We start from the raw sequence: 57,671 nt of genomic DNA, 5'->3' as shown, positions 1-57,671 counted from the left end.
GGCGGTACCCGTCGTCGAACGACGCCCGCACCACGTCGATCCGGGCGCCGAGCCCTTCCGGAACGGTCCGCGCCGGCGGGAAGCAGGGGGTCACCAGCAGCACCCGGTCGCCGGGCCCGCAGGTGGCCTGGGCGAGCAGGAACATCCCCTCGATCGCGCCGACCGTGACGAGGACCTGGTCGCCGGTGACACCGGTCTCCGCCGCGATCCGTTCGCGCAGGCCGGCGTCGCCGCGGGTGGTGCCGTACCCGAGCGGGACCGCCGCCAGCTCGGCCGGCTCGGCGAGGTCACCGAGGGACAGCGGCGGGCAGGTGCTCTCCGCCAGGTCGAAGCGCACATGGTGGTCGATGAGCGCGGTCATGGCACTCGGCGCGAAATCGGTCATGGAGTCATCCTGCGAGCGCGGGACGGTGCGCGGCAGGGCCAATGCCGCTAGATTGGTCTGCTGATGGAGCCAATCACTCTGGTTGAGCGCCTCGGCCGCTGGTCGTCCGGGCGCGGGGCGCTCTATGTGCTGCTCGCGGCACGGATCCGCACCTTGATCGACGACGGCGAGCTGCCGCCGGGCGCGCCTCTGCCGCCGGACCGGGCGCTCGCGTCCGCCCTGGCCGTCGGCCGCAGCACCGTGGTGACGGCCTACGACCTGCTCTGCGGCGAGGGCCGGATCGTGCGGCGGCAGGGCAGCGGCACCCGGGTCGCCGGCCCGCCCGCGGCCACCGCCCGGCCGACGACCGGCGCGCCGGCCTTCCTGCACCTGCTCGAACCCCGCGACGGCGTGATCATGCTGGCCTGCGCGGCGCCGGACGCGCCGCCGCCGGAGCTGGTGGAGGCGTACGCGCGCACGGTGCCGCGGCTGGCCGGGATCACCGGGGACATCGGCTATCACCCGACAGGCCTGCTGACGCTGCGTGCGGCCATCGCGCAGCGGTACACCGCTCGCGGGCTGCCCACCACGGCCGGCCAGGTGCTGATCACCACCGGCGGGCAGCAGGCGCTCACCTTGCTGGCCAGGGCCTTGATCAAGCCTGGTGACCGGGTGCTGGTGCAGACGCCGACGTACTTCGGGGCCCTCGAGGCGTTCCGCGAGGAGGGCGCCGTCCTGCGCACCGCACCGGTCACGGCGGGTGACTTCGCCGCGGCTTTCGTCGAGGAAAGACCACTTCTGGCGTACGCCATCAGCACTTTCCACAATCCGACCGGCACCGTGCTCCCTCCCCCGGCCCGGCAGCGCATCGTGGCCGCGGCCGTCGCGGCCGGCGTGCCGCTGATCGACGACGAGGCCCTCGCCGAGCTGGGCTTTCCCGGCGAACCGCTGCCGCCGCCGCTCGCCGTCCACGACGACCGGGTGATCACCGTCGGCTCGCTCAGCAAGGTGGCGTGGGGCGGGCTGCGGGTCGGCTGGGTCCGCGCGCCGGCGGCGCTGATCGGCCGGCTGGCGCGGATGCGGACCGTGCTCGACCTCGGTGGCAACGTGCCCGCGCAACTGGCCGCCGCCGAACTGCTGCCCGAGCTGGGGACGCTGGTGCGGCGGACCGCTGTGGCACGCCGGGCGGCGCATGACCACTTACGGTCGGAGTTGGCGCGGCATCTGCCGTCGTGGGAGGCGCCGGCGGTCTCCGGCGGGCAGACGTTGTGGGTGCGGTTGCCGCACGGCGACGGGCAGTCGTACGCGCAGCAGGCGCTCCGGCACGGGGTCGCGGTGCTGCCCGGCTCGGGGCTCGACCCCGCCGGTGGCCATGCCGATCACCTGCGGATGCACTTCCTGGCGACGCCGGAGATGCTCTCGGAGGCGGTGCGGCGGCTGGCGGCGGCGTGGGAGGAATACACCGCGCGGCCCAGCCGGGTGCGGTACCCACCGGCGATGGCGGTCTAGCGATGCACACCGTGGAGCTGTTGCTGGACCCCGCACTCGACGCGGGGATCCGGGCGCTGTGGCAGCGCCTGCACGCCGCCGGGCTGAAGAGCCTGGCCACGCACCGGCATCCGACGAACCGCCCGCATCTCACCCTCGCGGTGACCGAGTCGGTGGCCGCGCTCCCCGGCCTGCGGTTGCCGGTGCCGATCCGGCTGGGCCCGGTCCGGTCGCTGGGCCGCGCCCTGGTCCGCCCCGCCGACGGCCCGGAGTTGCGCACGTTGCACGCCGAGGTGTGCGCGGCGGTGCATCCGCTGTACGGCCCGGCGGACTGGGTGCCGCACGTGAGCCTGGCGCTCAACATGCCGGTGGCGCAGCACCCGGCCGCGCTGGCTCTGCTCGCCGACGTGGCGCCGGAGACCGGGGAGTGTGTGGCGGCGCGCAGCTACGACACGGAGACCCGGGAGGTCACCGAGCTGATCACCCTTCGCTGACCGGCTCCTGCTTCGGCGGGCTCAGCCGCCTCCGGCCAGCGGCGAGAACCAGAAAGCAGCCCGCCGTCCCGGCCGTCACCAGCGCCACTCCGCTGATGACGCCGGCCACCCGGACCGGCCAGGGCAGGATCTCGGGGAGGATGAACCGGCCGACGACGAATGGTTCGAGCAGGGCGCCGACCGGGACGACAAGCCGTGCCGCCACCCCCCACGGATCCGACCGGCGAGCGACCGCGCCCACCAGGCCGAGCGGTCCGCCCACGACCATCGCCGCCAGGAACCAGACCAGGTTGGACGTCCAGACGTCCGCATCGAACACTCCGAGAGCCAGCCCCACGCCGTAGTGCACGACGCAAGCGGTGAGCAGGGCCCCAACACCGGCGGCGACAGCCGGAGCGGGGCGGCGGACGAGCCACCCGGACACCACTGCCAGCCCGGCCCAGACCGTCCCTGCGTTGACCAGTTGGCTGAGGGTCAACCGCACGGCAAGCAGCGTGTTCGCCCTGCCCTCCAGTTGGCTCACGGTTGTCACGTTCGAGGCAAGCGACACGAGAGCCAGCACACCGGCGACGGCAATGACCAGCGCCCATCCCCGTCGATTCATAGCCAGAGATTACAAACTTGCCGCTCAGCGCCGGCTGAAGTGCATCGTTCCGGATCATTGCCCGTCTCTCGGTGGCGAGAGGCGTAGCTCGCCCAGGTCACTCCAGCCAGGACAGCATGGTGTTCGGCACTCAGGGATGTGGCGCAGGGCAGCGCGGACGGCGCCCGGAAGGAGCGCAGACTCGGTTCCAGCTGCCTCAGCTTGCCGGAGCGTCACTTACCCAGGCAACGGAAACGCTCAGTCACCGCACGGCGCATCGGAGACGAGCACCCGAGTACGGATCTGCCGATGAGAGGGTGTCCGACTCGGCTACTTCACCATGCGGAAATTCGGATGCTGAAGCCATGAGGTAAGCAGGTCGGCATCGACGACGTGGTAGGTGGCGACCTCACCGCTCGCCGTGCGGTACGGGATCTCGTGCCATCGCCCGTGGAGCGTCGTGATTATTGCCCGGGAGCATTTTGCCCGCTTCTGAGGGCTGGCACCGGAGTCGCCAGCCGCCGGCTTCGCGCTGTCCGGTGAAGGCGGCACGGGCAGCAGTCCGTCCAGGCTGATCAGACCCCCGTATCGACGGGCTGTCGCCACTGCGAGTTCAGCGAGAAAGCGATGGTCGTCCTTGCCGTTGACTGCCGCGGCCAGGACGATCTCGGAGCCTGGCGGGAATCCTGCAGCGTGCGTCAAGCACGCTGCCTCCTCCGCGTCGCCTTCCTCGTATTCGACCATCTCGATCAGCATCGGCCCGGTCCGCAGCAGTTCTGACAGGCCGAGGTGGCGTGGCTCCCGCAGGACCCACCAGTCGTTGTCGGTGTCCGTGCTGAGCGACCTGGCCAGCCATGCCCGGAACTCTTTGACGTCATCTGGCGTCCATGCACCCGGAAGCAGAACTACAGCGGAGGGTCCAGTCACAGGGAAGATCGTATGGCGCCCGGCCGGCCATGCCGGGCATCCGCTCATGCCGCGAGCCGCGTGCTACCAACCGTTGCGGTGCGCTTGTTGCTCGGTGCGTGCGCTGATACTGCCGTACGGAACGTCCGCTCATGCGTGAGCATCAGATCTTCAACCGCAGTCCGGCCCAGCGGTTGAGCCATCCCTTTGCCTCCACGCGGCGCTGTACCGTCGCCCGGCCCGCCGCGTTGTCAAAGGCCGGAGACGGGCGGACAACCATTCCGACAAGATCATCCAGCCCATGGCAGCAGACCAGGTGGACAGAGCCGCCCCGTAGCGTCACCGCGATGCACGTTGCCGTCTCTGGCCAGCGTGATATCGCGTCCAGGGCGGACTTGTAGGGCTCAACGCCATTGCGCAGATGCATCCGTGCTTGATTACGAATTTCCCACGGCACCTCAGGCAGGATCACTGCGGCTCGGGCTTCGGCGCGTGCGTCCTCGCGAGGGTCCGGCTTCTCGGGGTCGAAGTAGACGACATCAACGTCGCGCTCCGGCGAGACGAGAAGACTGCTGATCGCGTCCCAGACACGGTTGCGCACGAAGCCGGCACCGATCCACCAGTCCGGTAGCCCTAGGCCGGCCGCGGCTCTGAGGACTTTCATCGCACCCGGGTCCGACTCGATCACGCCCACGATGTCCAGCGCGCTCATCACCACCCCCGGACCCTAGACGGCCGGGACACACCATCGCGGCCTGGCGGCTCCATCAGGGATTGACGCCGCCTGAGCCTGATCACAGCAGTGTTGCAACGACCGGCCTGGCCTAGCACTTCTGGTCGAATGTGGCCCTCGGCGGCACGCTGAGCTTGACGCGAGCAGGGCGCGCCGACAGCCTCGATGTGTCCCGTGAGGAGGTCGCCGCGTGCTGAGCCGACTTGGCCATGTCATCCCTGCCTGGCGGGCAGACCGGCAGGGCCGCTGATGGCCGGCGGGGCGGGCGGGGGCCGTGGCCGGGTGCCGGCCGCGATCGCGGCCGTGGTGGTTCTGCTCACCGCGGCATTGGGTACGGCGACCAACATCGGCACCGGGATTCTGCCCGGCTGGGGCTGGTTGAAGGATCCGGTCGTGATGTGGTCGGTGGTGGCCGGGGCAACGGCGCTGTTGATGGTGCTGGCGGTGTTGCAGCACCGGCTGTCGGGCCAGACCGCGGGCGCCGGGGCGGGTACGGCGATCTTGTCGGTGTGGCCGCGCCGGCCGGGCCGGGCTCAGGCGGGTATGGGATCACTGCGGCCACCGGAGTTGACCGACGCCGTTATCCGCGGCCGTGACCTGCTGGTGGAGCAGTTGGCTGGTCTGCACCGGTGGCGGTCCCGGCATCGGCCGCGGGTGCATGTCCTGCACGGGATGGGCGGTGCCGGCAAGACCACCGTGGCGCAACTGCTCGCCCAGCGCCTGTTCCGGGCGGGTGTGCGCGTGTGGTGGGTGTCGGCGGCCACCGCGACCCAGCTACAGGACGGGATGCGGCTGCTGGCCGCCGATCTCGGCGCCTCCGACACCGACATCCATTACGCCTGGTCCGAGACCGGCAGTGGCCCCGATCTGGTGTGGCGGCTGTTGGAGCAGCTACCGCAGCGGTGGCTGCTGGTCGTCGACAACGCCGACGACACCCGGCTGTTGGCCGCGGCCGGCGAGCCGGTGGCAGCCGGGCGCGGCTGGATCCGGCCGGTAGCGCACCGGCACGGCACACTGATCGTCACCACCCGCGACGCCGATCCCGGCACCTGGCCCTCCCAGCAGCACGGCGGCCCGCTCGAGCACGACTGGTACCAGCTGCATCCGGTCGGCATGCTCACCCCCGCCGACGGCGCGAAAGTCCTGCTCAGTCACGCCGGCACCGCTGGTACCGCAGATGAGGCCACCGCCCTGGCCGAGCGCCTCGGCGGCTTACCGCTGGCCCTGCACCTTGCCGGGCAGAGCATTGGCCAGGCCCGGCGCACCGGCATCACCGGGCCGCGATCCACCTTCACCGGCTACCACGCCGCGTTGGAAACCGGCCAAGCCCTCCCCCAGCAGCCGGCCGGTCACACGCCCAGCGAGGCGCAGGCCCGCCGCACCATCGACCGGACGTGGGAACTATCGCTGGACCTGCTAGACAGTCGGGGCCTGCCCCAAGCCCGCACGCTGTTGCGGCTGCTGGCCACCTTCGCCGACGCACCGATCCCCAGTACCGTGCTCGACCCGGACGCCTTGGCCGCCTCCGCGCTGCTGCGCGGCCTCACCCGCGAGGGCCTCGCCGTGCTGCTGCAGGCACTGGCCGGCGCCGGCCTGCTCACCCTCGACCACACCGACCCCTCTGCCGCGGTGACCCTGATCCGGCTACATCCACTCATCCGCGACACCAGCCGCCGCCATGTGAACACCACCCGCCACTACGCCGACTACCTCGCGCTGGCCATCACCCTGCTGAACGTGAGGATCGTCGGCGCACCCGAGGATCCCGCGAACTGGCCCACCTGGCAGACACTCGCCCCGCACACCACCGACCTGTTCAGCCAAGCCACCACGCAACCCGATACCAGCGACGAAACACTTGTCGACGTCTGCGGCCTGACACAGAAAATCGCCCGCTATCTCGGCGAAGCCGGCCTCCACCAGAGCGCCCGAGACCTGTTCGCCGAGCTGCTCCCCATCCACGAGCGGGTGCGGGGTGTCGAGCACCCCGAAATCCTGGCCACCCGCCACAACCTCGCGCGCTGGATCGGGGCGGCGGGTGATCCGGCCGGCGCCTGTGACCTGTTCGCCGAGCTGCTCCCCATCCGTGAGCGGGTCCTGGGTGTCGAGCACCCCGACACCCTGGACACCCGCAACCACCATGCGTACTGGATCGGGAAGGCGGGTGATCCGGCCGGCGCCCGCGACTTGCTCGCCGAGCTGCTCCCCATCTACGAGCGGGTCCAGGGTGTCGAGCACCCGGACACCCTGGCCACCCGCCACAACGTCGCGCACTGGATCGGGGTTGCCGGTGATCCGGCCGGCGCCCGCGACCTGTTCGCCGAGCTGCTCCCCATCCGTGAGCGGGTCCTGGGTGTCGAGCACCCCGATACCGTGACCACCCGCTACGACCATGCGTACTGGATCGGGGTTGCCGGTGATCCGGCCGGCGCCCGAGACCTGCTCGCCGAGCTGCTCCCCATCCGTGAGCGGGTCCAGGGTGTCGAGCACCCCGAAATCCTGGCCACCCGCCACAACCTCGCGCGCTGGATCGGGAAGGCGGGTGATCCGGCCGGCGCCCGCGACCTGCTCGCCGAGCTGCTCCCCATTCGTGAGCGGGTCCAGGGCGCCGAACACCCGGACACCCTGGACACCCGGCACAACCTCGCGTACTGGACCGGGAAGGCAGGTGACCCGGGCGGGCGCCCGAGACCTGCTCGCCGAGCTGCTCCCCATCCGTGAGCGGGTCCAGGGCGCCGAACACCCCGAAACCCTGACCGCCCGGCACACCATGCGTACTGGAATGTAAGAGCGAAATATGACGATGCCATCACCAACGCAATCGACATGGGGCATGAATCACCTCGGTTACGTCCTGCCCGCATCCCCGGCCTTCGTCCAGTCGCCGCCGCCGATGAGGCCGAGGACTGAGTCACTCTCCGTAGACCCCGACCGGTCGAGGGTGTGCAGAACCGATGCGCGCTCCTGCCGAGAAGCGGATGTTCGAGCGGAGCGGCGCTGCCGTATCGGAACGGCTCAAGGAATCCGTACGGCCACACCTGCCCGACAGGCAGGGGCCGTCGTACGGCACTCGCGCGTAGCCGCTCGCCAGGATCACCTTCTGGGCGTCGGCAGGACAGCCAGTTCGGGGACGTACGCGTCGCCGCGCATGTCCAAAACGGTCATCACCACTGAGGCCAGCGTCTCAGGCTGGATGCATTGGTCCGGGTCGAAGGGGCGGCCGAACGCGGTACGGACTTCGCGAAGCAGATCCGTAGCGGTTCCCCCGGGGTAGATGGTCGTGACGCGTATCCCGTTGCCGGCCTCTTCCTCTCGGAGCGCATCAGCCAGCTCTCGCAGGGCCGACTTACTTGCCGTGTAGGCAGACCATCGGGGCACGGCATGCAATCCGGGCGCCGCGTTGATGAAGACGACATGGCCTGCCGCCGCACGCAGCGGTGGCAGGAGTGCTCGGGTTACCTCCGCAGCGGCAGCAACATTGACAGTCAATGTCTCCAGCCACAGCGCGTACGAGGTCGCATCGACGGTAGCGACCTCGGCGATGCCGGCGCAGTGAATGATGGCGTCCAAGCGGTTGAGCGCGAGCAGCGGAGCCGGTAGATCGGTGGGATTTCGGAGGTCGAGCACCAGAGGTCTGGTGCCGGGCACACGGTCGCACAGCGCCCTGAGCCGTACAGAATCCCGGGCGGCGGCGATGACGTCGTAGCCACGTTCGGCGGCCGCCTGTACCAGCGCGGCGCCGATGCCACCGGTCGAGCCGGTGATGACGATTGTCCTTGCCATCGATTGATCCTGGCATGATGACGTGGCCGGCCCAGCTACCGGTAGGGCAAGTGGGCACCTTTCGGTAGCCGGCATACCGCGGAAGGCCCAAGGTCTTCTTGCTCAGCACCGCTCGCGGCTCTTCCAAACGCCCGCATCTGCCGCAGACAACGAGCGCCTGGTCCCGTACCCGCCCATGCCCGGCGTGCCAGCCGGGACTCGCTGTAGTCGCTGCCGATGACGCAGCGGCTGATCGGTGGCAGCACCGGGCCGGAGCCGGAAGGTCAACGCCGAAGCTCAGCCGACCGGCTGCGCCACCCGCCGTACCGTCGGGGCCAGGGCCGCCGCGATCACGGCGTACCCGGCGCTCGACGGATGGAACCGGTCGGCGCTGAACAGGCTGCCGTCGACGGCGAACCCGGCGGCGGAGGTCATCCCGATGTCGGCCACGTGCGCGCCAGCCGCCACCGCCGCCGCGGCCTGTGCGTCGTGCAGGAACCGGCTGCCGGCCCGCACCGTCGCGCGCATCTCGGCCGGCACCCACGGCACCACACTCAGGTCGGGCGCGGGGGCCACCACCACTTCGGCGGAGGCCGCCCGCAGTGCCCGGACCGCGTCGCCGAGCTGGGCGGCCGCCCGTTGCGGTGCGATCATGCGGGTGAGGTCGTTCGCCCCGATGATGATCAGGGCGAGGCCGGGCCGCCAGGCCACCGCCCGCTGCACCTGCGGGGCGAGGTCCCGGCTGCAGGCGCCGGGCACGGCGAAGACCCGGGGTTCGTTGGGGGTTCCGTGGCCGGTCAGGTCCGCCGAGAGCCGGGCCGCGATCGTGTCGGCGGACCGGGAGGCGCCCTGCCCATAGGCGATCGAGTCGCCGAGGACTGCGAATCTCATCGTCACACGAACGTCAACAACGGCGGTATAGGCCGTATGCCCGGATAGTGACGTCGAGCACTCCCCTCATCGCGGGGCGTACTTGGCGACGTGCACCGCGAACGGGTCCAGCCCCACCCCGGCGCGGCGCTCGTCCATGCCGGCGGGATCCTCGCAGGGCCACGGCACCGGAGCGCCGTCGGCCACCGTGGCGATCTGGGTGCCGTACCGCTGTGGATGTCCCTCGTTGACCAGCAGCCGGTCGCGGAGCATCGCGAGCTGGGCGGGGTCGGCCTGGCCGGCTTCGACCGCGGCGGACATCAGCGTGACGGCGCGGCGCTGGAGGTCGATCTGGCGGTCGGCGTGCTGGGCGATCAGCCAGGCGCGGCGGGCGGCTTCCGCGCCGACGAGGGCGGCGGTCGGCCAGCCGTGGCGGTCGAGGATCTCGCCGAGCCGGTCGGCGTTGCGCACGGTCACCCGCCGGTGCGCGAGCTGGGCGGTGAGGTCGGTGCCGAGGGCGCCGGGCTGGAGGTGGCGGTCCTCCTCAGTCATGGCGATGAGTTCTTCAGCGAGGGTGTCGTCGGTCATGGAACCTCACGCTAGGCGGCTGCTTCCCAGTGCCCGGCAGCCACGGAACCGGCATCGATATATGTGAATGTTAGAGACTTGGAGTCACGCGCAACGTCAGCCACTGCGAGGCGGTGGCCGGGTCGTCCGCGTCGACGACGGCCAGCAGGCGCAACCCGTCCGGCGTCACCTCACGGATCGCCAGCCCCTCGACCTTGTACGGGCCGTCGGCGGCGGACGGCAGCTCGGCGACCGCCCGCACGCTCTCGCCGTCGAGCAGGGCCAGCGTCGCCGCGATCACCGGCCCGTCGTCCACCGCGTTCGGCGTGTCCTCGGCGGCGGCGCTCACCAGGATCTGCCCGCCGGCCAGGGTCACCGCGTCGGTGACGGCCAGCGCGACGCCGTCGACCGACCCCAGCTCATACTGCCGCGGGTCGCCGACGGGAACGTCGCCGATGTCGCCGGCGCCGGTGACCGCGCGCAGCAGCTCGGCGAGGCCGACGTCGACGGAGGCGTTCGGCACCCCGGCGACGAGGTTGCCCCGCTGGAACCAGCGCAGCCGGTCCCCGATCACGCAGGCGCCCTCCAGGTTGAGCTGCGCGCCGGAGATGCCGAGGGCCGCGGCGACCCGGGCGTACACCGGATCCAGCGCAGCGACCGCCGCGGCGCCCTGCGCGGTGACCAGCGAGGCCCGCATGCGCGCCCCGGTCGAGCCGGAGCCGAGCAGCAGCACCGCTTCCGTACCGTCCACGGTGACCGGGCACGCGGCCTCGAAGTCGGGCTTAAGGTGTTTGGTGCCGGCGGCGGAGCTGAACACCTCGAAGCCGTCGACCGGGTCGACGACGCGGACGGCGGTGATCGAGCCGGGCCGCCACCAGGCGGCGTGCGTGGCGTCGTCCTGCACCACGAGCCAGCCGTCGCCGAGCTTGGCGACGGCGGACGCGGCACGCACGGGCGAGCCGTCGTCGAAGAGCAGCGGTGACATGTCGTCCACGGTGATGCGCATCGGATGCCTTTCGCGGTGTCAGCCGGACGTGGGCCGGGCGCCGTAGCGCAGGCCGTCGAGGAGCAGGGAGACCATGCGGTGCACGTGCCCGGGGTTGTCGTCCGCGGGCAGGCAGAGGTTGGCGACGGCCTGGAGCAGGTCGCCCGGGTCCACGTCGGCACGGACCTCGCCGGCGGCGGCCGCGGCGTCCAGCAGTCCGGTCAGGGCCGGTCGCAGGTGCTGGTCGAAGTAGGCGGGCAGGGTCTCGAAGGCGGGGTCGCCGGAGTGCAGGGCGGCGGCGAGGCCACGCTTGGCGGCGAGGAAGTCGGTGTAGCGCAGCAGCCACAGCGCCAGTGCCTCGCCGGGCGGGTGCTCGGCGGCCAGCACCGGGGCGGCCTCGGCACAGCCGTCGACCTCGTGCCGGAAGACCGCGGTGACCAGGTCGGAACGCTGCGGGAAGTGCCGGTAGACGGTGCCCAGTCCGACCCCCGCGCGCCGCGCGATGTCGCGGATCGGGGCGTGCACGCCGGACTCGGCGAAGACCGCCCGGGCCGCCTCCCGGAGCGCGTCGCTGTTGCGCTGCGCGTCCGCGCGCACGCGTCGGCCGGTGTCGCCGGTCACACTGCCCCCCGCTTGCTTAAACGGAACATTGTTCCGTATCGTCGTCCGAGTTAGCGGAACGTGGTTCCGCTTCCTCGATGATAGGAGCTGCCATGAAGTACCGCACGCTCGGCCGCACCGGCATCCAGGTCAGCCCGTACTGCCTGGGCGCCATGATGTTCGGTGCTGTCGGCAACCCCGACCACGACGCCTCCATCCGAATGATCCACAAGGCGCTGGACGCCGGGATCAACTTCATCGACACCGCGGACTTCTACTCGGCGGGCGAGTCCGAGAAGATCGTCGGCAAGGCGCTGCGCGGCCGGCGCGACGATGTCGTGCTGGCCACCAAGGCCCACCTGCCGATGGGCGACGACCCCAACCGGCGGGGCAACTCGCGGCGCTGGCTGGTCACCGCGGTGGAGGACTCGCTGCGCCGGCTGGGAACGGACCACCTCGACCTCTACCAGATCCACCGGCCGGACCCGTCCACCGACATCGAGGAGACGCTGTCCGCGCTCTCCGACCTGATCCACAGCGGCAAGGTACGAGCCATCGGCTCCTCCTGCATGCCGGCGTCCGACCTGGTGGAGGCGCACTGGGTCGCCGAACGGCGCGGCCTGCAGCGGCTCCGGGCCGAGCAGCCGCACTACTCGATCGTGCACCGGGGCATCGAGCGGGAGGTGCTGCCGGTGTGCGAGCGCTACGGGATGGGCACGCTGGTGTGGAGCCCGCTCGGCGGCGGCCTGCTGACCGGGCGGTACCGCAAGGGGCAGCCGGCCACGAGCGCCCGGGCGGCCTTCGCCCCGAAGCACTTCGGCGACGAACGCAAGCTCGACGTGGTGGAGCAGCTGATCCCGCTCGCGGAGAAGGCCGGGATGTCGCTGACCCACCTGGCGATGGCCTTCGTGATCGCCCACCCGGGCGTGACGTCGGCGATCCTCGGGCCGCGCACCATGGCCCAGCTGGACGACCTGCTGGCCGGCGCCGAGGTGACGCTGACCGACGAGATCCTGGACCGGATCGACGAGATCGTCCCGCCGGGCGTGGACGTCGGGTCGCTGGACATGGCCTACGACCCGCCCGCCGTCCAGCAGGCGGGGTTGCGGCGCCGCCCGGCCGCCGAGCGTGTCGCCGCCTGACGGTCGCGGCCGGCACCGGGCGTCAGCGGTCGCGGTGCCAGCGCAGGGGACCGGGCCGCACGCTCCACCACAAGCGCGTCAACCGGGGCTGCCGTTGTTTGAGGGCCGCGGAGAAGGCGACCACCTCGCTCGCCGCCTGGTGCGCCTGGTCGTCGCTGACCACCTCCGGGGCGAACCCCGCCGTGTTGATCGCGGCCACCAGGCCGTCCAGCGAGGGCAACGGAGCTGGGCCGGAGCCAGTCGTTCCGGACCGGTCCCCTGGCGGGGGATCACCTTCGGGCGCCTCGGGCGGGGCCGCCCGGCGCAGGCGCAGCAGACCGGAACGTGACGCTTCGGCCGGGGGCGCGGTGGTGGCGAAGGTCGCGGCCTCGGTGGCGGACAGATGGGCCGGCAGCGGCCGCCCGGCCAGGCGCAGGGCGTCGGTGAGCTCGAGCCACGCCCCGGCCACCCGCTCCCCCGGACCACCGCCGAACAACCTTCGCCGACGCTGCGACCGCCGCAACTGCACCACGGCGAACCCGCCGATCACCCCGGCGAGCAGCAGCGATCCGGACGCGCCGGACGCCACCACGAGCCGCGACGGCCCCTGGGCCGGGGCGACGGCCACGGCGGCGCCGGAGGGAGCGGCGGCGGAGGTCTCGGCGGTGGCCGGCGGCTCCGACGGCGCCGGTGGCGGGGTGGTGGGCTTCGGGGCGAAGTCCTCCTCGACCGGCCGCGGGTCGTCGCTCTTGGGCATCGGGTCGAAGGCCACCCAGCCGAGCCCGTCGAACAGCACCTCCGGCCAGGCCAGCGCGTCGCCGCCGGTGACCGCGCCGCCCCCGGCCGGCGCGGTGAAGCCGACCACGACCCGGCTGGGCAGGCCGGTCAGGCGGGCGAGCAGGGCGTACGCGGCCGCGAACTGCTCCGACGTGCCGACCCGGCCGCCCTGCTCGGTGCGGCCGAACAGAAAGTGGGCGATGTTGGGGTACGCGTGACCGCTCGGCGCGTCGGCGACCACCTTGTAGTGCTCGGCCAGGAACTCCTCGATGGCGATCGCCCGGTCGTACGCCCCGCCGTTGCCGTCGGCCAGGTGTTCGGCGAGCCGTTGCACCTGCTGGGGAACCGCGTCGCCGACCTTGAGGTACCGCACCACCGGGTCGCCGGTGGGTGCCTCGGCGGTCGGCAGCAGGTTGAAGTCGGGCCGCTGGACGAGGGAGGTGGCCGTGTAACGCAGGCCCTGGGTGAGCCCTTCGGGGCGGATCAGCGTGCCGGTGTCCGGGTCGTACGCGACCCGCGCCCCGGACACCGCGGTCGGCGCCGGGATCGCCGGCAGCAGTCGCCCGGTCAGCCCGGTGATCGTGACGTCCTGGGACGCCTCGACGATCTCGGCGCCGGGCAGCGGCTCCTGCGCGGGGAGGACCCGGCCGGCGTTGCGGTAGACCGCGCCGACCCGCCACGTCACCCCGTCGTAGTCGGAGAGCACCGCCAGCCGCAGCCGCACCGCCGCGGACCCGGTGGACTCCTGGTCCTGCGTGGCCGCGGGCAGGCCGGTGCCCGGGCCCGGGCGGAGCTCCAGCAGCGGCTGCGCCGGCGACAGCGCCCATCCGGAGATCCGGTTCAGCGGGCTCTCGTCCAGGCTGTCCACGCGCGGCGGTTCCACGTACCGCCGGGGGTCGACCGGGGTGGCAGTCACCCGGCCGCCGACCCACGGCCCGGCGAGAGCGACCACCCCGAGAAGGACCACCAGGCCGGCGGCCGAGGCACCCAGCGCCTGGGCCCGCGCCCGGGCCGGCAGCGCCGAGGCCGCGGGCGAGGCCGGGGAGCCCGCCACCAGCGCGGCCGTCACCAGGGCCGCGAAGGCGAGGGTCGGGCCGGTCGCGGCGGAGGCGTTCGGGCCCACCACATAGAGCGCGCCGGCGTAGAGCAGGACCGGCGGAAGGCAGCCGAACAGCACGCGGCGGCTGCGGACGCCGACCTCGGTGGCGGCCAGGCCGGTCAGCCAGGTGGCGACCACCGCAACGACCACGGTGTCGGGGGTGGATTCGACCGGGATCATCGCGGTGAGCAGGCGCGGGATGCCGTTGGTGAGGGCGTCGCGCAGCACGTCGGCGGTGAGTCCGGCGGGAGCGGCCAGGTGCAGCGCGAGCACGGTGTAGCCGGCCAGCAGGACCGCGGACAGCGGCGCCGCGGTCCAGGACGGCAGGCGGCGGGTGGCCACGCCGGCGGCGACGGAGCCGGCCGCAGCGCCCGCGACGAGCCGCACGAGCAGGTCGTCGGAGTAGATCCGGCCGAGCGCGACACCGGCCAGGACCAGCAGGCCGACCAGGCACAGCGGGACCACCGCGGACCGCAGCCCGGCAACCGTCCGCGTCACCACCCGCGGACCCCGTCCCAGGCGGCGGCGAACTCGCCGCCGTCGGCCGCCTCGATCACGATCATCCCGTCGGCGCCGGATTCCGGCGCCGCGTCCCGGTCACCGAACACCCCGGCGATCACGATGGGGTACGACCCACGCAACCCGCTGACCCGGCCGAGGTCGTCCCGGCCGCCCGGCCCGGTCAGGAAGATCAGCGTGTCCCCCAGCCGCTGCGACCGCAACCGCCGCAGGGTGGCCTCGACGTCGCCGTCGCTGAGGGTCACCTCGGTGAGGACGTCCAGGAACGACCCTTCAGCGGCGGCCGACACCAGGTGCAGGCTCACCGGCAGCGACTCCCGCACCGCGGCCGTGACCACCGACGCCGCCGCCTCGCACGCGTGCTCGAACGTCTCGCCGTCCCCCGGGTGCGCCGCCGCACGGTCGTCGAGCAGCAGCACGAGCGTCGGTTCCGCGGTGTCCAGCTGCTCGCGCACCATCAGCTCGCCGACCTTCGCGCTGCTGCGCCAGTGGATGCGGCGGAGCTCGTCGCCGGGCACGTACTCCCGCAGCGAGTCGAACGTGATCGTCCCGTGCGGCACCTTGTCCGCGCCGCCGTCCAGGCTGCGGGTCAGGCCGGCCGGGACCGCACGCAGCAGGTGGATGCGCGGGTGCACCCGCACGATCGTGGTCCCGCCGTAGGTGCGGGTCAGCGTGAGCAGCCCCAGCGGATCACGCCGGGTCACGCCGAGCGGCCCGATCGGCACCAGGCCGCGCCGGTGGGTGGGCACCGGGTACTGCGTCGTGGTGTCCCGGCCCGGCCGCAGCCGCAGCAGCGGCACGTCGACCGTGGAGGGCCCGCAGCGGTCCACGGCGATCAGCGCGGCCGCCCGGAACCGGCTGCTGTTGCGGATGGTGAGCCGGACACTCGCGGGCTCGCCGCGGGCCACCCGGTCGGGCTCGGCGACCCGCTCGACTCCGAGGCGCGGGCGCCAGGCGGCGAATCCGGCGGCGGCCAGCACCGCGAGCCCGCCCGCCGCGCCGAGCAGGGCCAGGTCCGGATAGCCGAACCGGAACCCGGCGGCGAGCAGCAGCACGGCGGCGACGAGCAGGGCGATGCCGCGAGCGGTCACGGTGCGGAGGAGACGCGCTGGTCAGGAATGCGGTGCTCGGGCATCCCGTGCCCGGACCCGTTCTGACCAGGCATGCTCGGGCCGGGCGCGCTCTGAGCAAGCATGGCGTGGCCGGGCATAGCTTGAGCGGGCATAGCTTGAGCGGGCACGCCGGCGGCCGCGCGGTGGTCGGGCAGCGGGACCGGCACCGCGCGGACCGCGTCGGCCAGCACGTCGGTGGCGGTCACCCCGCGCAGCTGGGTGTCGGCCGACAGCAGCAACCGGTGCGCGAAGACCGGGGTGATCAGGTCCTTGAAGTCCTCCGGCAGCACGTATCCCCGGCCGTGGATCAGGGCGTAGGCACTCGCCGCACGGGTCAGCGCGATCACCCCACGGGGGCTGACGCCGACCCGGACCTGCGGGTGGGTGCGGGTGGCGGCGGCGAGCCGGACCGCGTACGCGTACAGCGGGTCGGCCACGTGCACCGCCTGCGCCATCCGCACCATCTCGCCGATCGTGGCGGTGTCGGTGACCGGCTCCAGGGTGTCCGGCGACCGTCCCGCGGCGCCCCGCAGCACCTGGATCTCGGCCTCCTCGTCCGGGTAGCCGACGGAGAGTTTCACCAGGAACCGGTCGAGCTGCGCCTCGGGAAGGCGGTAGGTGCCGTCCATCTCGACCGGGTTCTGCGTGGCGACCACCAGGAACGGCTGCGGCACCGGGTGCGGCACGCCGTCGACGGTGACCCGCCGCTCCTCCATCACCTCGAGCAGCGCCGACTGGGTCTTCGGCGACGCCCGGTTGATCTCGTCGGCGATCACGATGTTCGCGAAGACCGGCCCGGGGTGGAACTCGAAGCCGCGGCTGGCCTGGTTGAAGATGGTCACGCCGGAGACGTCGGAGGGCAGCAGGTCCGGGGTGAACTGGATGCGCCGCCACACTCCGTGGATGGAGGCGGCCAGCGCCCGGGCCAGGGTGGTCTTGCCGACGCCGGGCACGTCCTCCAGCAGCACGTGCCCCTCGGCGAACATCGCGGTGAGCGCGAGCCGGATCACCTCGGGTTTGCCGAGCACCACCGAGCCGATCCGGTCGGCGAGCTGCGCGGTGACCTGGGCGAAGCCCTGGACGTGTGCGGGGTTCAGCACGTCGGCAGGTCTCCCAGGTCGTCGCCGCCGTCGAGGTTGAACCAGGCCCACGGGATGTACGTCTTGCCTTCGTACTCCACCTGGATCCACCACGTGCTGCGCTTGTCGTTGTTGTAGACGAACGCGTAGACCTCGGCGCCGCTCTTCTTGCAGAACGCCTTCAGCTTCGTGCCGTTCTTCACCCAGCCGGCCTGCTGGTCGTCGTCCTGCCGGGTGACCTTGAAGATCTCGTTGCCGTTGCGCCCGGCGACGTCCTTGTCGCAGTAGGTCTTCTGGTCACCGGTGCCGTTGATGCAGGTGGCCGTGCCGAACAGCGCGTCGGTGGTCTTGGTGGACTCCTTCGTGGTGGTGCCCGCCGCGTTCTTGGCGCTGACCGTGAACGTGTAGCTGGTGCTCGGCTTCAGCCCGGTGGCGTTCAGGCTGTTGCAACTGCCGGAGGACCCCTTGCCGCCGCCCGAGACGGCCAGCGAGCAGGTGGTGGTGCCCCCGCCGCCGTCCACGCTGAACGTCACCGCCGCCGAGTTGAAGGTCGGGCTCACCCCGGTGACCGTGACCGCCGGCGCCGACACGGTCCGGGCGGTCGCGGTCGCCGCCTCCCCGGCGCCCGCCTCGTTGGCCGCCGCCACCTGCACCGCGATGGTCTCGCCGTTGCCCAGGCCGGTCAGCGTGGTCGCCGTCCCGTCGGTGACGTCGGTGCTCTTACCACCCGCCGTCACCACGTATTTCGTGATCGGCCGGCCGTTGTCGGCGGCCGCGGCCCAGCTGACCCGGATCGCGCCGGCCTGGTCGCCCACGGTCGCCGCCTCGGCGCCGTCCGGGCGGCCCGGCTTGCTGAACGGCACCACGCTGTTGCTGACCGGCGAGGCCGGTGAACCCGCGCCGATGTCGTTGACCGCGACCACGGTGAACGCGTACTGCTTGCCGAATTCCAGCTTGCCGGCGGCGATGGTCAGCGACGTCCCGGTGGCGTCCCCGACCGGCGCGGCCCCGCCCTCGGCGACCGCGGTCACCGTGTACCGCGCGATGCCGCGGCCCTGCCCGTTCGCCTCCGGCCAGCTGACCGTGACCGTGCCGTCGGGTTTCGCCTCGGCGGTCGGCGCGCCCGGCGCGTCCGGCACCTCGGAGGTGGGCCGGACCGCGTTGCTCGTCTTCGCCGGCCCGTCGCCCTTGCGGTTCACCGCGTGCACCTGGAACCGGTAGGTCTCGCCGTTGGTCAGCCCGGTGACCACCACGGACCGCTGGTCGGCGCCGACCTGGAAGGTGCGCCCCGCGCCGGAGACCACGTACTTGCTGATCGCGGCGCCGTTGTCGGCGGCCGCCTGCCAGGTGACCCGGGCCTCCGCGTTGCCGGCGGCGGCGCGCACGTTGCGCGGCGCGCCCGGCTCCTTCACCTGCGGCTTCTGCGGCTTGCGCTTCGGCGGCGGGGGCGGCGGGTTGTCGGGCACCGGCGGCGGGTCGCCACCGAGCACGTCGTTCGCGTACTTGTCGACCACGCGTACGCCGTGCGTGTTGTCGACCACCCGCGCGGTGGAGGTGCCCGGCGCGTTGATGAACAGGTAGTTCTCCCGGATCTCCAGCTCCAGGCCACCGCCCGGGCGCGGCACGCTGATCTGCTTGCGCGCCTTGCCGGACTGGTCGAAGACGTGCACGGTGCCGCCGTCAGCGACGTAGAGGAAGCCCTCCCACGCCACCGCGGGCTGCAGGTCGGCGCCGTCGCCGGGGACGGTGACGCCGGTGCGCACCCCGGCCGGGTCGACCGCGTAGACCTTGCGGTCGGCGGGGACGGTGACCGCCACGGTGGTGCCCTCGGTGCGCGGCGGCACCAGGCCGGGCCCGGAAAGCGGCAGCTCGATCGTGGACTTCGCGGCGCCCAGGCGGGTGAACATGTTGGTGGTCCGGTCCAGCACGGCGGCGCCGTCGTCCAGCGTCGTCAGCGCCAGGTCGTGGCTGGGGTCGGCGACGGACTCGGTGCGCTCCCGCTGCGGCCCGGCCGGGGTGCCCCCCTCGGTGACGGGCGGCGCCGGCGCGATCGCGGTCACCGTGCCCTCGCTCGGCGAGGCGACCCAGAGCCTCCCCTTGCCGTCGAACGTGCCGCCGGTGAGGCCCGGCGGGAACACCAGCGGGTCGCCGAGCGACGCCAGCGTGGCCGGGTCGACCTGCTGCACCTTGCCCTGCACCGCGTCGACCACGAACGCCGACGACTCGTGCAGTGCCACGCTGATGCCGCGCCCCGGAGCCGACTGCTGGGGCCAGAACGCCTTCAGCGCGGTCAGGTCCATCGTGCCGATCGCACCGGTGTGCACGTCACGCAGCAGCACGAACCGGTCGCTCTGCACGACCTCCAGCTCGTGGCCGCCGGCCTGCCCCACGTCGACACGGGTGTCCACCTTGGCGGTGACGCCGTTGAGCCGGGCGATCTCACCCTTGTTGCGGCTCCACACCCACGAAGCGGCGTCGAAACTGGCCAGTGCCTCGTCGGCGTCGCCGAGCCCCCGCACGGTCAGGCCGAGCCCCGCTGCCAACACCAGCACGACGCCGAGCGTGACCAGGTGACCACGGCGCGTCTTGGTGCTGTCTGAGCTGCTCACTACCGTGATCCCCTCGTCACACCCCGCCAGGACCGAGCCATCATAGGGAAAGGGGGGCGTACGTCGATACCCGGCTTCCACGCTTGTGGATGCCGTTACCGCCGCTGGGTGCAGACCTGATCGGACGATGCGAACCGGTCGGTCTCGTAGACCGCGACCACCGCGAAACAGTAGTCCAGCTTCCGGTTCAGCCCACCCATCCGGAACGACGTCTCCCCAGGTCCGACCGAGGACACCGGACGCAGCGTCTCCCCCGGCCGGGCCATCGTGACCATGAACGGCACCCGCCCGCCGGCCGGGTCGCTCCACCGCACCTCGATCGCCGAACCCCGGTCGTCCAGACTGATCTCACCGGGCGGCGCGTTCTCCGGAGTTGGCACATCCGGCCCGCCCGGCTCACCCGTAGGGACCACGGTCTCGCCCGCGTCCGGCCCACCCACCCGATCGGCGAGCACGAACACCAGCGCCGCCACCGCCACCACCGCCGACAACGTCGCCGCGATCACCGCGAACACCGCCATCCCCCGGCGGCGCCCGCTCTCCGGCGCGACTTGCGCCGGTTGCATCGGACTTATCTGGTACGCCCCACCCATGCCCGTGGCAGGAAGGACCGGATGCGCCGGCACCGGAGGCGGGGCCGGCTCCCCCCGCCAGGCCGTCACCCCACCGGGCACTGCGCGGCCATGGGCTTCGTCGCCCACCCATGGCGCAAGGTGCTGCTCATACCGCGGCTGTTGCTGTTGCGGCAGCTCGTACTGGGGCTGCGGCTGCTCGTAGTGGGGCTGCACCTGCTGTTGCTGCTGCGGCGGCTGCTGTAGCTGCTGTCGCGGTGGCGGCTGCGGTTGCTCGTAGTTCGGCGCACCGATCCACGGGGAACCCGCCGGTGGAGTCTGCGGCGGCACCGTGCGCCGGGCGGGTGGCGCCGGCGGGAGTGGTGGCTCCGGGAAGTGTGCGGTCTCCCGTACCTCAGCCTGCTCCTGATCCTGCCCGAAATGAGCCCGCGCCCGGGCGACCAGAGGATGCCGCTCCCCCAGCGCCCCCGGCCCGTGCTCCGCAACCCGCCCGAACGCCTTGCGTGCCTCGTGCCGGTTGCCCAGCTCCTCGGCCACCACGCCCAGATCGTGCGAGATCTGCAGCATCAGCGGATCGCGATCACCCAACCGGAAGTGCCCCGCGGCATACGCCTCCTCCAGCGTCCGCCGCGCCTGCACCGGCTCATCCACCTGCAGCAACACGCCGGCCAACTCCCGCTGCGCCGCCAGCACATCACTGTGGTCCTCGCCGAGGTTCTCCCGCCCCAACTCCACGGCGCGCTCCAACAGCACGAGCGCACCACCCAGATTGCCCGAGGCGACCAGCGCTTGCGCCCGCTGCAGGGCCCGGATGAGCGGGGAGGATTCCGACACGCCCGCCATGCTGCCCGGTTCCTCTGTCACCCGCCAGTTCCCGGGGGTCTTTCGTCCCGCAATGTCCGGTGGGTGGCCCCTGCTTCGGGGGCCGTTCCGGGCCGTGTACAGTCTTCCCCTGTACGGCTCACGGGGCTGGTTCGCCGCTCCGCTAAGCTGTGTGAGCAGGTCCGGGTGGCGGAATGGCAGACGCGCTAGCTTGAGGTGCTAGTGCCCTTTATCGGGCGTGGGGGTTCAAGTCCCCCCTCGGACACCAATCAAAGACACGAGAACTCGCCGGGGTGACAACCTCGGCGATCAGTGTTTCTGGGCCTGGTTGGTAGGTCATCCGCAGGCCGATCCGGCTGTACAGCTCAGCCTTGTCGCGTGGGTCGGCGTCGCGGAGCAGCCGGAGCAGGTCGTTGAAGGCGTCCGCGATGGCGTCGAGTTGATCGCTGGTCATTCGCTGCGGCGGCGCTTCGGTGAGGCCGAGTCGTGCCTGAGCGGCCTTCTTAATCGCGCTGGTCTCACTGATCCACTCGGCGATGAGTGCCGGGTCGCCTCCGGCGTCGAGCGTGGCCCGATAGCGATTGATCTTCGCGTCCGCGTCAGCGATGGCCTGGCGGAGTTCGTCGACCTCACCGGCCGAGTCGTAGGCGACGAGTGCCGCACGGTACTGCGCCTCGGCGACACGGTTGAGATTGTCGGCGAGGCTGGGACCGGTGAGTTCGTCGCGCAGGAACCGCTCGACGGGGTTGGTAATCGCATCCTCGCGGAGATACAACGCCGGCGGATGGCTGATCCTGTGCTGGCGAACGAAGTCGCGGCTCGCGGTGCACCGGTAGTAGAGCCGGCCGTGGTTGGGGTTGCCCACCATCTTCCGGTCACAGATCCCGCAGGTGATCAGCCCTCGGAACAGATACGGGTGGCCGGTGTGGCGCGGAGCCTTTCCGGCGTCGCCGCTCGTTCCCCTCTTCTTGATCGTCCGTTGAGCGCTCTCATACAGGTCGGTGCTGATCAGCGGCTCGTGCGCCTCGGTCCGCGACCACACCCATTGGCTCGGGTCGTTCCAGCGGTGCCGGCTCTCGTGGCCGAGCGCGACGTCCTCGACGTCAAGGAGAACTTCGTCCGTGCGCGCCCGGTTCCACACCTGGCGGCCGGTGTATCGCGGGTTCTGCAAGATCGCGCGGACCGCGGTGGTTTCCCAGACCTCAGTGCTGCGGTGGGGGTTACGCGGCCGGTCATAGGCGGACGGGCACGGGATACCGTCCTGGGTCAGGCCACGCGCGATCGATGTCATGCCACGCCCGGCGACGTACTCGGCGAAGATTCGCTTCACGACCGATTCGGTGACCGGGTCGGGGTCGAGTTTGCGGAGCCGTTTGCCTTCGGCGGCCTTGCCGGGGTTGGGGTGCGGGCCCGCGTCAGCGAGTCGGTAGCCGTAGGGCGGTCGTCCGCCGAGAAACCGGCCCTCCAGTTCCGTCTGTGATCGCATTGCTGAGCGGACGCGGATTTTGATGCGGGTGCGTTCGCCTTTGCTCATGCCGCCGTAGAGGGCCATGACGAGGTCGTGGGCGTCGGAGCCGGGGTCGATGGCGCCGCCGACTTCGGGAACCCACAGGCCGACGCCGTAGTGGACGAAGATGGGAAAGGTCATGCCGAACTGGCTGCCGTAGAAGGCGCGCTGTGGCTCGCCGATGACTACGGCATCGAAGCCGCGACCGGAGCTCTTGATCGCATCCAGCAGGCGTGTTGCTTCTGGCCGCCGCTTCCAGGGCAGTGAGCGGGAGAGCCCGATGTCGAAGAACTCGGCGACGACTTCTCCGCCGGCCGGCTCGATCAGGCTGCGGGCACGGGACAGCTGCCAAGCTTTCGATGCCTGCGGGTCCTGTTGGTCTTCGGTCGACACGCGTCCGTAGAAGGCGAACCTCATGCCTGGCGAGTCTTCCGGGCTTGGTCGATGATGCGCCACAGCGCGTCTGCGGCGGCGTCTGAGGGCGGGACGTCTAGGGACGTCTTGAGCTGGCCATTTTCGATTTTCAGTGTCTGGCACGTGCGTATGCTGCGATTTCTCCCCTCTGCGGATTGTTCGTTCGTGGTGATCGCAAGGCCTCCTCTCTCGTCATTGGGTGTGTCCGCGCGGTCGTCCGTCCGTTGTCCGTCCGCGCGCTGATCGGCGCAGACGCGCGCGAGCGGACGGACGTCCGCGCGGACGATCGGGTCAGGCGCGCCAGCGTCCGCGCGTGACTTGCCGGGCTCGGCCGGCAGTGGCGTGGGCTTGGAGCCGGTCGTAGACCCAGGTGCGTCGCATGCCGGTCAGCTCGATCAGCTCCGGCACGGTCAGGCCACCGTCGGGTGCTTGAGCGAGCGCCATGAGAAGCGTTTGTTCCGGGTCGTCAGGGGCGGGCTGGGGCGGATCGAGAGCCTTGGGTTGTCGATCGAGGGCGGCGCGGGACAGCGGGTCGAGGTCTGGCCGCTGGTCGGCGTAGCGGGCGGCGGTCTCCCGCACGAGGTCGTCGGTGACCAGGTAGGCGCGAGCGCGGCGCGGTTGGTTGTGGCCGTCTGCGAGGACGTAGAACTTGCCGGGTGCGTCGAGGGTGTGGGCGTGCCAGCCGGTGGTGAGCATGCCCTTGTCGAGGATGAGGTCGACGTCGCGGCGTTCGCGGACGCGTAGGCAGACCCGCACGCTCATCTGGGAACGCAACGCTCCTCCGCCCATGGCCTTCTGCGTGGGACGTTGCGTGGCAGCGAGGAGGTCGACGGCGACTGCCCGGCCACGGCGGGCGACCGATTCGGCGTGCGTGACAGCCGCTGGGGCGGTATCGGCGAGTTCGGCGTACTCGTCGATCACGATGACCAGGGCAGGAGCGCTCGGTGTGGGTTCCCAGACGCGGGTGTTGTCGCGGCTGGCGGCGTGTGCACGGGCGTCGAGTACGGCGACGGCATCGGCGAGGAGCTGGGTAGCGTCTTCCGGGGTGGTGGCGAGTCTGGCGAGGCAGGGCGCCCAGGGCCGTAGTTCCATGCCGCCTTTGAGGTCGATACCCCACAGCACGACGTCAGAGCAGGCGGCAAGGGTGCCGAGGACGACGTTGAGCACGCCGCTCTTGCCCGAGTCGGTGGTGCCGCCGATGAGTGCGTGCCGGCGCAGGAGCGGCACCCGGACCGTGGTGGCGTCTTCGAAGACGCCGAGTTCGATCGGGTCGGTCAGTGAGCGGGCGGTCGGGCCGGGCCATGGGATGGCGCCGGCGTGCGGGTCTACGGCAACGACGCGCATGGTGCAGCGGCCGGCGTGCGCGGGGTCCTGCTCGACGCGGACCGCACCGGGTCGCGTTCCCAAGGCGGATTCGATCGCCGGGACACGGGCCATGACGTCGGCGACGCTTTGTCCGGCGCGGAGCTTGAGCCGGGCTCGCCATCCCCAGGTGTCGACCACGGCCGACATGACGCGTGATCCGTCGAGTCCGATTGCTTCCGCGAGATCGGGCCATGCGTGGATGACCCGGTCCACCCGGACTCGGGCTCGTCGGCGCCGGTGCGCCCACCACGGCATGCCGAGCAGGAGCATGGCGATCAGCAGGATGGTTGGTAGCGGAGTCCGAACCGGTCCGAGTGCCGTCGCGGCAGCGAGCCAGCCGCCTGCAGCGGCGGTCGCTGTCGCGGCGTAGGCGCGTTCCGCGGTGCGCGAGAGGCCCCACGGCATGCCGCGGAGTCCGGCCGTCAGTGCCGCGACGGCGGTCAGGACGGCGACCAGTGGCCAGGTGTCGGGATGCGTGCTGTGCAGTCCAAGTCCGGTACAGAAGAGTGCGAGGCCGGCGATTGCTGGTGCGAGTTCCGAGCGGTAGCGGAACAGGGCGCGTCCGATCGCGGAGAGGCCGACGATGAGTAGCGGCTCAGCGGGAACGAACAGCAGTGGTTGTGGGTTGCGGCGTCCCCATCGGCGGTGGCGGCGTCCGTAAGCCCTCATTGAGCGAGTTCGCCGTGGTCGGGTGGGGTCCATGCCTGGTGTTCGGCGACCTGGTCGCGGAGGTAGGTCAACGGGTCAAGCTCGCCGTCATGATGGGCGTTGAGTGTGGCGCGAGCTGCGGCGAGAAGGTCGGCGAAGTCCCACCGGGTGCGGCTCAGAAGCCGCGTGAGCCGGTCGATCTCGGCAAGTAGTACGGGGATGTCGCCGATGGCGGTCCAGATGGTGACCGGTGTGGGCCGGCGGCGCGCGGCGTTGAGGTGGGTGTGTACGGCCTCCTGGTCGAGGGTCGGGCGCGGGGTGTGTGATTCGTTGGTCATGGGTGGGATGAAGCCTCCTTCCGATCGGTGTTGGTGCTGGTCTCGGCGGCGAGTAGTCGCCGCAATTCGGTCGCCTTGGGTCCGGCGATACGAAGCGCCGAACGCAGTCCGTCTCGGCTGATGGGTCGCCCGTTGTTTGCGGCGCGGTGCCGGGTGTCAACCTCGCGGGCGGCGTTGAGCAGAGCGGTATCGGTGCGGCGCTTCGTGCGCCGGGTCCGGACTCGGGTACGGGACTCGGGACGGTCCTCGCCTGCGGGCACGGCAGCGGTGTCCGCCGCTGCGACGGTGGTTAGCGCGTGCAGGTGTGCGGTCAATCCGAGGACGGCGGCCGGTACGGCGCCCACCAGCACGACGATCGGCCAGGACACCTCGACCAGGCCGACGGCAATGACGTGGTAGCCGGCGTTTCCGACGATGCTCGTAGCGATGGCACCGGTGGCGTTCGCTCGGGCGAAGCTCCGGCCTCGGCTGTCGCTGAGCGATGCGGCGAGCCAGACCCGGGCGGAGGTCATCGCGTACGCGTCGATGGTGACCGGCAGCAGCCAGGCGAGCCGGTCGGGCCATCCGGCGATCTGCGCCAAGCCTCGGAGACCGGAGAAGCTCGCCGCAGCCGCGGAGATCGCGGCAACGGCCATCCCCGCGATCGCCCACCAGTCGCGTCGGTTCTTGGGTGCGACGCCGCCCATGTCAGAGATCGAGTCCGGCGATGAACCGGGCCAGAGCGCGGAGCCCGTTGCCAATCTCCGGGCCGATCGACGATGAGGCGAGGAAGTAACCGAACGCCGCGCAGATCGCGGCCTGCCACATCGGCAACCGGGCATAGCGCCACAGCAGATAGACGAAGACGCCGAGCAACAGGACGGCGGAAACCGCGATCGTCATGCGTCACCACCGCGGCGGTCGCGCCGGTGCCGGCGGGTTCGGATGGCCCGGTCCGCGCCGGCGTGGCTGCCGCGCGGCTGGTGCCGCCGGTTCCAACGGGTCCGGGCGGTGCACTTGCGGCACAGGCTGGGGTGTCCTGCGCCGAGCTGTGCGCCGCACGGGCAGGTCGGTGCCTCGTGTGTGAAGTGTTGGGTGTCCATTGCTGATCTCCTCTCGGTTGGTCGGTGCGCGGTCCGCATCGACGCCATTGAGATTGCGACCAGGCGACGGGACGTGATCAGGTCGTGGCTGGACGTGTCCGAGACGTCTCCCTTAGGGTGGTCAAGCTGCCGGGACGTCTTGACGGGATGACGATGCCGAACGAGCGACTACGCACCGCCATGTTGGAACGTGGAACGACTCCGGCCGGACTGGCGGAAGCGCTCAACGTCGATCCGAAAAGCGTCGAACGCTGGATCAGCGGCCGGACGCCGTACCGACGCCACCGCTACGCGGTCGCCGCGCAACTCGGAGTCGACGAGGTGTACCTGTGGCCCGACGCGCTCAGCGCCGACCAGGTCGCCAGCGCCAGCGAGAGCGAGATCATCAACATCTACCCACACCGCTGGACCGTGCCGTCCGAGGTGTGGCGCAACATGTTCGACCGTGCTGAAGAGGAGATCGGAGTCCTCGTCTACAGCGGCCTGTTCCTGTCCGAGGACGCCGGCATCCACCGGATCTTCCGCGCGAAGGCCGACGCGGGAACGCGCGTCCGCATCCTGCTCGGCGATCCCAACGCCGAGTCAGTTACGCAGCGAGACAGCGACGAGGGCATCGACGGAGGCCTCACCGCAAAGATCAAGAACGCGCTCGTCATGTACCGGCCGCTTCTCGACGTCGATGGCATCGAGTTCCGGCTGCATCAGACCGTGCTGTACAACTCGATCTACCGCGCCGATGACCAAGTACTGGTCAACACCCACATCTACAGCTTCGCGGCCTCGCAGGCACCGGTGCTGCACCTGCGGCGAGTAGCCGGCGGCGGCATGGTCACCACATACCTGGACAGCTTCGAGCGCGTATGGAACAGCGCAACACCCCTGGAGTGAGGCGAACGTGGGACGACGCATCGACTACTACAACGACCCCCAGGCGCCGAAGGCGAACAGCGTCGTGCCCTCGGCCAACGTCATCGTGGTCAACGACGAAGGCGAAATCCTACTTATCCGCCGCTCCGACAACGACAACTGGGCCCTACCGGGCGGCGGCATGGACCTCGGCGAATCACTGCCAGACACCGCAGTCCGCGAGACGGCCGAGGAGACCGGGATCGAGGTCGAGGTTACTGGCCTCGTCGGTATCTATACCGACCCTCGCCACGTCATCCTTTACACCAGCAACAACGAAGCACGGCAAGAGTTCTCGGTCGTCTTCACGGCCCGCCCGATCGGCGGGACACCCACCCCGAGCTCGGAGTCCACCGAGGTCCGCTGGGTACCCTCGGCACAGATTCCGTCTTTGCCGATGGACCGCTCCATGCGCATGCGGGTCGACCAGTACCTGACCGCCCCGCAAAGCATTCACCTTGGATAGCGACTGGGTCGGCGCCGGAGCGGACACCTTCGCAGCGGTCGGAACGGTCGGCGCCTTCATCGTCGGATTCGTGCTCCTGCGCCGCGAACACCGACGCGAAGCCGACCGCGCCGACGACCAGCAGCGCGCCCAAGCTGAGCGAATCAGCGCGTGGGTCGAGCTGACACGAAAAGTCGACGGCAACCGCGAACTCGCGTTCCACGTCCACAACGCCAGCGACATGCCGATCTACGAGGTAGAGCTGCCACTGCCGGCCCGCGGCGACGAAGAAGCCGGCTCCGAGTTCGTCGGTCTTGTTCCACCAGGACGGACCGTCCAGCGCCCAGCCCCGGCAGAGTGGCTACGGACGTACGTCGAACCCGAACCCGTACAGATCGAATTCCTGGACAGCGCCGGCCGACGCTGGACCCGCGACGAGCAAGGATCGTTGACCCGCGCTGAGGCTTAGCCGCTCGTCAACAGTGCCGTCACGCGGCGGACGGAGGCGATGATCAAAGGGCTCGCCTCGCGGATCGACTCCGCGACGAGGTCACCGTCGCCATACCGGGACAAGATTTCCGCCAGGCGCTGCTCAACTTCAACCGGCTCACCGTCCGGCGCGGTCGTCATGTCGGCGTACGTCATGGCGTCGGACGCCAGTCCTTCGACCAGCGGGAACTCGTCCGAAAGCTGGTCCGAGAGACCTCGATTTCGGCCCTCGATGACTGCGCAGGAGTGGTGAGCAACCAGCCGGCACACCAGCTCGTCGGCCTTGGCGACGTCTCGCAGGTAGCGGGCACCGTCGAGCTGATGCATCCCGGTCACGACAAGATCGGGGGCATACCCGATGTCGTGGAGCCAGGCCGCGGAGACCAGCGCCGAGGCTCGCCCTCCCACTAGGTGAGCGATCGATTCGGCCTTACCTCCGACACCCTGACTGTGCGCCCAACGCCGTGGGATCGACTCGGCCAGCAACAGACGCGCGAGGTCACGGGCTCGTTCGATCTGATCCACATGGGCAGATTAACGAACGTCCCACCGAACACTGCGCATGTCGCTACCTGTCGTCGCCCTCCTCGGACCCGGATTTCTCATCGGCCGGAGCACCCGCCAGGGCAACGGCGAGCCGGTCCGCGACACAAGGCAGAACATCACCGATGCGAATCACGGGAGTGCCATGGCGGCCGGTCGCGACGTACAACGCAGGGAAGTCCTGACCCACGTCGAAACCAGCATCTTCGAGCGCTAGCGCCAGACGATCGGCAGATGCGCGAGCAGCCGCCTCACCACCAGGCTCATCCGTCGTCATCGTCGCCCTTCCGCAGACATCCACCGGCTTTCCAATCGGTTCAGTCTTGACGGTGAGTGAGCAACAAGGAACCACGCGCAGGGACGTCTTGGGACTTCTTAGCTACGATGGTCCTCTCGCCAGCGATGGGAGTCGTTGCGTGAACCATCCCCTATCTCGTGCGCTGCGCGGCGTCGGGCTCAGCGCAGTAGACGTCGCCGCACGGCTCGGCGTCGATCCAAAGACCGTGCACCGCTGGATGACCGGCCGCATGCCATACCCGCGGCATCGTGATGCACTCGCCGGCTTGACAGGGTGGGCACCCAACGACCTGTGGCCCGAACTTCCTCGCCCCGCCGAAACAACCATGCCAGCCGACGAGGTCCGAATCGTCTATCCCCATCGCTCCGCGGTACCAGCGGACACGTGGTCACGCCTCTTCGCTAACGCCGAAGCCGAGATCAGCATCAGCGCCTACAGCGCGCTCTTCCTCGCAGAGAACATCGCCGTGACAAACGCCCTACGCCGCAAGGCCAAAGCCGGCATGCGGATACGCATCGCCCTCGGTAAGCCGAACGGCAAATACATCACCGGGCGGGGCAGCGACGAGGGCATCGGAGACGGGATGAGTGCACGCATCCGAACCGCCCTCGTCGGCTTCGAACCGATCGTCGATGCCGGCGCCGAACTGCGGCTCCACGACACCGTGCTCTACAACTCGATCTACCGAGCCGACGACCAAATGCTGATCAACGCCCACGTGTACGGCCACCCGGGCGCCCACGCACCGGTCCTCCACCTGAGCCAGCGAAGCGACGACGGCATGGCAGCGACCTACATCAACTCGTTCGAGCGAGTTTGGGCAACGAGCGAAGAGATCAGTGCAGCCTCTCCCACTGGGCAGCCCGGCCGCACACGGCTCTGACAACGCGTGCGACCGGGGCCTCGGGCAGCCGGTGTCCCAATGCTTACGCGATCTAGATACCGGCTACCAGAAGAAGCCTGCCAACCCTGTAGGCATGGGAGTACCGCACACACAGAGACGTCCTGTGACACCTTGACGTCCCACCATGGTCCCATCGCGACATAGTGGCCGGCCGGTTGATCGTCACCGTTGACCGGAGAGCCTGTAGCCCGTTTCGATACACAGTTGCTTCTTATTCGGCGTTCGCCGTCTCGGTTCCCAGCGGAGGGGATCGTGGTGGCGGTGCTCTGGTGGACACGATCTAGCTTGAGTAGCCCTCACGGCGTGACCCACGGCCCGGCCTCGCGGCCGATACTGGAGGTGCTCCTCGGACGGATGGGCCGGCAAGGTCTCACGCGCGGAGAAGCGCATCATCTGAATGCGCGACGTCGATAAGAGTTGACAACCCTTGCTAACAACCGCGACCGTGCCGAGATTGTCATCGGTTGCGGCGTCGTGGCGATGAGCTGCACAAAGGCGGCGCATCGGTGATCACCGCTTAACACTGTTTGTGGACCGCAGGCGGGGTTTCATGGGTGAGCGGGGGCCGCTGCCGCCCCGAGGCGCCCGCATGGCTGTCGATAGGCAGACACTTACTGTAAGCGCGTGACTTTCGGCCGATCTCGCCCGAGCTTTCGCTACCGCGCCGCCCGCTGTCGACCCCGTATCGGCGGCGGCCTTGGTTCGCGAAGCCTCAGGCAAGTCCCGGCGGCCTTCGCACACTGCTCCGGGATGGGAGCAGCACAGTCGCCCATCTACAGCGGGCAGCTGCACTCGCGTCCACCTAAGGGCGTCCAACGGCCGCGCGGCAGCGGTCCTTCAGAGCCGTACCCCCGGAAGCCCGGTAGATCCAAGTCCCGCAGATCGTCCACCCTCCGGAAGATTCTGGGTGAACTTAGAGGAAACCGCGCAGCCGTAGGTTGCGCTGTGGTTCCCGCAACTTGGTCATGACCTTGCTCTCGATCTGGCGAATTCGCTCTCGTGTCACGCCGTAGTCCCGACCGATCTCGTCCAGAGTCCACTCCTCACCGTCGTGAAATCCGAAGCGCCGGCGGATCACCCCAACCTCCCTATCGCTGAGTGTCTTCAGCACCTCGTGCACCGCTTCACGCCTCGCGAGTACCTCGTACCGGTCGGCTCCGCTGAAGTTCTCGGTTCGTTGGGCCATGAAGTCCCGCAGCGTGTACTCCTTGTCGTCCCCCATGGGAACGTCGTAGGAGAACACGCCCCTCATGTACTCGAAGTGCTGACTGACCTCCTCTTCGGTGTAGCCGGTCTCCGCGGCGATCCTGCTCAGGGTCGGCCGGATGCCTCGCCCTTCCAGCCTGGAATGCACAGCCTTAGTGCGCTGCATCTTCTCGTACATGTGCACAGGGATGCGGATCAGTCGTCCGTCGTCGGCGAGACCGCGGTTGATGCTCTGCCGGATCCACCAGGTGGCATAGGTGGAGAACTTGTACCCACGGTCGGGGCCGAACTTCTGCACGGCCCGGATCAGGCCCACGTTGCCGTAGCCGACGATGTCCTCGTCGTCGAACGTCGGCTGGCCGAAGTAGCTCTTGGCGATGGACCACACCAGGCGGGTGTTGTGCACGACCAGTGCGTCGAAAGCCTGAGCCGCCTCGGAGTCGTCGGGCAGGCTCGGGCGGAAGTCCCTGGGAAGATCCTCGGTCTGCGACCTGCCGACGCGCATGAGCGCGGCCAGACCAACCTCCAGCTCAGCGCCCAGGATCCTGGTCGCAGGGTTGCGCAAGTGACGCCGTTCACGAAGGAAGCGGCGCGCTGCCGCCAAGGCCTTCGCCCGATCGACGTCGACACCGTCGCGGGCCGCCGTGAACTTCTCGTCCTCGTCGGCGGGCGTGGCACCCACCGCGCCCGTCGTCTGCGCGCCGCCGGACAGCGACCCGCTCACGCGCGTCGAAACACCCCCATGACTCGATGGGACGTGCGTCGCCGTCCGGCTCTGGGCACGAGCCGCAGTAACGGGCGGCACGACTGGAGACGGCTGTGGACCGGTCTCGGCCGAGTCGTCGATCAGAACAATCCCGGCGGGCCGCAGGGCCGCCACCAGACGCATCTCCAGACTCGCCCGCTGTCGTGGATCCTTGGTGATCCTGCCCAGCACACGGTCGATGCGACTTCGCGCAAGACGGTTGTTCTTGACGTACGGGTGGATTCGCCCGATGAGTCGGGTGAGCAGCTCCTGGTCTGCGGCGTCTGTTGTGCTCATGTCACCTAACTGCGGTCAGGGGTCCGCTAAGCTTTTCGTCCCGGGCGGGCTAAACATAAGCGAGGGGTACGACAAAATTGCGGATGATCCCTCGTGAATTGCCTTCGGATCTGAACACGACCGCCGAACTGCGGGTCCACGCGGCGTTGGCAGCGCTGGATATGCCAGGTGTGGGACTGCACTCACTGCTGCTGCCCGAGCACGACTACAAGCTGACAGCCGAGATCGACTTCCTGTTGATCATGGAAACGGTGGTTCTGGTCGTCGAGGTCAAAGGCGCCCGCGTCGCACGCCGACACGGTATCTGGAGCTACTCCGACCGGGCCGGTCACTACCGGGAGTCCCGCGAGGGCCCCTTCGGGCAGGCGGGCAGCGCGATGTACGCACTGCGCACCCGATTGGAGGAGCGCCTGCCGCCGCACCTTCTGACGGACGTGCCGTTCGGCTTCGTGGTGATCACCCCGGACGTCGACCTGCCGGTCAGCGCCGAGTGGTCGGAGGAGACCTACATCGGTCGCGGCCCGCTCTCCCGAGCCAACGGGCTGCGCGACGGCTTGCGCCGCGCGGCGCAGTACTGGGTCGCCAAGCATCATGGAGCTGCCCCGATGCGCAAGGACGTCCGAGAACAACTGCTCGGCGTACTGCGTCCCGACTTCGATCGCAGTCCGGGACTGGCCGCCCGCGCCTCTCTGCTCGACGCGTCGTTCGACCGACTTACCGCCGAACAGTTCGCCCGCCTCGACCTGATCATCGACAACCCGCGAGTGCTGTGCGCCGGCGGCGCCGGCACCGGGAAAACGTATCTCGCCGCAGAGGTGGCACGTCGATTCCGCCGCACTGGCCAGGAGATCCTGTTCACCTGCCGCAGCCCGATCCTCGCCGCATACCTGCAAGGTCGGCTGACCGGCAGCGGGGTGCACGTGGTCGCCTACGACGACCTGGGCAGCTTTCGGGGCAGAGCCGACCACCTCATCGTCGACGAGGCACAGGACCTGATGTCGTTCGAGCATCTCGACGTCCTCGACGGCGTACTCGACGGCGGTCTGGAGCGCGGCCGCTGGGTGATGTTCTTCGACCCCAACGGGCAGGCCCACGTGTACGACGAGTACGACCAGGACGCGCTGGCGATGTTGCGAGGCACCGGCGCGGTGCCGGCCACGCTGCGCCACAACTGCCGAAACACGCCCCAGATCGCGTTCCAGACTCGTGCACTGACCGGAGCGGACATCGGGGTTTCGGTGGCGGGATCGGGACCCGAGGTCGAATTCCGGCCGTGCGCCGACCAGGGCGAGGAGATCGCCCGTCTTGAAGCCCACCTGCGCCTACTCTACGAGCAGGACGTGCCGGGACGTGACGTCACACTGCTGTCGCTGCGCGGTGACTGGGAGACCAGCAGCGCGCGTCGGCTCCGCGACGCACGGCGCGGCAGGATCCGGGTACTGGACGTCGACTGGGCCGCGGCCTGGCCGGGCAAGGACCTGACCTGGGCCTCCGTCAAAGACATCAAGGGCTTGGAGAACCGGTTCATCTGCGTCATCGACGTGGACGGTCTAGCCGGACAACACCTCGACGAGTTGTACGTGGCCCTCAGTCGCGCCCGCGCCGGGCTCTGGGTCGCAGTGGACCCGGCCGCCTCCGACCGGGTCCGTGAACTGTTCGCCGAACACTCACCGGCAGCCATGCAAGCCTTGGGGAAGGCCCCTCGATGAGCGAGACGTACACCGAAGTCCGCAAGCAGTTTCTCGCATACGTCCGGCGCCAACTCGTCGGACCGTTCGCCGACCCAGGCGAAACGATCACCGATCCACCGAACCGGCGCTACCTCATGGGGATCCTGTTCCCCCGCAGCGTTGCCGCCGAGAGCTACATCGAGGAGGAGGGCGAGCAGCGCGAGCTGGCCGCCAGTGACTCAGGCGACGAGGAGAGTCGCTTCAGCGACAGCTCGGTGATCGCCGCCAACGACTTCCTCCCGGCGAGCCAGGGCCTGTCCTTCTACACCTCGGCCAGCAGCCTGCGGGTGCGTGTCGACGCGGCCTGGTACGAGACCCTGCAGGGACCCGCGGCCGACGTGGCCGCAGCGGCGTCACAGAACCCACTGCCTGAACCGACCGAGCGGCCTGAACAGGATCCCCGACGCCCGAAGCACCGATTGTGGCGGCGTCACAGCCTGCCAACCGCTGACGAGACCATCACGGGCAGCGTGCCGGGCGCCTCGATCCTCAACGATCGCGCCAAACTGCACGTGCGCTGGCGCCACGTCGCCGGCGGCGCGCTGATAACCGTGACGGTGGTGAACGCTGCCGAGGCACCCGGCGACACCCGCATCGACCGGCTTTGGGACAAGATGCTTCTGCAGGTCGCCATCCAGGTGGAGGTCAACGGCGACGGCGAGATCCTCGAATACCCGTCGGTCTCCACGCTCAGCCACGACCTCGAGGAGGACGAGCTCCGGCTGCAGCACCGCGACGCCCGCACCTACGCCATTGGTCACGGCTGCGCTGCGGTCTGGCCCGAGCAGACACCGGTGCGCTGCATCACCTCCGACGTCATGCCGGCCCACGAGGTCGCGAAGGTCAGCGCCAAACCCAAACCCGAGCCGGACGGGACCATTCGAGCACGTCGGACACTGGACGTCGCATGGCTCGCCGACCGCGACGGCGACAAGCAGGACTTGCACACCGAACTGACCGCGTTCATCGACGAGTACCGCGAGTTCGCCCGCGAACAGCGCTCAGCGGCCGAGAAGCTCTATACCCCCCGCCAGCGCAGTGCGGCGCAACGCATCCTGGAGCGCATCGACACCGCAGTGCAGCGGATGACCCGCGGTGCCGACCTGCTGGTCGGCGATGACCAGGTGCTGCTTGCCTTCCGGCTGGCCAACGAGGCGATGCTGCGTCAGATGCGCCACTCCCGCCGCGATCTGGCCGGATCCCGTCGCAGCCGGTCGGCCTCGAACACCCTGCCGGACTCCTACGAGCCCGGCGCCCAGTGGCGGCCCTTCCAACTCGGGTTCGCCCTGCTGACACTCACCGGGCTGGCGGACGAGCAGGACCCGGACAATGAACGCGACATCGTCGACCTCATCTGGTTCCCCACCGGTGGTGGCAAGACCGAGGCCTACCTGCTGATGGCCGCGTTCGAGATCTTCCACCGGCGGCTGCGACACGGCGACCGGGGAGCCGGCACCACCGTCATCAGCCGCTACACCTTGACCCTGCTCAGCACCCAGCAGTTCCAGCGCGCCGCCACCACAATCTGTGCCTGCGAACGCATCCGCACAGAGAACCCCGAGCTGCTCGGCGACAGCCCCATCTCCATCGGCCTTTGGGTCGGTGGAGACATGACACCCAACCACTACCCGCAGGCCCGCGAGGCCGTCGAGGAACTCAGAGATCTCGAACGCCCCGACGACCGCCTGGTACTGGAACGCTGCCCGTGGTGCGGCACCGAGATCCTGCCGCGCACCAGGAGCGAGGACCTCGACGACTACGGCGTGCAGGCAACCGATACCAGTTTCCGGTTCTGGTGCACCAACGCCTCCTGCGACTTCCGCACCGGACTGCCGGTGCACGTCGTCGACGACGACCTGTACGAACACCCACCCACCTTCGTTCTCGGCACCGTGGACAAGTTCGCCGCACTGGCCTGGGAACCACGCTCGGGTGCACTGTTCGGCAGACCCAACAGCACCCTGCCGCCCAGCCTCATCATCCAGGACGAACTCCACCTGCTCACCGGGCCGTTGGGCACGACGGTCGGACTGTACGAGTCAGCGATCGAACTGCTCTGCGAACGCGACGGCCAGCTGCCGAAGGTCATCTCGAGCACCGCGACGATTCGACGCGCCTCCGACCAGGTCCGAGGTCTGTTCAGCCGGCCAGTGCAGTTGTTCCCACCGTCGGGGCTGTCGGCCGACGACTCGCACTTCGCCCGCGCCGACACCAGCGAACCCGGCCGCCTGTACGTCGGACTCATGGCGCAGGGACACACCTCCGACACGGCTACCGTGCACACGGTCAGCGCGCTGATGCAGGCGCCGATGGACCTCGAACTGTCCGACGAGGTCCGAGACGCCTACTGGACGCTAATCGCCTACCACAGCTCACTGCGCGAGCTTGGCCGAACCGTGACGATGGCACGCGACGACGTCCCATCCCGCCTGACCGCACTGGTTAAGGACCGCCCGGTACGCGTGTTCGGCGTGGAAGAGATCACCTCCAACGTCGACGCCACCCAACGCCCCGAGCTGTTGGAACGGCTCAACCGCAGCTTCCGCGAACGCAACCATCTGGAGTTCGTGGCGAGCACCAACATGCTCAGCGTCGGTGTGGACGTGCCCCGTCTCGGGCTGATGATGGTCAACGGCCAGCCGAAGGCCACGGCCGAGTACATCCAGGCCACCAGCCGGGTCGGGCGCGACAGGCACCCAGGTTTGGTCTTTAGCCTCTTCCGCTCGACCCGCCCGCGCGACCGTTCCCACTACGAGAACTTCTTGCCGTACCACTCGGCGCTGTACCGGTTCGTGGAACCGACCAGTGTCACCCCCTGGTCCCCGCCTTCGCGGGACCGGGCTCTCCACGCCCTGCTGGTGATACTGGTGCGCCACCATCTCGGACTCGCCGCCGACGGCAAGGCTGGCGACGTCGTCCATCACCGCGCCGCCGTCGACGAGTACATCGAACAGATCGTCGCCGTGGCGCAACGCGTGGAAGCACGCGAAGCCGCCCGTGCCCGCACCGAACTCCAACGCTTCCGCGACGACTGGCTGCAGCGCGCTGCGGAGGCCACCCGCGAGAACAAGCTGCTCTACTACTCCGATAACGGCAAGGGACAGATCAACCTGATCTGTGACTTCCACCAGAGCAGCGGCTGGAAGACCCTGAGATCGATGCGCAACGTCGACCGGCAATCCGCTATCGACGTACTCAAGGGCGGGGCAGCCAGCACCAAGCCGAGGAGGTCGTGATGCCTAAGATCCGTCAATCACAGACACTGGTGCCGTTCGGTGTCGGCGCGATCTTCGACTACCGCGGCGAGTCCTTCGTCGCCTGCGACATCTGGCGTTGGGGCAGCCGCGGCTACAACATCAGATCACCCCGCCTCAGCGCCGCGCTGAAGGTGGACTCGCTACGAGCGGCCCCCGTCACCGAATCGCGAAAGTGGGCGCCACCGTCTGCCGGTGTTCCGTACCTGCGCTTCCCGACGTGGATGTTCTGCCAGAAGTGCAGGAACATGATCCGGTGGAAAAGATCGCAGGAGCAGGAAGGCAAGGTGCCGGTGTGCCCCTCCTGCGACGGCAAGAGACAACTTGTGCCCATGCGCTGGATCCTCATCTGCGAGAACGGCCATCTCGGCGACGTGGACTGGAAACGGTGGGCGCACTCCAGCGCACCGACCGACGCAACCCAAGGACGTTGCGAACAGGACCGTCTAGTCTTCAAGACGCTTTCCGGACAGGGCGCAGGCGGCCTGGAGACACTACGCGTCGAATGCCGCACCTGCACCCGCGGACGCAACCTACTGGGCATCGGATCACCCGAGGCTGCCAAGGCACTCGGCCCCTGCCCCGGCAGGCAGCCCTGGCAGCGGTTCGAAGACGCCCAGGAGTGCGACCGGGTTCCGGTGGCAGTGCAACGCGGCGCCAGCAATGTCTACTACCCCACCGTGCACAGCAGCATCGAAGTGCCCGACACCTCGCTCGCCGCGGCGGGCGAAGAGAAGGGCCTTGAGATCAAGAACAGCGACTGGTATCGGCCGTTGCTCAGCGTCAACGAGGAGTCGCCCCAGTTTGATTTCATCGTGCAGACGCTGGTGGATAGCCACGGTGTCACAGCGGAGTTCGTCCGAGCCCTGGTCCGAGACGAGAAGGCGCAGGAGGCCGGCCGCGGCACGGCCGTCTCCGCTGAACCCGGCGACCTGCTCGGCGAGGAATGGGCGGCCTTCGTCACCCCATTCGCCGACGACGCCGAGCAGGACGAGGACTTCAAGACCCGCCACGTCGGCCTAGGCACCGGTGACTCCGGGACCGTCTTCAACACCCTCGCCGACCGGATCGACAAGGTGGTCGTGGCCGACCGCCTGCGCGAGGTGCGCGCACTGCAGGGATTCCACCGGGTCAAACCCGAGCCGAAGGGCTTCATCCGAGTCGACCTCGGCAAGGGCCTCAAGTGGCTGCCCGCCGTCGAGGCGCGGGGCGAAGGGATCTTCGTCAGCCTGGAGGAGCAGCGCCTCGCCGTATGGGAGGAGGACGAGCAGGTCATCGAACGGGTGCAGGAGTTGGATCAGCGCATCGACTCCTCCTTTATGGCCGCGCGCTTCAGGGACAAGACCGGCCCGCGCCTGACACCCCGATACCTGGTCCTGCACTCGCTGGCGCACCAGCTCATCCGCAGACTCGCCTTCGAATCGGGATACTCCGCAGCGTCTCTGCGTGAACGCGTCTATGCCCGCACTGCCGCTCAGGACGGAAACCAGCAGCAGGCGGGCATTCTGATCTACACCGCTGCCGGCGACTCCGAGGGGACACTGGGCGGCCTGGTCCGACAAGGCGAGCCGCCACGACTGGCCAGGACCATGCTGGAGGCCTTGCAGGACGCCACCTGGTGTTCTGCGGATCCGTTGTGCGGCGAGAACCGCGCCACCTCGTTGAACAGCTTGAACTACGCCGCCTGCCACGCCTGCTCGCTCATCTCCGAGACAAGCTGCGAGTGCGGCAACTTCCTGCTTGACCGCATAGTGCTAGTCGGGTCCGATACGTTCCCGGGCTTCTTCAAGCCTGTCGTTGACGCGGCGCTCAGTGCCGCCAGCAGTGAGGTCAGCGGACACCTGTGACCGACACGAACGACGAACTGCCCAGCTACGAGGACCTCTCCGAGGAGCAGGACGAGATCTACAATCTGCCGCTCGACGGAAACTTCCTGGTCAGCGGGCCGCCGGGAAGCGGCAAGTCGGTGATGGCGCTCTACCGGGCAGAGGCGCTGACCATCGACGACCGGTCCCCGTCCATCCTCATGTTCAACAACGTGTTGAAGCAGTACACACAGCGGCACGCCGCAGAGTTGGGTATCGAAGATAACGTCGAAACGTTCCACCGCTGGCTTGGTGCTCTCTGGAGACAGCACTACCACTCCCGACCTCCTAAACTCGGCGATGACGAGTGGAGTTACGACTGGGCGGCGATGATCTCGCAGTTCGTCACCGCCCCACCCGAGCGGGGAGCGCTCAACGACCTCCTCGTCGACGAGGGCCAGGACATGCCCCTGAGCTTCTACCAACTCACCCGTTGGATCTGCGCGAACATCACCGTGTTCGCCGACGAGAACCAGCAGTTACGCGACGAGAACACGACGCTCAAAGACATCGAGACCGCGATCGGAGCGATCCGGCACGTCACCCTGCGCCGCAACTACCGCAACAGCGTCGAGATAGCCAAACTGGCTCGGCACTTCTACGCCGGCACACCCACCGGGATACCCGGTCTGCCCACCCGCAGCTGGCGCCCCGGTCCCGTACTGACCCAATACCAAACGGATCATGGCTTCGTCGAAGACGTCGCTAACTACGTGAGAACACACAGCAACCGCCGCATCGGCATCGCGGTTCCGACCAAGCGACTGCAGATCAAGTTGCTCAACCAGCTCACACATCGCAAGGTGCCCGTCGAGACGTACGTCTCCGGCGATTCCAGACACAGTCTCCTCGACTTTTCCACAACCGGCGTAAAGATCATCAACTTCGCGAGCCTGAAAGGGCTACAGTTCGACACGCTGTTCGTGCCGGAGCTGCAGACGGCCTCACACGACGTCACCAGCGCAGCGATCCGCATGCGCTTCTACGTCGTGACGTCACGGGCCCGCAACGAGCTTTACCTGTCCTACACCGGCGACACCGAGCCGCCCTTGGTTCGCGACATCCCTAAGACGATTCTGACGCGAAGGTGAATCCACTGTCGTGAACCCGCCCGACACCGACGCCGGTCCGCTCCACAGCCGATACGTGCTGACCAACCGTATGAACCTCAACGCAATACTCAGCAGCCGCATCATCGGCTCACGAGACTTCTTCCCGAAGTACTACCCTGACCTGTTGGAACTCTGCCCGGGCCGTGTCCCCGTCCTGAGCGAACCGCCCGCCCCCGAGCTGATCGACCTCGTGTCGGCCCGGGTCCGTTCAGGTCCGGCCCTGCTGGAGTTCTCAACCGTAGTCACAGCGATGCCGCAAGCCCGTGTCGACTTCGCGGACGCCATCCCGATGTCTGCGGTCAGCGCAATTCATATGCCCAGCGACACCAGCCTACGAGAACATCGAGCACGCAGATACCGCAACATCTACCCTCATGAGCATCTACTCAAGGTCACGCCACATCTATTCACCGGATCGGTGACCCGCGACGACGTGACCCGAGCAGTCACGTCATCCGACGACAGTGAGTCGCTGACGCCACGTGACGCTTCGACATGGAATCTGATCGACCGGAGGCGAGGAGCGCTGTCGGCTGCCGTCGCGTCTGCGGGCGATCCGCAGACGCTGAGAAAGGCCGCCGGCACCCTACAGGCCAGCGCACTCGACTCCAACGAACGAATAATGTCGCTACTCCCCTCAGGAGACACCGGCATGCAGGACGCCGAGCGGAACCTTGCAGCGGCGATCCTCGAAACGCTCATGGCGGCCGACGTACAAAAGGCCTGGGACCCCTCAACGGTAATCCACCGCGTCCATGGCCTTATCCAAGCGGATGAGGTGACTGCAAGCGTCATCACGGCAAATCTGGACCGCGTGACAGCAATCGTCTCAGGTGAGGAAACCTTCACACCGTTCAAGTCCGGAGGGCGCGGGCTGACGAGCGCGAAGGCCTTACTCCTGGTGCTACTACGTCAAGGCCTCACGGAGCTTCTGGACTGGCCCCGCACCGAGACCGGAGCCGACCAACACACCCACCAGCTCGCTGCCGTGTTCGCGGGAGCACTGCGAGGGCTGGCTCGCGAAGCGATCGCCGCGCGGAGCGCGCTCCTGGACGACCTCACCGCAGAGTGGGCGTGCGCGAACACAGGCGAGCCGGACACGACGCCACATCCGCGCATCGAGTCCGACAGGGACGACGTCTATCTACTCCTCGGCGAAGAACGCATCCGCACGGTCAGGAACGCAGATCCTTGGGCGCTGTGAACGCCGTCGGACTCGGGAACGGTTCCGTCGCACCGCCAAGCGCCCGCGAACTGCACGAGTAGAGTGACCTGTCACCGCGGTCATATCACGCGATGACGGTGGCAACGTCGATCCGCCACCGTAATCGTTGATCACTTGTCGCCGACGGCGGGCGCCTGGAAAAGGACGTCGTCAGCGCGCATGTCCGTGGCCATGGGAAGATCCATGATGTGCAGAATCCAGTTGATGCGCCAGTTGCCGGCCCGCGACAGACCGGCCTTCAGAGAACGGCGTTCGCACTGGTCGACTACCGTGATGGTGGCGGAGCGTTTGCACGGGTCTGCGCAACTATCTTCCTCGACAACCAACGCGCGACCTTCACCTGGCAGAACGAATCCCGAACGGCCCGGCGACCATGAAGATCCGCGCGAAAGACCTGCTCGGCAACGTCAGCGAGCACACCGTCGACAACGACAAGCCCGTTGTCGCTGCCCGGCCAGCGTGACGTTCAAGGCCTGGCGCCACAGGACAACTCCACCCGCCACCGCAACGACCGACACAACGTGGTCTGGCACGTCATCGACAAGAGCCAACAATCGCACCGTGGTCCACCGCGCCGTCACCATCGACAACACCGCGCCAGCGGCAACATTCACGAAACACTAACAAGGGGCACGAAACTGACCGTGGCAGCCCGCACACCGCCGCAGCCAGCGACCCTAACGGTATCGCGTGGGTGCAGTTCCTGGTCAACGGCAAGGTGGTCGCCACCTATACGAAAGCTGTCTACAGCTTCGTCGGTCGGATCCGCGTGAGGGCAATTGTCAAAATCAAGGACATGTTGCAGATAGTTCCTTTGAACTAACGAGTCGTTGGTAAATGCTCGTGCTGCCGATCCAGTGGGGTCCGCGCGACACCAACGCAGACCCCTTCAAAGTCATCCGAACTTACAGACCGGTGTGTGCCCGCAGCGCAGACCCAACCACCTCGGCAACCTTGACCGCTACGGCATTGCCAATTACTCCCATGACCCGACTTCGAGGTCCTGGGAATTCGTAATCTCGAGGAAATCCCTGAACTAGAGCAGCTTCTCGTACCGACAGGTAGCGAACCGAACCATCAAGTTTACGAAGCATTGCCTCGCCGCCACTAACGCCATGCACTCCTGCCTTGATGGTCTTACTCGGCAGGTCTAGCGGGCTTCCGGTGTGCTTGGCATACACACGCGCTCCGGGAATAGCAACGTGATTCGGCCAGTCACTTTCCTCAGGCTGCTTAACGAAAGGTTCAGGAACCTCTAGTAGTGCGTCTCGCAGAGTAACCCAAGGCTGCAGGTCAGGTATTCCCACGCGTTTGATTCGCTCGACGTGCCCGGCCAATTGCCTTGGGGGTCCTTGGGGCGCAGCAATATTGTGACGCTTCCAATACTCCCCCGTCACCCACTGATCGTGCAACAGGACGTCACGGGCATAGCCACGCTCAATTCCTCCCCAAGTATCCGCGCCGGCGACGTCCGCCCGTATAGCGACCAGAAAAATCCTACGTCGGGTCTGCGGCACTCCGATGTCGGCCGCATTAATCTCGTCTTGATAGACGCGGTATGTCTCGTCACATTTGTTGGCCCGGATACGCTGATGGTGGTCGCTCCAGAGTTCATCATCGTTTCTAGGGGCAATCTCTGGATGCCTGAGCTGATCTTTGACGTAGTCCAAGTAAGGCGCGAAAGAGGGCCTCGTGAGACCAGGAACGTTCTCGAAAACAACGAGCTTCGGATGGAGCCGGCGTACTACCTCCAGCGCAGCAGGGAACATGTTGCGAACATCGCTATCGCCAGCATGTGCGCCCGCAAACGAGAACGGTTGACATGGAGGACCACCAGCGACAAGCTGAATGGGGCCGCACTGGGCTAGCCGCTCAAAGGTCTGGCGTACGTCCTGCTCGATTACCTGGTCGGGCTTCCACAGCTCCGGCTTTAGTTCGGCGTTGTGACGCAGAACGCGCGCTGCAGGCGCCCACCACTCAACGAGCGCTCGATGCTCAAAGCCTGCGTTCGTAAAGCCGATGGCCATGCCGCCGCCGCCAGCGAAAAGCTCAACTGATTGCAGGTGAGGTTTTGACGTCATTATGCCGGACTCGCCTTCGTCACTCGAGGCTGGCGATTTCTGACTGATCCTTCGACAAAGTCGGCTGCCGCTTGCAATGACGATTGGATATCCGATTCCCAGATGCGCAGCACCTGCCAGCCTTCGGCGGTCAATTCTTCGTTTACCTTTAGGTCGCGTGAAATGTTCTTTGAAATTTTTTCGTACCAGAACTCTCCGTTAGAGACGGTGGAGAGGTAGGCTTCCAAGCTCGGGTATCCGCGCAAACGCCAGGTGTTTCCGTGCCAGTAGTCACCGTCAACGAACACTGCGACACGCGCGGTCGGGAAGACGATGTCTGGCTTCCCGAGGAGGGCTGATCGTAGCCTGTATCGAAGCCCTCGCCGATGAAGTTCATGCCGAAGTAGAATTTCGACACGGGTGTTCCGGTTGGGAACTGCCGACATAATCCGGGAGGTGATGGATGGGTCGCGGCTCATGACCTCGCCTGCCGAGGTACACGCGGCGTTAGACGCTCCCGCATATGATGCACCTGCACCCGACACCGGTCCGAGAGCATCATATGGAGTTCCTTCTCCTCCGCAGACAAGACCTTGCCAGCGGGCTCCATTACAACGATGTGGGCTTCCACCCCGTCCACGGCGTTACGCAACGCCGCCCATAGCAGATTCCGGAAATTCCGGGGCGCGCCCCACGTTACATACACCTCTCGCCCTTGAATTTCTGCGCGGCAATGTGATGGCTTGACGCCCTCACTTCCAGCCACGACAGTGGACTTAGACCCAAGGGCCGCATTCACGATGTCTTTCGTTGTTACCGCGGGACCAGTTCCGAAACGCGCGTATCGCCCGGTACCTCGAAGGTAGCGAGAGTACTCCTTCATGGGTCCGTCTTTGATCCAAGATCTTGCTGCGTCAGCTGACATATATCTGCACAGCACCCCGCCGATTGCAGGATCCTCAATCCACTGTCCGTAGACCTGGCTTCGTTCATGCAGTGGAATGCTTTCCCAGCCACGTTCATTTGCGTCGGCGTATAAGGCCTCGACTACGCTGTCGTGCTGCTGGGCAGGAAGAAGCGTCTCTCGTCTCATGAGGGCAACACGTCCGGATCGAGGAACTGAAGTCGAGCTTCATCATTGCTGGTTTCAAGATCTGCCGCGTCAAGTATCCACTGTTCAAGCAAGCTTTCAGCCTTGACGTCGCTGAAGGAAATATGTGTTTGCGCAACTTTGGGAAGAACTTCAATATCTTCGGCGTCAAGCTGGCGGCGTAGATTGAGTAGGGCGGCAACACGTCGGATGTCGCTGACGAAGTCCAAAGCTAAGACGGAATTCTTGCCGGCACGAAGACGGAGGCCGCGGCCCAGCTGCTGGACGAAGATTCGGCGACTGTGTGTCACGCGTGCAAAGCATAATATGTTTACATCTGGGACATCCACACCCTCATTGAGAATGTCGACGGCAGCGAGAATAGGGACGCGGCCTGCTCGGAAATCCAGCAGACGCTGTTGGGCTTCCCGTTTAGGCATGTTGGTGTGAAGCGCTGCCGCAGTACGCCACTCAGGGATCTGGCGAAGAAGGTGCTGCATGCGCTCGGCGTGCTCGATTGTTTGACAGAATACGATTCCTCGCGGCTGTACGACGTTATGCCACGCAGTCATCAACGCGTCGATGACTGCTTCATCTCGTTGCGTGAGAAAGAGTCGGCTATTGAGTTCCCGGATTGAGTACCGATGTCGGCTCACATCTCGAACGACGTCCCAGTCGATGTTGTCGACGAAGAGGCGGTAGTCAACAGTGGCCAAGTACCCACGGCGCATTCCTTCTTCAATGCCAAGCTTGTAGCTGGCAGGCCCGAATCGGGTCTCAATGTCGTATTTGTCGCCACGCCACGGAGTGGCAGTCACTCCAAACTGGTATGTATCACGTAACTCTTCGAGGAGAGTGTCATACGTGCCGTCCTCGCCGACGTGATGAGTTTCATCGACCATTACAATTCCGGGCGTCCACCCCTTTAGTACGGCTGTAAGGGCGCTTGCCGTGGTAGCGAATGTTACCCCGCTCAAGTCGTCCGGCTTCTCGTCTCCGGTCAGGACCTGAGTCTTTGTCTCCTTGGGCAGGTGGCGCCACATTGCTCGTTCGAGCTGACCCACGAGGTCTTTGGTGTGCGCGACTACCAAGACGTCTTTGCCGGGATTCTCGGCGATGAAGCGGCGGATGACTTCTCCGCCCACGACCGTCTTACCCAGTCCCGTGGCGAGAACGAGCAGTGCCCGCCTCCGGACCTGGAGATCGGCCCATAGCGCCGATACCGCAGCATCCTGGTAGTCCCGCAGAACCAGTTCGGGGCATTCGCCGGCGCTGGCGAGCAAGGACTGCAGGTCGTTGCCGGACCAAAAGTCAATTCGGCGGCCGATGCGTTGGAGCACGTGGGCTCGTTGCTCAGCGTCGGAACTGGGACGGGTATTGGTAACCACAACAGCTCGGCGCGCGCCATAATGATCTTGTGCAGCGCTCACCTCGTCGACGCCTGCGCGTGGGACCGGCCCTCGACTGCGCCACTTGCACTGGAAAACCCACAGCTGGCCATGGAGTTCCCCAAGAAGATCTCCACCTCTATCACCCGAGCCATCGATGTTGACGACGTTCTGGAAACCAAGCTGCATAAGCAGCCGCTCGACCTGACGAGTGAAACGGTGAGGCCCATTGATTTGCAGGTTGCGCGGCGACATGAAGGATGTCGTCATTCGGGCACCTCCGTTGGCAAGGACAGCTCCTGCTCCAGGAGTAGACAGGACAAGCGGCCGCGCTGTAGCTCCTCCGTGCTGCGTCGAGTACCGCGTTCGGCCAAGACAGCTACATCGGCGACAAGATCGCTGATTCGCTCGGCTGCGAATCTGCGTGCTACCTGATCGGTGAGACCGGCAAATTCGGATCGGAACACCGTTCCATCCATGAACGCCTCCGGCTTGTGCTGCAGCAGGCGTGCCAGCGCTGACGCTGGCACGTAGCTGATCCACTCGCCGGTGGCGAGAATGTCCTTCCAACTGTCCGTTCCGCCTTCTACGGCGAACGTTCGCTGAGCTGCGTCTTGGCTCTCCCGGTCTATGTGAGACCAATAGCCTGTGGCGTTGCCAGCAATCACAGGGAGCATGGCGTCGCGAACCCGGCTGAGCAGGCGAGAGGCGTTCTCGCGGATGAAGGGGCCGGTTGTCTTGTGGTCGGGCAGACAACGCTGCTTGATCTCGTAGAAGAGTACGGACAGATTCTGGTCGCTGTTGTCACGTACGCGGAGAAACTCAGCTAGCTCCATCACTATGAGGTCTCGGGTGTCGACGGCGAAGTCAACGAAAACCGGATGGTCGCCGTCGACAAACACCTCCACCTGCGCCCCCCGGCCGGCACCAACATAGACGGGCAGTCGCTCGGTGGAATTCGGCTTTGATAGCTGCTCGCCGCGGGTGATCCAAACCGTTACGTCAAGAGCCGCGCCGTGGCCAGGAAGGCCGTACTTGGCCTCCATATCCGGCATACGGATCCCGGCGGCCCGCCATCTGGCGCGGCGCTCATCCTCGGTTTCAAGCCGCGGCGGTTTGGGCCGAGGCGGGTTACTGGGTCTGCCTTCCGGCTCGGCGGGGGGGAGCAGTCCCTTGTCGCTGAGAATGTCGCGAGGATCGCTCTCAGGTCCGGGAGAGACGGCAGGGGGCGGCTTGGGCTGGTCGAACTGCTTGGCAGCCTCGTACCATTTTTCGTCTGTTTGGTATTCCGGAACACCTTTCCGGAAGAGATCAGCCCATTCCTTGGCCTTTTCGTGGATGGCACGCCTGTCGTCAGCCGGAATGAGGTAGTTTAGACCAGGGTCATTCCGGCGATAACCATTAAACAGACGGGCCAGTGGGCTAGTGTTCGTGGGGTAGTTCAAGTCCTTGGCGATCTTTGGGCGAAGTGGTCCCTTACCACGCAGGACGTGAACGACTTTCTTCCATTCCGGCGTGTCGTACTCGAAGGCATTCTTCTGGTAGTTGACGCGGACATGGTCAATGTGAATCTCGCCGACGATGCGGCCCGTGCCGGGCACCTCGATCGGGTACTCCTGTTCACCGCGACCAGACGGGTCGTCTGGGTCCACCCAACGGAACATCTGCACGTCCCTGAGTAGGATCTTGCGGCCATTGCGCAGGAAGTCGATGCCATAGTCACTTTTGTGCAGGTAACGCTGGATACCCAGCCAGCCCCAGATGCGGCGTTCTCTCACCTCCAGGCGCTGGCTACCGCACTGTTCACAGCCCTCCGCGCCAGAGTCCTGCCACAAGCCGCAATCCTGGCAAGCAGCCCGGTCCGTGAGCTTTTCATCTACATGGATGATCGCCGGGATGCGTTCGTTGCTTCTCACGACGAAGCGATCTTCGCCCCAAACACACGCCCGCCGGGCCTTGATCGCCTCACCGTCAACCAAAATCTGGATGTTGCGCTCTTGGAGGACGTAGCTATACACGTCACCCAACGTTGCCTTGATCTTGCTCTGCTGACGACTGAGCGTGTCGTGGTGCTCAGGTTTGAGGTCCCTGATCACCACCTCGGTACCATGGTCATCCGGAGCCTCTTTAGGCTCCTCCGATACCGGAAGGTCAAAATGCCCGCCAGCCTCCATGGCCCTGAGGTCGATTAAAACGCTGGTCCAATAAGGATCTTCACGGCGAGCTGTCCGAACTTGGGCTACTCGGCCAAGGCGGGCTGTAGCGATATTGAAGCCCACACCGAACAGGCCAAGACGTCCGTATCGGGCATTACTTGTCCAACCCGCACGTAGGGCGTTGTTAAGTTGTTCCAGCGTCATACCCGGTCCGTTATCCTGGACCCAGACTTCGCCGGTTCTCGACGTGCTCTTCCTACTGGGAAGGGAGATGGCGATCCTCGGCGGCTCCTCGCTCGTCCCGACCGGATGCCGAAGGAACTCGTCGAGCGCGTTGTCGATCAACTCGGCCAAGCATTGCCACGGTTGGAACTCGATGTCGCCAAGGATGCCGAGCAGGCGTGGGTGAGGTTGGACGTTGATCACACGGTTGTCAGAGACCGTCATGGCTCGCTCTCGGGTCGGGGTGGTCGCGGCAGTGTGCCACCGAGGTACGACATTTTCGTGGATCCCCAGGTCTAGGCCCTCATCGCTCTGAGCAGGGCCCTAGCCCAGGTCTTCCTGACAGGTGATTCGTCAGTTGGCGAGCCTAGAACACCGCTCTATCCACCGCCGGCTCGCCGGCGCGCTTTTCGAGGGACGGGTGCCGTACTCGCGGGCTGCCAGGATCAGGTCGGTTTCACATTCTGGCCGAGGTTTTCCACCGACGATGCGGCTGGAGAGCACGTCGCGGACGGCTACCAGCCAGAACACGCCCTCACCGCACGGGATCCGGGGTGGCGTCGGCACCCACGGCCAGTTCGGGCCCGCCGTAGTGAACTCGGGTTTACCAGATCCGGTGCGGGCGTGTGCTGCGAGTCCTGCTTTGTTGAGCCGTCGCGCCAGCCATGGCGCAGGAGCGCTCCGTGCTAGCCCTGAGCCGCCATCAGCCGCTCGACCCGTTTGCGGCTGACGCGGATCCCGTCGCGGCGTAACTGCCGGTGGACGCGGTCGGCGCAGTAGGTGAACCCGGACGCCTCCCAAATCTCATAGATTTTGGAGATCAGCCGGAGGTCGACCAGGTCCCGGTCCGAAGGGCTGCTCAGCCTGCTTGACCCACTGGTAGTAGGTCGACTCGGCGATGTTCAGGACCCTTAGTAGGAGCGCGACCGCGAAGCGGTCACGGTCTTCGTCGACAAACCTCATGACCGTCGCCGGTCGAGCCGAGCTCCGACGCAGCCCTTCGACCTTGAGGTAGTCATGGCAGCGTTCTTGCGGCCCCAGGTGCACAACAAAATCCGCGATGATGTGCTGGCGCACCCGCAGTGGTCGAGGCGGTCAGCGCCGAACGCGTCCGTGCCGAACTTATGCCGCTGTTTCTTCGGCGTGAACTGGGCGCATGGGCTCAGCGGCTCACGACTTAAGGACTCGGTGAGATCGGCGGCGTGCCGATACCGTCCGATCCGCCCGAATTTACCGCAGCACCCGAGCAGGTCCGTGGACTCGTCCGCTCAGGCGATACTGACGAAGCCTGGTCAGTCGTGGGTGCTGCGGTGCCACGGTGGCGCAGCGACGACCCCGTGCGTGTCGCGCCGACGACGCTGCTCACCGATCCGGTGCTCAGCCTACTCGTCACACCGCAGCGGGCTGCCTGGATCGTCACCACTCCGAGAAGCCGTGATCTCTAACTGATCCGTACGACAGTCGGTGCTGATCAGCGGCGTGTGTGACGGCTCTCGGGACCACACCCACTGGCTGGGGTCGTTCCATCGATGGCGGTTCTCGTGGCCCAAGGCGACGTCGTCCACGTCGAGGAGGACTTCGTCAGTACGGGCGAGGTGTCGCACTTGGTGGCCGGTGTAGCGCGGGTTCTTAAGAATCGCGCGGATCGCGGTTTGTAGAACAAAATCTCATCTCCATATAGAGTAGCGGCGCAGCTGTCGAACAAGTCTGGAGAAGCAGTGCAGGGCGATGATCGGGTACTCGAGAAGTTCAAGAAAGCACAGCAAAGTCTAGTTCTTCAGATGTCGGACCTTCCTCTACAAGCGATAGCCGGCATGGTTGAAGCAGGCGCTATCGACATCCAGCCGAAGTACCAGCGCCGAGAACGATGGAGCGTCGACAAGCAATCCGCGTTGATTGAGTCATTTCTAATCAACATCCCCGTACCTCCGGTCTATTTGTCCGAGGATGAATATGGACAATATAGCGTCATTGACGGCAAGCAGCGTATAACTGCTATCTACCGATTCCTTTCAGGAGGATTCTCTCTTGCATCATTAGAGGAGCTAAAAGAACTAACTGGCCGGTCTTTCAAACAACTCCCTCAAGAGCTACAGCAGACGCTGACCGTGCGGCCATACCTGCGGGTCGTCACTTTGCTCAAGCAGAGCGACAATGAACTTAAATATGAGGTTTTCCGCCGCCTGAACACTGGCGGAGAACGCCTCGAACCCCAGGAGGTAAGGAATGTAATCTTCAGGGGCGCCCTCAACGACCTCATTTATGAACTTGCTGAGCAGCCGTTCCTGAAGGCCCAGCTCAAGATCGTAAACGTAAAGTCGGCAGCTTATGCATCGATGACTGACGCTGAGTATGTGCTTCGATTTTTCGCCTTGCGTGAAAGTTGGAGTCGATTCTCTGGAAGTCTGGCCAAAACCATGGACGGTTTCATGGAGAAAAATGAAAATGCTAGCAACGATGAAATGCGGGACCTCGACCGGCGATTTAAGCGCGCACTTCTTGGATGTGAAGCGGTATGGGGCACCCTGGCGTTCAAGCGGCCGACAGGAGAAGACAGCTGGAGGGATCAGACCTTAGCGGGCATGTACGACGCCCAAATGGTGGCTGTTGATACCCTCGATGATTCAGAGCTTAGTCGCGCTATCAATGCCGCAGATGAAACGGTCGAAAGAACGAAGCGTGCTTTCTTGGATGACGCAGAACTCGAAAAATCTGTTCGCAGCGGAACCAATACACCAAGTAGTGTAAAGTATCGCATCAAAAGGCTCCAAGAAGTCCTCCGGGGTGCGAGCTAGAAAATGGTTCCGAACCGATCGCGGCAGGTCTTTGTTGACCGCATGGCGGCTCTGCTCGAGGCCACCGATTCCCAAGATCTTGTTTCGACAAGTCCGGTCACGACTGAGCGAGATCCTGCTCGTCTACTGCGGAACGGCTTAGCCGCCGTATCCTACTCTGCGTTCGAGGATTTTTTCGTCACGCGCACAGCCGAGGCACTTGCGTTTCTCGACGGAACGAAGATTTCGTTCAGGATGCTTCCCGATAAGCTGAAGGAAGCCGCGACCCTTGGGGCCGTCCGTGCAATGAACTTCAGGGCAGGCTTCGAAGATCCGCCCTTACGCATGAAGTTTGTCCAAGAGCACGCAGATTTTGTCCACTCAACATCTACCAGCACATATAGATTCTCGCCTCTTACGTTCACGCCGGAAAGAACGAACCTAACCGGTGAAGATTTGGAGCGGGCACTGAAGGCTGTTGTCGTGGATGCTCCGTGGGTCCAACTTTCAGAAATTGCCAGGAGAGTTGGCTATGGCGCGTTGGGCTTACGTGAAAGAATCTCCCAACTGCTCGCGCAGCGAAATGAAGCCGCACATTCCCCCGCCGCAGACGTCAGTATCGCAGACCTTAAGCAACTCCCACATGATCTACTCTCGGCCGCCTTGGCCTTCGATGCGATATTCTGCCGCGCAGTTTCTCTTATTTGTGGACGCAATGCAGCCTCAGACCCTAACAGTAAACTCGTTAATGTCGCTCGCGACGTAAGAATTACCTTTTTGGATCACGACGGTGTTCGATTTCGTGAGATTGGCGAGGGAAAGCCGAAGGCAACTAAGCTTCACGCATCCGCGCAGGAAGGAATCAGCTCAGCAGTTTCTCGTGTCGCCAAGGTGAAGTCTTTGGTAGTGCTACGCGATCTGCAAGGGCGACCGGTCGATTGGAGGGTGACAGACTTCTAAGTAGGGCATCTGCTGAGGCGAGGACGGCCTGCCCTAGATGCGCCGTCACCTCGCTACCAGAACCAGCTCCCGAGCTGCGATCTTTGTGTGCGCATCTCGAGTGTTGGGCCTCGGACACACGTTATACACACGGCCGAAGTCGTCGGAGACGACCTCGGCCTTCAGTGTTTTCTGGCCTGGTAGGTAGGTCATTCGCAGGCCGATGCGGCTGTACAGCTCGGCTCGGTCGCGGGGGGTCTGCCCCTTGGATCAGCCTGAGCAGGTCTTTGAAGGCTGCGGCAATGGCGTCGAGTTGGTCTTGCGTCATCCGCTCGGGATCGCGGTGGTCTCCCACACCTCGGCCCTGCGGTGTGAGTTGCGCGCGCGGTCGTAGGCGGACGGGCACGCGATGCCGTCCTGAGTGAGACCGCGAGCGATCGAGGTCATGCCCCGCCCGGCGACGTATTCGGTGAAGATGCGCTTCACGACCGGTGCGGTGACCGGGTTGCGGTCGAGGCGGTGCAGTTGTTTGCCTTGGGCCGCCTTGGCGGGGTTGGGATGCGGGCCGGCGTCGGTGAGACGGTAGCCGTAGGGCGGGTGTCCGCCGAGATAGCGGCCTTCCAGCTCGGTTTGCGCCCGCATCGCTGAGCGGACGCGGATCTTGATGCGGTTGCGTTCGCCTTTGCTCATGCCGCCGTAGAGGGCCATGACGAGGTCGTGGGCGTCGGAGCCGGGGTCGACGGCGCCGCCGACCTCGGGCACCCACAGGCCGACGCCGTAGTGCACGAAGACCGGGAACGTCATGCTGAACTGGCTGCCGTAGAACGCGCGTTGCGGCTCGCCGATCACTACAGCGTTGAAGTCGCGCCCCGCGCTCTTTATCTCGTCGAGCAGGCGGGACGCCTCGGGGCGCCGTTTCCATGGCAGTGACCGGGAGAGCCCGATGTCGAAGAACTCGGCGACGATCTCGCCGCCTGCCGGGTCGATCAGGCTGCGGGCGTGGGAGAGCTGCCAGGCTTTCGATGCCTGCGGGTCCTGCTGGTCCTCGGTCGACACGCGTCCGTAGAAGGCGAACCTCATGCTTGCCGAGTCTTCCGGGCTTGGTCGATGATGCGCCACAGCACATCTGCGGCGGCATCCGAGCGTGGAACGTCTAGGGACGTCTTGAGCTGGCCATTCTCAATTTCCGGTGTCTGGCACGTGCGTATGCTGCGGTGTCTCTTCTCGTCATTGGGCTCCTGCATCGTGATGGCTGTACCTCCTTTCCCTCTGCTTCGGTAATCCAGGTGCCTGCTCCTATCGTTGATCGTCAGAATCTGGATCATGACTCGCTTCGGCATCCAGGACTACGAACCGCACTGGCTCAATGGCCGGGACAGCGTCGCCGCCGTCCACGGTGAACGCCTCGCACGGCTGGCAGGTCGCACGCTGCGCCACGTTTGGGTGGTCTGGGACCGCAACGCCGATGAGTGGTTCTCCGACGCTCCCGTGCTGCTGGACTTCGGTGACGAGATCGTCAGCATTGACCACCAGAAGTTCGACGATCTTTGCATCACCTGGAACACGGTCGACCCCGCCCGAGCGATCGAGGAGGACAGCGAGGATTCGCTCTTCGATCTGGTGTGGCGCCCGGATGCCATGCCTCAGCTCGCCGCGTTGGCGGGGCAAATGCTGAAGCGTGTGGTGTTGCTGCAGTGGGCTGGTGGAGCGGGCGACATGGCGAGCGGCAGCATCGCCATCGGTCTGGACATGCCGCCGACGTGGCTCACGATCTACAACGCGATGGACGAGAACGGGTTCGAGTTCGGTGATCCCGACGACCGCTACCGCCACCACTCTCTCGCCTCTTGATAGTCCGTCCGCCCGTCCGTCCGCGCGCTGATCGGCGCAGACGCGCGCGAGCGGACGGACGTCCGCGCGGACGATCGGGTCAGGCGCGCCAGCGTCCGCGAGTGACTTGCCGGGCTCGGCCGGCAGCGGCGTGGGCTTGGAGCCGGTCGTAGACCCAGGTGCGTCGCATGCCGGTCAGCTCGATCAGTTCCGGCACGGTCAGACCGTCGTCGGGTGCTTGAGCAAGCGCTGTGAGCAGCGTCTGTTCCGGGTCGTCAGGGGCGGGCTGGGGCGGGTCGAGAGCCTTGGGTTGCCGATCGAGTGCGGCACGAGACAGCGAGTCGAGGTCTGGCCGCTGGTCACAGTTGTCGGCGCCCTCGAAGAAAGGCTGCCGGCCTCGCCATACTGCCGAACTGAATGGGACGCCTTGGGCGCGGGAAAAGATCAATCCAAGTACTGACCACTAACGCACCTTGGCAATGGATACCCGTCTTCTTCGCCACTGCGTACGTTACAGGTTTCGGTCTTGTTCTACCATCGCGCATGCTCGATTGACCGATTTAGAAGCCGGTCCCCCGTAATCCCCCAGACGAGTTGATCAATCGGGTTTGGATCAGCTACACGCATGTCGACTGCGTACCACAAGCCGAGAAAGGCCGGCAGCCTTGGATTCCCTTTTCGGCCTTGAAGAACAACGGGGATAACCGGGCGATTCCGTTTCGTAAATTCTTGAAGGAGGGTCTCAACCTCAATATCCTGCCAAGGCCCACTTCGACCTGGGCCTACAAAGACAGCGGCCGATTTTATCGACTTCAGGCGCTGCAATAAGCCCGGCTGCCAGCGCGTACCGGGCTTCGTTTCACGCTGAAAAGTCCATGGCAAGATACCTCGTTCTCTTAGCGCTTGGTCAACCTGCATAACCTGTTCGGCATCCCTCGAATTGTGACACAGAAAGACGTCGTAGTCACCCGTTTCGATCTTGCCTTTCAGTCGCGTCGAAGCAACATCTCGGTCTCTGCTATGGTCAGCACTTCTATTCATACTGGCGATGACACCAGCCGGTACGTCATCCCCGATTGAATGTGCTGCTCCCAGCGCGATGCCGCTTCGGTCACACATGGGGCATGTCACCGTCAAGAGCCCACGGCTAAGCCGATGCTGGACTACCTCATCCGGTAGCGCGTACCCGCATGCGGGGCAAGCATGAACTCGACGCACGATTACGCTATTGGGGATGGCGCGCAGCTGAAGGTGCCCGTCTACATACGCTTCAAAATGCCGCCGTACGGCAGGCGTAGCTTGGTCGTCGTAAGATAGAGTGAGCTCGCCGCGCCCCTCCTCGACCTCGCGTAACAGGATCCGACATTCACCGCCACCCGTCGCTGAATAAGATGCCGCATTTTGCCACATCGCCCGGCGGGTGAATATCGTTGAGTGGGACAATCGAACAGCCAGCGTCGCATACACGTTTTGTAATGGGCCGTCGAACTCGAAGGTGACTTCCTTGCCAGGGATGTCGGGCGCGTCCGGTCGCTCGCGAGTGAACTGCGACGGGAATACTATGTCAACGCCATCGTCAGTCACAACCTTCAAAGCAATTTCGTAACGTAGGAGTTCTTCGACTGTGGCAATGAGCAGCAACTTCTCAACAACTGGGTCGCCGACACGTTCATCTTGCGAAAGCCGAAAGTTACCCGCCAAGGCGTCCCGTTCTGCGATGAATCCCAGACCATCTGGCTCGTCTTTTGCGGCCTGCACCATTGCGCTGGCGTATGCATCTAACAGCTCTGGCTGAAGTAAAACATAGTCCCCGAACTGTAGCCGACGAATGAGCCCACGACTTTCCACTCTCCCGATACATGTCTCGAAGTTTGGTCGAATGCCTCCATCGTTGGCACTTCCGGCGACGGCCAGTTGATACGAACGGAATAAATCGTTACCTGTTGACAGGACTCGCCCCTGTTGCTTCTCATCTAGTAGGAAGCTTTTGATTGAGTCAAATAGCTGGCTAGAGCTAACCATGGGTAGGTAATCCCACTCGATCCTACCGCGGATCGCCTCAATCAATTCGGTAACAAGCCAACCTTCCTTAGCGCTCGTTTCGAAAAAGCCGTCGAGACCTAGATCGTCAACCATCGCTTGTACGCGGTGCTTAGTGACCGATACGCCGCCACGGTCAGCCCGAGCGGCAACGAGATAGCCCCGTATGGGCGTGTTTTCGTATCCTTCCAGCCGGCGTGCTTGCGTCAACGCGCGCACCCAATGCCTCACGCCTGCGAATGGATCAGTTTCACTTCGAGAGTCGAATACAAAAAGCGCAACGGCTACCTCATTGAGGTGGAGCTGATGGACAATACGATATCCGGGCTGGCCAGCCAAATCCCATAACAATGCCTCCCGAGTCTGACGACCCGTGTCTGATGTTTCTACCTGTTGCACATCGAAGGTCCATACGTTCCGGCCGTGGGTCGAGTCGGTCTTTCGGTACTCCTGGCCGCTTAGTACAAGTCCAAGCCCAGACTTACCGACCCCCGTATCTCCAAGGAGCATCACTTTAGCATTCACATAGCGGCTCGACCCGTTTTGCACGCCGACCGTCGACAATGCCTCGAAATCCACTTCGAAAATGTCTAGCCGATCCCTGCCGATATCCTTTGATGCTAACAGCCGACCTCCAGGATGGAAATCGAGTCCACCGATGCCATGAATGGCCACCCGAGTAAACCAGGATACGCACTCCCAGTCGCTGCAGCGCCAGATTCGGACGGTGTTGTCGTTTGAGGCTGAGGCTAGAAACCTGCTGTCACGCGAGAATCGGACCGCATGTGCAACATCCGTATGGCCCTCCAAGACAAATCGCGTAGCACCCGATACGGCGTTCAATATGTGGATCGCTCCACTCGCGTCAGTGCAGGCTATCCATCTCCCGTCATTAGACGCATCAACGGCGAAGACAGAGTCCGATGAGACTCGGAGACGCCGAGGCCTATTGAGAGCCGCGTCCGAGATAGCTACTACGCCGTCACTACTGGACGTGACAATTCTCGTTCCGTCGGGAAGCCAGCAACAACTATGGATCGGGGCCGTATGGACGCCATGTCGAGCAACTTCTTTTCGGGTTTCAGCGTCCCAAACACTGACAACGCCGCTCTCGGTTCCCACAGCGATCCAACGGCCATCGGCTGAGAAACGTGCAACCCGCGCATCAAGGTCAAGTTCCCAGATTAGTTTGGGTTCGCTAGCATCTACGTCCCATAGGCGGACGGGCATGTCTGCTGCGGCTGTTAAAAGCGAGGGACGCGTTGAATGCCACGACAAGGAAAGTGGCGGTTGGGTGTCGTCCAGTAAAAGTTGCACTGGCTTACGGCGACCTCGCCAAATGAAGATAGGTACGCCGGCCGCCGCCATGACGGAGCCGTCCGCAGACCATGCGACGGCGTGGTCGAGCGGTCCTTTCAAGCTCCGCACCAACGAGAGTCCACGCATCTCGCGGGGAAGTTCATCGGACTGTCCAGACGGTACGCTGTTCGTCATCCCTACGCTCCCATGCGGCCGAGGCCAGACTGGTTAGCCCAGACCGTTGATGCTATCGGCTGTGGGCACTTAGGCGTCCAACAAGTACATGGTCAATCCGTCCTGACCCCTCGATGCATTAGCAAGCCAACCACCGCCCTAGACTTCAACTAAGATCATCGGACACTAAGAGCTCCTAACACGATCTGCTGAATCGATGTTGATCAGCGTCACGACGCGAAGATCGGTCTCGTTCGCTGGTCG

General features: G+C 66.4%; 45 protein-coding genes, 1 tRNA gene and 2 pseudogenes (1 of these 48 running past the window's edge). 17 read left to right on the top strand and 31 right to left on the bottom strand.

Features of this window, described 5'->3' with window-relative positions:
- Positions 1 to 385 carry the start of a pyridoxal phosphate-dependent aminotransferase gene (locus AC0NH5_RS40715; RefSeq protein ID WP_474413389.1) on the bottom strand. 773 nt of this gene lie to the left of the window's left edge, so 385 of the gene's 1,158 nt are visible here — the first part of the coding sequence; it begins with the start codon at positions 383 to 385; the stop codon falls past the left edge of the window.
- Positions 386 to 448: 63 nt separating this feature from the next.
- Here AC0NH5_RS40715 and AC0NH5_RS40710 point away from each other — a divergent pair, with 63 nt between their 5' ends.
- Both AC0NH5_RS40710 and AC0NH5_RS40705 read left to right on the top strand, forming a co-directional pair.
- Positions 449 to 1,873, top strand: coding sequence for an aminotransferase-like domain-containing protein (locus tag AC0NH5_RS40710; RefSeq protein WP_474413387.1), 1,425 nt, complete (start codon positions 449 to 451; stop codon positions 1,871 to 1,873).
- Positions 1,874 to 1,875: 2 nt separating this feature from the next.
- Positions 1,876 to 2,346, top strand: coding sequence for a 2'-5' RNA ligase family protein (locus AC0NH5_RS40705; RefSeq protein ID WP_474413386.1), 471 nt, complete (start codon positions 1,876 to 1,878; stop codon positions 2,344 to 2,346).
- On the opposite strand, the gene AC0NH5_RS40700 is transcribed toward AC0NH5_RS40705, so the two are convergent.
- The 3 genes from AC0NH5_RS40700 to AC0NH5_RS40690 all read right to left on the bottom strand — a co-directional run bounded on the left by AC0NH5_RS40700 (position 2,333) and on the right by AC0NH5_RS40690 (position 4,547).
- Positions 2,333 to 2,950, bottom strand: a complete 618-nt coding sequence (locus AC0NH5_RS40700; protein WP_474413384.1) for a hypothetical protein — start codon at positions 2,948 to 2,950, stop codon at positions 2,333 to 2,335. The genes AC0NH5_RS40705 and AC0NH5_RS40700 overlap by 14 nt on opposite strands.
- Before the next feature lie 309 nt (positions 2,951 to 3,259).
- Positions 3,260 to 3,856, bottom strand: coding sequence for a DUF6368 family protein (locus tag AC0NH5_RS40695; protein WP_474413382.1), 597 nt, complete (start codon positions 3,854 to 3,856; stop codon positions 3,260 to 3,262).
- 142 nt (positions 3,857 to 3,998) lie between these two features.
- Positions 3,999 to 4,547 (bottom strand): nucleotidyltransferase family protein, encoded by a 549-nt coding sequence (locus AC0NH5_RS40690; protein ID WP_474413397.1) that lies wholly within the window; start codon positions 4,545 to 4,547, stop codon positions 3,999 to 4,001.
- Between the two features lie 270 nt (positions 4,548 to 4,817).
- On the opposite strand from AC0NH5_RS40690, the gene AC0NH5_RS40685 reads away from it, so the two are divergent.
- On the top strand, positions 4,818 to 7,289 hold the full coding sequence (locus AC0NH5_RS40685; protein ID WP_474413380.1) for a tetratricopeptide repeat protein: 2,472 nt from the start codon (positions 4,818 to 4,820) through the stop codon (positions 7,287 to 7,289).
- 372 nt (positions 7,290 to 7,661) lie between these two features.
- Here AC0NH5_RS40685 and AC0NH5_RS40680 read toward each other — a convergent pair whose 3' ends face one another.
- The 5 genes from AC0NH5_RS40680 to AC0NH5_RS40660 all read right to left on the bottom strand — a co-directional run bounded on the left by AC0NH5_RS40680 (position 7,662) and on the right by AC0NH5_RS40660 (position 11,349).
- Positions 7,662 to 8,351, bottom strand: coding sequence for an SDR family oxidoreductase (locus AC0NH5_RS40680; RefSeq protein WP_474413378.1), 690 nt, complete (start codon positions 8,349 to 8,351; stop codon positions 7,662 to 7,664).
- Between the two features lie 276 nt (positions 8,352 to 8,627).
- Positions 8,628 to 9,221, bottom strand: coding sequence for a GDSL-type esterase/lipase family protein (locus AC0NH5_RS40675; protein WP_474413376.1), 594 nt, complete (start codon positions 9,219 to 9,221; stop codon positions 8,628 to 8,630).
- A 66-nt stretch (positions 9,222 to 9,287) separates the two neighbouring features.
- Positions 9,288 to 9,788, bottom strand: coding sequence for a DUF6624 domain-containing protein (locus AC0NH5_RS40670; protein ID WP_474413374.1), 501 nt, complete (start codon positions 9,786 to 9,788; stop codon positions 9,288 to 9,290).
- A 70-nt stretch (positions 9,789 to 9,858) separates the two neighbouring features.
- Complete coding sequence (locus tag AC0NH5_RS40665; RefSeq protein WP_474413372.1) at positions 9,859 to 10,773, bottom strand: DUF6910 family protein; 915 nt, start codon at positions 10,771 to 10,773, stop codon at positions 9,859 to 9,861.
- A gap of 18 nt (positions 10,774 to 10,791) precedes the next feature.
- Positions 10,792 to 11,349, bottom strand: coding sequence for a TetR/AcrR family transcriptional regulator (locus tag AC0NH5_RS40660; RefSeq protein WP_474413370.1), 558 nt, complete (start codon positions 11,347 to 11,349; stop codon positions 10,792 to 10,794).
- Between the two features lie 116 nt (positions 11,350 to 11,465).
- Here AC0NH5_RS40660 and AC0NH5_RS40655 point away from each other — a divergent pair, with 116 nt between their 5' ends.
- Positions 11,466 to 12,494 carry an aldo/keto reductase gene (locus AC0NH5_RS40655; protein WP_474413368.1) on the top strand — a complete coding sequence of 343 codons (1,029 nt, stop codon included), beginning with the start codon at positions 11,466 to 11,468 and terminating at the stop codon, positions 12,492 to 12,494.
- 22 nt (positions 12,495 to 12,516) lie between these two features.
- Here AC0NH5_RS40655 and AC0NH5_RS40650 read toward each other — a convergent pair whose 3' ends face one another.
- The 5 genes and pseudogenes from AC0NH5_RS40650 to AC0NH5_RS40630 form a co-directional block, all read right to left on the bottom strand.
- Entirely contained in the window at positions 12,517 to 14,850 is a 2,334-nt protein-coding gene (locus tag AC0NH5_RS40650) for a transglutaminase TgpA family protein (protein ID WP_474413366.1), read from the bottom strand.
- Positions 14,844 to 15,959 carry a DUF58 domain-containing protein gene (locus AC0NH5_RS40645; RefSeq protein WP_474413364.1) on the bottom strand — a complete coding sequence of 372 codons (1,116 nt, stop codon included), beginning with the start codon at positions 15,957 to 15,959 and terminating at the stop codon, positions 14,844 to 14,846. The genes AC0NH5_RS40650 and AC0NH5_RS40645 overlap by 7 nt, the downstream gene beginning before the upstream one ends.
- A gap of 152 nt (positions 15,960 to 16,111) precedes the next feature.
- A pseudogene (locus AC0NH5_RS40640) lies at positions 16,112 to 17,080 on the bottom strand (AAA family ATPase); the annotation flags it as partial.
- Positions 17,074 to 19,698 (bottom strand): fibronectin type III domain-containing protein, encoded by a 2,625-nt coding sequence (locus tag AC0NH5_RS40635; RefSeq protein WP_474413395.1) that lies wholly within the window; start codon positions 19,696 to 19,698, stop codon positions 17,074 to 17,076. The pseudogene AC0NH5_RS40640 and the gene AC0NH5_RS40635, both read right to left, overlap by 7 nt.
- Positions 19,699 to 19,763: 65 nt before the next feature.
- Entirely contained in the window at positions 19,764 to 21,074 is a 1,311-nt protein-coding gene (locus tag AC0NH5_RS40630) for a tetratricopeptide repeat protein (RefSeq protein ID WP_474413362.1), read from the bottom strand.
- Positions 21,075 to 21,242: 168 nt separating this feature from the next.
- On the opposite strand from AC0NH5_RS40630, the gene AC0NH5_RS40625 reads away from it, so the two are divergent.
- A tRNA-Leu gene (locus AC0NH5_RS40625) sits at positions 21,243 to 21,330 on the top strand.
- Here the strand turns inward: AC0NH5_RS40625 and AC0NH5_RS40620 are convergent.
- The 5 genes from AC0NH5_RS40620 to AC0NH5_RS40600 all read right to left on the bottom strand — a co-directional run bounded on the left by AC0NH5_RS40620 (position 21,292) and on the right by AC0NH5_RS40600 (position 26,216).
- Entirely contained in the window at positions 21,292 to 22,986 is a 1,695-nt protein-coding gene (locus AC0NH5_RS40620; RefSeq protein ID WP_474413361.1) for a recombinase family protein, read from the bottom strand. The two genes, AC0NH5_RS40625 and AC0NH5_RS40620, sit on opposite strands and share 39 nt — an antisense overlap.
- A 288-nt stretch (positions 22,987 to 23,274) precedes the next feature.
- Positions 23,275 to 24,561, bottom strand: a complete 1,287-nt coding sequence (locus tag AC0NH5_RS40615; RefSeq protein ID WP_474413359.1) for an FtsK/SpoIIIE domain-containing protein — start codon at positions 24,559 to 24,561, stop codon at positions 23,275 to 23,277.
- A gap of 452 nt (positions 24,562 to 25,013) precedes the next feature.
- Positions 25,014 to 25,334 carry a hypothetical protein gene (locus tag AC0NH5_RS40610; RefSeq protein WP_474413357.1) on the bottom strand — a complete coding sequence of 107 codons (321 nt, stop codon included), beginning with the start codon at positions 25,332 to 25,334 and terminating at the stop codon, positions 25,014 to 25,016.
- Positions 25,331 to 26,020, bottom strand: coding sequence for a DUF2637 domain-containing protein (locus tag AC0NH5_RS40605; RefSeq protein WP_474413355.1), 690 nt, complete (start codon positions 26,018 to 26,020; stop codon positions 25,331 to 25,333). Before AC0NH5_RS40605 ends, AC0NH5_RS40610 begins: the two co-directional genes overlap by 4 nt.
- A gap of 1 nt (position 26,021) precedes the next feature.
- Positions 26,022 to 26,216, bottom strand: a complete 195-nt coding sequence (locus AC0NH5_RS40600; protein WP_474413353.1) for a hypothetical protein — start codon at positions 26,214 to 26,216, stop codon at positions 26,022 to 26,024.
- 347 nt (positions 26,217 to 26,563) lie between these two features.
- Here AC0NH5_RS40600 and AC0NH5_RS40595 point away from each other — a divergent pair, with 347 nt between their 5' ends.
- From AC0NH5_RS40595 to AC0NH5_RS40585, 3 genes are read left to right on the top strand one after another with little or no spacing between them, the layout of a single operon-like run.
- Positions 26,564 to 27,304, top strand: coding sequence for a helix-turn-helix domain-containing protein (locus AC0NH5_RS40595; RefSeq protein ID WP_474413351.1), 741 nt, complete (start codon positions 26,564 to 26,566; stop codon positions 27,302 to 27,304).
- A 7-nt stretch (positions 27,305 to 27,311) separates the two neighbouring features.
- Complete coding sequence (locus AC0NH5_RS40590; RefSeq protein WP_474413349.1) at positions 27,312 to 27,788, top strand: NUDIX hydrolase; 477 nt, start codon at positions 27,312 to 27,314, stop codon at positions 27,786 to 27,788.
- Positions 27,781 to 28,236: a hypothetical protein gene (locus tag AC0NH5_RS40585; RefSeq protein ID WP_474413347.1), complete on the top strand. Its 456-nt coding sequence runs from the start codon at positions 27,781 to 27,783 to the stop codon at positions 28,234 to 28,236. Before AC0NH5_RS40590 ends, AC0NH5_RS40585 begins: the two co-directional genes overlap by 8 nt.
- Here the strand turns inward: AC0NH5_RS40585 and AC0NH5_RS40580 are convergent.
- Positions 28,233 to 28,781, bottom strand: coding sequence for an HD domain-containing protein (locus AC0NH5_RS40580; protein ID WP_474413345.1), 549 nt, complete (start codon positions 28,779 to 28,781; stop codon positions 28,233 to 28,235). The genes AC0NH5_RS40585 and AC0NH5_RS40580 overlap by 4 nt on opposite strands.
- 43 nt (positions 28,782 to 28,824) lie before the next feature.
- Positions 28,825 to 29,076 (bottom strand): hypothetical protein, encoded by a 252-nt coding sequence (locus AC0NH5_RS40575; RefSeq protein ID WP_474413343.1) that lies wholly within the window; start codon positions 29,074 to 29,076, stop codon positions 28,825 to 28,827.
- Positions 29,077 to 29,215: 139 nt separating this feature from the next.
- On the opposite strand from AC0NH5_RS40575, the gene AC0NH5_RS40570 reads away from it, so the two are divergent.
- A complete protein-coding gene (locus AC0NH5_RS40570; RefSeq protein WP_474413341.1) occupies positions 29,216 to 29,980 on the top strand; it encodes an XRE family transcriptional regulator in 765 nt (254 codons plus the stop codon).
- Positions 29,981 to 30,914: 934 nt separating this feature from the next.
- Here AC0NH5_RS40570 and AC0NH5_RS40565 read toward each other — a convergent pair.
- The gene (locus tag AC0NH5_RS40565) at positions 30,915 to 32,249 is read right to left on the bottom strand and encodes a sigma-70 family RNA polymerase sigma factor (RefSeq protein ID WP_474413339.1); all 1,335 of its coding nucleotides are present in this window, start codon (positions 32,247 to 32,249) and stop codon (positions 30,915 to 30,917) included.
- Positions 32,250 to 32,332: 83 nt separating this feature from the next.
- Between AC0NH5_RS40565 and AC0NH5_RS40560 the strand changes: the two genes are divergently transcribed.
- The 5 genes from AC0NH5_RS40560 to AC0NH5_RS40540 are packed head-to-tail and all read left to right on the top strand — an operon-like array spanning position 32,333 to position 41,414.
- A complete protein-coding gene (locus AC0NH5_RS40560) occupies positions 32,333 to 33,958 on the top strand; it encodes a nuclease-related domain-containing DEAD/DEAH box helicase (protein ID WP_474413337.1) in 1,626 nt (541 codons plus the stop codon).
- Positions 33,955 to 37,215, top strand: coding sequence for a helicase-related protein (locus tag AC0NH5_RS40555; RefSeq protein ID WP_474413335.1), 3,261 nt, complete (start codon positions 33,955 to 33,957; stop codon positions 37,213 to 37,215). The genes AC0NH5_RS40560 and AC0NH5_RS40555 overlap by 4 nt, the downstream gene beginning before the upstream one ends.
- Complete coding sequence (gene drmB, locus AC0NH5_RS40550; protein ID WP_474413333.1) at positions 37,215 to 39,080, top strand: DrmB family protein; 1,866 nt, start codon at positions 37,215 to 37,217, stop codon at positions 39,078 to 39,080. The genes AC0NH5_RS40555 and drmB overlap by 1 nt, the downstream gene beginning before the upstream one ends.
- Positions 39,077 to 40,189: a DEAD/DEAH box helicase gene (locus AC0NH5_RS40545; protein ID WP_474413331.1), complete on the top strand. Its 1,113-nt coding sequence runs from the start codon at positions 39,077 to 39,079 to the stop codon at positions 40,187 to 40,189. The genes drmB and AC0NH5_RS40545 overlap by 4 nt, the downstream gene beginning before the upstream one ends.
- Before the next feature lie 10 nt (positions 40,190 to 40,199).
- A complete protein-coding gene (locus tag AC0NH5_RS40540) occupies positions 40,200 to 41,414 on the top strand; it encodes a hypothetical protein (protein ID WP_474413329.1) in 1,215 nt (404 codons plus the stop codon).
- A 131-nt stretch (positions 41,415 to 41,545) separates the two neighbouring features.
- Here AC0NH5_RS40540 and AC0NH5_RS40535 read toward each other — a convergent pair whose 3' ends face one another.
- The 6 genes from AC0NH5_RS40535 to AC0NH5_RS40510 form a co-directional block, all read right to left on the bottom strand.
- Positions 41,546 to 41,761 carry a hypothetical protein gene (locus AC0NH5_RS40535; protein ID WP_474413327.1) on the bottom strand — a complete coding sequence of 72 codons (216 nt, stop codon included), beginning with the start codon at positions 41,759 to 41,761 and terminating at the stop codon, positions 41,546 to 41,548.
- Between the two features lie 579 nt (positions 41,762 to 42,340).
- Entirely contained in the window at positions 42,341 to 43,516 is a 1,176-nt protein-coding gene (locus tag AC0NH5_RS40530) for a DNA cytosine methyltransferase (RefSeq protein ID WP_474413325.1), read from the bottom strand.
- Positions 43,516 to 43,974 (bottom strand): very short patch repair endonuclease, encoded by a 459-nt coding sequence (locus AC0NH5_RS40525; RefSeq protein WP_474413323.1) that lies wholly within the window; start codon positions 43,972 to 43,974, stop codon positions 43,516 to 43,518. The genes AC0NH5_RS40530 and AC0NH5_RS40525 overlap by 1 nt, the downstream gene beginning before the upstream one ends.
- A gap of 610 nt (positions 43,975 to 44,584) precedes the next feature.
- Positions 44,585 to 46,243: a DEAD/DEAH box helicase family protein gene (locus AC0NH5_RS40520; protein WP_474413321.1), complete on the bottom strand. Its 1,659-nt coding sequence runs from the start codon at positions 46,241 to 46,243 to the stop codon at positions 44,585 to 44,587.
- A complete protein-coding gene (locus AC0NH5_RS40515) occupies positions 46,240 to 48,576 on the bottom strand; it encodes an ATP-binding protein (protein WP_474413319.1) in 2,337 nt (778 codons plus the stop codon). The genes AC0NH5_RS40520 and AC0NH5_RS40515 overlap by 4 nt, the downstream gene beginning before the upstream one ends.
- A gap of 461 nt (positions 48,577 to 49,037) precedes the next feature.
- Complete coding sequence (locus tag AC0NH5_RS40510) at positions 49,038 to 49,172, bottom strand: IS3 family transposase (protein ID WP_474413393.1); 135 nt, start codon at positions 49,170 to 49,172, stop codon at positions 49,038 to 49,040.
- Between the two features lie 897 nt (positions 49,173 to 50,069).
- On the opposite strand from AC0NH5_RS40510, the gene AC0NH5_RS40505 reads away from it, so the two are divergent.
- Together AC0NH5_RS40505 and AC0NH5_RS40500 are read left to right on the top strand one after the other, a co-directional pair.
- Positions 50,070 to 51,146, top strand: coding sequence for a DUF262 domain-containing protein (locus AC0NH5_RS40505; RefSeq protein ID WP_474413317.1), 1,077 nt, complete (start codon positions 50,070 to 50,072; stop codon positions 51,144 to 51,146).
- Between the two features lie 42 nt (positions 51,147 to 51,188).
- The gene (locus AC0NH5_RS40500) at positions 51,189 to 52,085 is read left to right on the top strand and encodes a HEPN domain-containing protein (RefSeq protein WP_474413315.1); all 897 of its coding nucleotides are present in this window, start codon (positions 51,189 to 51,191) and stop codon (positions 52,083 to 52,085) included.
- A 303-nt stretch (positions 52,086 to 52,388) separates the two neighbouring features.
- On the opposite strand, the gene AC0NH5_RS40495 is transcribed toward AC0NH5_RS40500, so the two are convergent.
- Positions 52,389 to 53,183, bottom strand: a complete 795-nt coding sequence (locus AC0NH5_RS40495; protein WP_474413314.1) for a recombinase family protein — start codon at positions 53,181 to 53,183, stop codon at positions 52,389 to 52,391.
- Between the two features lie 204 nt (positions 53,184 to 53,387).
- On the opposite strand from AC0NH5_RS40495, the gene AC0NH5_RS40490 reads away from it, so the two are divergent.
- Entirely contained in the window at positions 53,388 to 53,915 is a 528-nt protein-coding gene (locus AC0NH5_RS40490; protein ID WP_474413312.1) for a hypothetical protein, read from the top strand.
- 510 nt (positions 53,916 to 54,425) lie between these two features.
- Here AC0NH5_RS40490 and AC0NH5_RS40485 read toward each other — a convergent pair.
- Both AC0NH5_RS40485 and AC0NH5_RS40480 read right to left on the bottom strand, forming a co-directional pair.
- Complete coding sequence (locus AC0NH5_RS40485; RefSeq protein ID WP_474413391.1) at positions 54,426 to 56,609, bottom strand: TIR domain-containing protein; 2,184 nt, start codon at positions 56,607 to 56,609, stop codon at positions 54,426 to 54,428.
- Between the two features lie 51 nt (positions 56,610 to 56,660).
- Positions 56,661 to 57,164, bottom strand: a pseudogene (locus AC0NH5_RS40480) (WD40 repeat domain-containing protein); the annotation flags it as partial.
- Between the last annotated feature and the right edge of the window lie 507 nt (positions 57,165 to 57,671).

Source organism: Actinoplanes sp. 13, assembly GCF_056134165.1.
This window is presented reverse-complemented; position numbering and strand designations above follow the sequence as displayed.

What these genes read in the sequence shown, in the direction of transcription:
- AC0NH5_RS40710 (WP_474413387.1), top strand. Translation starts at nt 449, where the DNA reads ATGGAGCCAATCACTCTGGTTGAGCGCCTCGGCCGCTGGTCGTCCGGG.
- AC0NH5_RS40680 (WP_474413378.1), bottom strand. Translation starts at nt 8,351, where the DNA reads ATGGCAAGGACAATCGTCATCACCGGCTCGACCGGTGGCATCGGCGCC.
- AC0NH5_RS40490 (WP_474413312.1), top strand. Translation starts at nt 53,388, where the DNA reads ATGACTCGCTTCGGCATCCAGGACTACGAACCGCACTGGCTCAATGGC.
- AC0NH5_RS40520 (WP_474413321.1), bottom strand. Translation starts at nt 46,243, where the DNA reads ATGACGACATCCTTCATGTCGCCGCGCAACCTGCAAATCAATGGGCCT.
- AC0NH5_RS40555 (WP_474413335.1), top strand. Translation starts at nt 33,955, where the DNA reads ATGAGCGAGACGTACACCGAAGTCCGCAAGCAGTTTCTCGCATACGTC.
- AC0NH5_RS40595 (WP_474413351.1), top strand. Translation starts at nt 26,564, where the DNA reads ATGACGATGCCGAACGAGCGACTACGCACCGCCATGTTGGAACGTGGA.
- drmB (WP_474413333.1), top strand. Translation starts at nt 37,215, where the DNA reads ATGCCTAAGATCCGTCAATCACAGACACTGGTGCCGTTCGGTGTCGGC.
- AC0NH5_RS40575 (WP_474413343.1), bottom strand. Translation starts at nt 29,076, where the DNA reads ATGACGACGGATGAGCCTGGTGGTGAGGCGGCTGCTCGCGCATCTGCC.
- AC0NH5_RS40610 (WP_474413357.1), bottom strand. Translation starts at nt 25,334, where the DNA reads ATGACCAACGAATCACACACCCCGCGCCCGACCCTCGACCAGGAGGCC.
- AC0NH5_RS40515 (WP_474413319.1), bottom strand. Translation starts at nt 48,576, where the DNA reads ATGACGGTCTCTGACAACCGTGTGATCAACGTCCAACCTCACCCACGC.
- AC0NH5_RS40500 (WP_474413315.1), top strand. Translation starts at nt 51,189, where the DNA reads ATGGCGGCTCTGCTCGAGGCCACCGATTCCCAAGATCTTGTTTCGACA.
- AC0NH5_RS40700 (WP_474413384.1), bottom strand. Translation starts at nt 2,950, where the DNA reads ATGAATCGACGGGGATGGGCGCTGGTCATTGCCGTCGCCGGTGTGCTG.
- AC0NH5_RS40655 (WP_474413368.1), top strand. Translation starts at nt 11,466, where the DNA reads ATGAAGTACCGCACGCTCGGCCGCACCGGCATCCAGGTCAGCCCGTAC.
- AC0NH5_RS40675 (WP_474413376.1), bottom strand. Translation starts at nt 9,221, where the DNA reads ATGAGATTCGCAGTCCTCGGCGACTCGATCGCCTATGGGCAGGGCGCC.
- AC0NH5_RS40530 (WP_474413325.1), bottom strand. Translation starts at nt 43,516, where the DNA reads ATGACGTCAAAACCTCACCTGCAATCAGTTGAGCTTTTCGCTGGCGGC.
- AC0NH5_RS40665 (WP_474413372.1), bottom strand. Translation starts at nt 10,773, where the DNA reads ATGCGCATCACCGTGGACGACATGTCACCGCTGCTCTTCGACGACGGC.
- AC0NH5_RS40560 (WP_474413337.1), top strand. Translation starts at nt 32,333, where the DNA reads ATGATCCCTCGTGAATTGCCTTCGGATCTGAACACGACCGCCGAACTG.
- AC0NH5_RS40620 (WP_474413361.1), bottom strand. Translation starts at nt 22,986, where the DNA reads ATGAGGTTCGCCTTCTACGGACGCGTGTCGACCGAAGACCAACAGGAC.
- AC0NH5_RS40525 (WP_474413323.1), bottom strand. Translation starts at nt 43,974, where the DNA reads ATGAGCCGCGACCCATCCATCACCTCCCGGATTATGTCGGCAGTTCCC.
- AC0NH5_RS40685 (WP_474413380.1), top strand. Translation starts at nt 4,818, where the DNA reads ATGGCCGGCGGGGCGGGCGGGGGCCGTGGCCGGGTGCCGGCCGCGATC.
- AC0NH5_RS40690 (WP_474413397.1), bottom strand. Translation starts at nt 4,547, where the DNA reads ATGAGCGCGCTGGACATCGTGGGCGTGATCGAGTCGGACCCGGGTGCG.
- AC0NH5_RS40705 (WP_474413386.1), top strand. Translation starts at nt 1,876, where the DNA reads ATGCACACCGTGGAGCTGTTGCTGGACCCCGCACTCGACGCGGGGATC.
- AC0NH5_RS40670 (WP_474413374.1), bottom strand. Translation starts at nt 9,788, where the DNA reads ATGACCGACGACACCCTCGCTGAAGAACTCATCGCCATGACTGAGGAG.
- AC0NH5_RS40565 (WP_474413339.1), bottom strand. Translation starts at nt 32,249, where the DNA reads ATGAGCACAACAGACGCCGCAGACCAGGAGCTGCTCACCCGACTCATC.
- AC0NH5_RS40605 (WP_474413355.1), bottom strand. Translation starts at nt 26,020, where the DNA reads ATGGGCGGCGTCGCACCCAAGAACCGACGCGACTGGTGGGCGATCGCG.
- AC0NH5_RS40600 (WP_474413353.1), bottom strand. Translation starts at nt 26,216, where the DNA reads ATGACGATCGCGGTTTCCGCCGTCCTGTTGCTCGGCGTCTTCGTCTAT.